General features: G+C 68.2%; 54 protein-coding genes (1 of these 54 cut by a window edge). 36 read left to right on the forward strand and 18 right to left on the reverse strand.

The window, feature by feature from the left end:
* Positions 1 to 103: 103 nt before the first annotated feature.
* The 5 genes from OEJ36_RS09950 to OEJ36_RS09970 all read left to right on the forward strand — a co-directional run bounded on the left by OEJ36_RS09950 (position 104) and on the right by OEJ36_RS09970 (position 7690).
* The gene (locus OEJ36_RS09950; RefSeq protein WP_263401386.1) at positions 104 to 1672 is read left to right on the forward strand and encodes a sensor domain-containing diguanylate cyclase; all 1569 of its coding nucleotides are present in this window, start codon (positions 104 to 106) and stop codon (positions 1670 to 1672) included.
* Between the two features lie 57 nt (positions 1673 to 1729).
* A complete protein-coding gene (locus OEJ36_RS09955; RefSeq protein ID WP_317891570.1) occupies positions 1730 to 2452 on the forward strand; it encodes a response regulator transcription factor in 723 nt (240 codons plus the stop codon).
* Entirely contained in the window at positions 2452 to 3789 is a 1338-nt protein-coding gene (locus OEJ36_RS09960; protein ID WP_263401387.1) for a sensor histidine kinase, read from the forward strand. Before OEJ36_RS09955 ends, OEJ36_RS09960 begins: the two co-directional genes overlap by 1 nt.
* Before the next feature lie 717 nt (positions 3790 to 4506).
* On the forward strand, positions 4507 to 6759 hold the full coding sequence (locus OEJ36_RS09965) for a TonB-dependent siderophore receptor (protein ID WP_263401388.1): 2253 nt from the start codon (positions 4507 to 4509) through the stop codon (positions 6757 to 6759).
* A gap of 16 nt (positions 6760 to 6775) precedes the next feature.
* Entirely contained in the window at positions 6776 to 7690 is a 915-nt protein-coding gene (locus tag OEJ36_RS09970) for an alpha/beta hydrolase (RefSeq protein ID WP_263401389.1), read from the forward strand.
* 80 nt (positions 7691 to 7770) lie between these two features.
* On the opposite strand, the gene OEJ36_RS09975 is transcribed toward OEJ36_RS09970, so the two are convergent.
* From OEJ36_RS09975 to OEJ36_RS09985, 3 genes are all read right to left on the reverse strand, one after another.
* A complete protein-coding gene (locus OEJ36_RS09975; protein WP_021217713.1) occupies positions 7771 to 7995 on the reverse strand; it encodes a DUF2188 domain-containing protein in 225 nt (74 codons plus the stop codon).
* A gap of 11 nt (positions 7996 to 8006) precedes the next feature.
* The gene (locus tag OEJ36_RS09980) at positions 8007 to 8345 is read right to left on the reverse strand and encodes a hypothetical protein (RefSeq protein ID WP_263401390.1); all 339 of its coding nucleotides are present in this window, start codon (positions 8343 to 8345) and stop codon (positions 8007 to 8009) included.
* A 211-nt stretch (positions 8346 to 8556) separates the two neighbouring features.
* Positions 8557 to 9696, reverse strand: a complete 1140-nt coding sequence (locus OEJ36_RS09985; protein ID WP_263401391.1) for a hypothetical protein — start codon at positions 9694 to 9696, stop codon at positions 8557 to 8559.
* Positions 9697 to 10116: 420 nt separating this feature from the next.
* On the opposite strand from OEJ36_RS09985, the gene OEJ36_RS09990 reads away from it, so the two are divergent.
* Complete coding sequence (locus OEJ36_RS09990; RefSeq protein WP_263401392.1) at positions 10117 to 12153, forward strand: TonB-dependent receptor; 2037 nt, start codon at positions 10117 to 10119, stop codon at positions 12151 to 12153.
* A 49-nt stretch (positions 12154 to 12202) separates the two neighbouring features.
* Here the strand turns inward: OEJ36_RS09990 and OEJ36_RS09995 are convergent, their stop codons facing one another.
* Entirely contained in the window at positions 12203 to 13129 is a 927-nt protein-coding gene (locus OEJ36_RS09995; RefSeq protein ID WP_043244586.1) for a LysR family transcriptional regulator, read from the reverse strand.
* 141 nt (positions 13130 to 13270) lie between these two features.
* Between OEJ36_RS09995 and OEJ36_RS10000 the strand changes: the two genes are divergently transcribed.
* On the forward strand, positions 13271 to 13675 hold the full coding sequence (locus OEJ36_RS10000; RefSeq protein ID WP_184489876.1) for a RidA family protein: 405 nt from the start codon (positions 13271 to 13273) through the stop codon (positions 13673 to 13675).
* A 9-nt stretch (positions 13676 to 13684) separates the two neighbouring features.
* On the opposite strand, the gene OEJ36_RS10005 is transcribed toward OEJ36_RS10000, so the two are convergent.
* Positions 13685 to 14665 (reverse strand): DMT family transporter, encoded by a 981-nt coding sequence (locus OEJ36_RS10005; protein WP_263401393.1) that lies wholly within the window; start codon positions 14663 to 14665, stop codon positions 13685 to 13687.
* Between the two features lie 102 nt (positions 14666 to 14767).
* On the opposite strand from OEJ36_RS10005, the gene OEJ36_RS10010 reads away from it, so the two are divergent.
* Positions 14768 to 15655, forward strand: a complete 888-nt coding sequence (locus OEJ36_RS10010) for a LysR substrate-binding domain-containing protein (RefSeq protein WP_021220262.1) — start codon at positions 14768 to 14770, stop codon at positions 15653 to 15655.
* A 21-nt stretch (positions 15656 to 15676) separates the two neighbouring features.
* On the opposite strand, the gene OEJ36_RS10015 is transcribed toward OEJ36_RS10010, so the two are convergent.
* Positions 15677 to 17530, reverse strand: coding sequence for a sensor domain-containing diguanylate cyclase (locus tag OEJ36_RS10015; RefSeq protein WP_263401394.1), 1854 nt, complete (start codon positions 17528 to 17530; stop codon positions 15677 to 15679).
* A 253-nt stretch (positions 17531 to 17783) separates the two neighbouring features.
* Here OEJ36_RS10015 and OEJ36_RS10020 point away from each other — a divergent pair, with 253 nt between their 5' ends.
* The gene (locus OEJ36_RS10020) at positions 17784 to 18035 is read left to right on the forward strand and encodes a zinc-ribbon domain-containing protein (RefSeq protein WP_263401395.1); all 252 of its coding nucleotides are present in this window, start codon (positions 17784 to 17786) and stop codon (positions 18033 to 18035) included.
* A 306-nt stretch (positions 18036 to 18341) separates the two neighbouring features.
* Here OEJ36_RS10020 and OEJ36_RS10025 read toward each other — a convergent pair whose 3' ends face one another.
* Entirely contained in the window at positions 18342 to 18563 is a 222-nt protein-coding gene (locus OEJ36_RS10025) for a hypothetical protein (protein WP_263401396.1), read from the reverse strand.
* Between the two features lie 44 nt (positions 18564 to 18607).
* Complete coding sequence (locus tag OEJ36_RS10030; protein ID WP_263401397.1) at positions 18608 to 19570, reverse strand: GlxA family transcriptional regulator; 963 nt, start codon at positions 19568 to 19570, stop codon at positions 18608 to 18610.
* A 117-nt stretch (positions 19571 to 19687) separates the two neighbouring features.
* Here OEJ36_RS10030 and OEJ36_RS10035 point away from each other — a divergent pair, with 117 nt between their 5' ends.
* The 4 genes from OEJ36_RS10035 to OEJ36_RS10050 all read left to right on the forward strand — a co-directional run bounded on the left by OEJ36_RS10035 (position 19688) and on the right by OEJ36_RS10050 (position 23400).
* Complete coding sequence (locus OEJ36_RS10035) at positions 19688 to 20464, forward strand: MBL fold metallo-hydrolase (protein WP_317891572.1); 777 nt, start codon at positions 19688 to 19690, stop codon at positions 20462 to 20464.
* Positions 20465 to 20657: 193 nt separating this feature from the next.
* Positions 20658 to 21869 carry a serine hydrolase domain-containing protein gene (locus tag OEJ36_RS10040; RefSeq protein ID WP_263401399.1) on the forward strand — a complete coding sequence of 404 codons (1212 nt, stop codon included), beginning with the start codon at positions 20658 to 20660 and terminating at the stop codon, positions 21867 to 21869.
* Between the two features lie 17 nt (positions 21870 to 21886).
* A complete protein-coding gene (locus OEJ36_RS10045) occupies positions 21887 to 22915 on the forward strand; it encodes a helix-turn-helix domain-containing protein (protein ID WP_263401400.1) in 1029 nt (342 codons plus the stop codon).
* Between the two features lie 32 nt (positions 22916 to 22947).
* Positions 22948 to 23400: a GNAT family N-acetyltransferase gene (locus OEJ36_RS10050; RefSeq protein ID WP_263401401.1), complete on the forward strand. Its 453-nt coding sequence runs from the start codon at positions 22948 to 22950 to the stop codon at positions 23398 to 23400.
* A gap of 9 nt (positions 23401 to 23409) precedes the next feature.
* Here the strand turns inward: OEJ36_RS10050 and OEJ36_RS10055 are convergent, their stop codons facing one another.
* The 5 genes from OEJ36_RS10055 to OEJ36_RS10075 all read right to left on the reverse strand — a co-directional run bounded on the left by OEJ36_RS10055 (position 23410) and on the right by OEJ36_RS10075 (position 26589).
* Complete coding sequence (locus OEJ36_RS10055) at positions 23410 to 24174, reverse strand: CHAD domain-containing protein (protein WP_263401402.1); 765 nt, start codon at positions 24172 to 24174, stop codon at positions 23410 to 23412.
* A 141-nt stretch (positions 24175 to 24315) separates the two neighbouring features.
* Positions 24316 to 25182 carry a DMT family transporter gene (locus OEJ36_RS10060; protein WP_263401403.1) on the reverse strand — a complete coding sequence of 289 codons (867 nt, stop codon included), beginning with the start codon at positions 25180 to 25182 and terminating at the stop codon, positions 24316 to 24318.
* 133 nt (positions 25183 to 25315) lie between these two features.
* Positions 25316 to 25528 carry a DUF3079 domain-containing protein gene (locus tag OEJ36_RS10065; protein ID WP_263401404.1) on the reverse strand — a complete coding sequence of 71 codons (213 nt, stop codon included), beginning with the start codon at positions 25526 to 25528 and terminating at the stop codon, positions 25316 to 25318.
* 124 nt (positions 25529 to 25652) lie between these two features.
* Complete coding sequence (locus OEJ36_RS10070) at positions 25653 to 25970, reverse strand: hypothetical protein (RefSeq protein ID WP_184489864.1); 318 nt, start codon at positions 25968 to 25970, stop codon at positions 25653 to 25655.
* A 259-nt stretch (positions 25971 to 26229) separates the two neighbouring features.
* Positions 26230 to 26589: a histone-like nucleoid-structuring protein, MvaT/MvaU family gene (locus OEJ36_RS10075; RefSeq protein WP_021220249.1), complete on the reverse strand. Its 360-nt coding sequence runs from the start codon at positions 26587 to 26589 to the stop codon at positions 26230 to 26232.
* 373 nt (positions 26590 to 26962) lie between these two features.
* On the opposite strand from OEJ36_RS10075, the gene OEJ36_RS10080 reads away from it, so the two are divergent.
* Positions 26963 to 27325, forward strand: a complete 363-nt coding sequence (locus OEJ36_RS10080) for a DUF5064 family protein (RefSeq protein WP_263401405.1) — start codon at positions 26963 to 26965, stop codon at positions 27323 to 27325.
* Positions 27326 to 27388: 63 nt separating this feature from the next.
* On the opposite strand, the gene OEJ36_RS10085 is transcribed toward OEJ36_RS10080, so the two are convergent.
* Positions 27389 to 28024, reverse strand: a complete 636-nt coding sequence (locus OEJ36_RS10085; RefSeq protein ID WP_043243951.1) for a TetR/AcrR family transcriptional regulator — start codon at positions 28022 to 28024, stop codon at positions 27389 to 27391.
* Between the two features lie 123 nt (positions 28025 to 28147).
* Here OEJ36_RS10085 and OEJ36_RS10090 point away from each other — a divergent pair, with 123 nt between their 5' ends.
* From OEJ36_RS10090 to OEJ36_RS10145, 12 genes are all read left to right on the forward strand, one after another.
* Positions 28148 to 28984 carry an enoyl-CoA hydratase-related protein gene (locus tag OEJ36_RS10090; protein ID WP_263401406.1) on the forward strand — a complete coding sequence of 279 codons (837 nt, stop codon included), beginning with the start codon at positions 28148 to 28150 and terminating at the stop codon, positions 28982 to 28984.
* A gap of 228 nt (positions 28985 to 29212) precedes the next feature.
* A complete protein-coding gene (locus tag OEJ36_RS10095; protein WP_263401407.1) occupies positions 29213 to 30733 on the forward strand; it encodes a phytoene desaturase family protein in 1521 nt (506 codons plus the stop codon).
* A complete protein-coding gene (locus OEJ36_RS10100; protein ID WP_263401408.1) occupies positions 30726 to 31889 on the forward strand; it encodes an FAD-binding oxidoreductase in 1164 nt (387 codons plus the stop codon). Before OEJ36_RS10095 ends, OEJ36_RS10100 begins: the two co-directional genes overlap by 8 nt.
* A 50-nt stretch (positions 31890 to 31939) precedes the next feature.
* On the forward strand, positions 31940 to 33610 hold the full coding sequence (locus tag OEJ36_RS10105) for an AMP-binding protein (RefSeq protein ID WP_263401409.1): 1671 nt from the start codon (positions 31940 to 31942) through the stop codon (positions 33608 to 33610).
* 51 nt (positions 33611 to 33661) lie between these two features.
* Positions 33662 to 34771: a YheT family hydrolase gene (locus OEJ36_RS10110; protein ID WP_263401410.1), complete on the forward strand. Its 1110-nt coding sequence runs from the start codon at positions 33662 to 33664 to the stop codon at positions 34769 to 34771.
* 135 nt (positions 34772 to 34906) lie between these two features.
* Positions 34907 to 35827 carry an ABC transporter substrate-binding protein gene (locus OEJ36_RS10115; RefSeq protein ID WP_263401411.1) on the forward strand — a complete coding sequence of 307 codons (921 nt, stop codon included), beginning with the start codon at positions 34907 to 34909 and terminating at the stop codon, positions 35825 to 35827.
* Entirely contained in the window at positions 35824 to 36978 is a 1155-nt protein-coding gene (locus OEJ36_RS10120; RefSeq protein WP_263401412.1) for a phosphotransferase enzyme family protein, read from the forward strand. The genes OEJ36_RS10115 and OEJ36_RS10120 overlap by 4 nt, the downstream gene beginning before the upstream one ends.
* 10 nt (positions 36979 to 36988) lie before the next feature.
* Complete coding sequence (locus OEJ36_RS10125; RefSeq protein ID WP_263401413.1) at positions 36989 to 37879, forward strand: sulfurtransferase; 891 nt, start codon at positions 36989 to 36991, stop codon at positions 37877 to 37879.
* A 110-nt stretch (positions 37880 to 37989) separates the two neighbouring features.
* Entirely contained in the window at positions 37990 to 40158 is a 2169-nt protein-coding gene (locus OEJ36_RS10130) for a TonB-dependent siderophore receptor (protein ID WP_263401414.1), read from the forward strand.
* A gap of 10 nt (positions 40159 to 40168) precedes the next feature.
* Entirely contained in the window at positions 40169 to 41002 is an 834-nt protein-coding gene (locus OEJ36_RS10135) for a 5'-nucleotidase, lipoprotein e(P4) family (RefSeq protein WP_263401415.1), read from the forward strand.
* A 19-nt stretch (positions 41003 to 41021) separates the two neighbouring features.
* A complete protein-coding gene (gene pnuC, locus OEJ36_RS10140; protein WP_263401416.1) occupies positions 41022 to 41618 on the forward strand; it encodes a nicotinamide riboside transporter PnuC in 597 nt (198 codons plus the stop codon).
* A gap of 65 nt (positions 41619 to 41683) precedes the next feature.
* Positions 41684 to 42409 (forward strand): UTRA domain-containing protein, encoded by a 726-nt coding sequence (locus OEJ36_RS10145; protein WP_263401470.1) that lies wholly within the window; start codon positions 41684 to 41686, stop codon positions 42407 to 42409.
* 55 nt (positions 42410 to 42464) lie between these two features.
* Here the strand turns inward: OEJ36_RS10145 and OEJ36_RS10150 are convergent, their stop codons facing one another.
* Positions 42465 to 42686, reverse strand: coding sequence for a hypothetical protein (locus OEJ36_RS10150; protein WP_263401417.1), 222 nt, complete (start codon positions 42684 to 42686; stop codon positions 42465 to 42467).
* Between the two features lie 206 nt (positions 42687 to 42892).
* Here OEJ36_RS10150 and OEJ36_RS10155 point away from each other — a divergent pair, with 206 nt between their 5' ends.
* The gene (locus tag OEJ36_RS10155; RefSeq protein WP_263401418.1) at positions 42893 to 43555 is read left to right on the forward strand and encodes a phytanoyl-CoA dioxygenase family protein; all 663 of its coding nucleotides are present in this window, start codon (positions 42893 to 42895) and stop codon (positions 43553 to 43555) included.
* A 516-nt stretch (positions 43556 to 44071) separates the two neighbouring features.
* On the forward strand, positions 44072 to 45433 hold the full coding sequence (locus OEJ36_RS10160) for a CSLREA domain-containing protein (RefSeq protein WP_263401419.1): 1362 nt from the start codon (positions 44072 to 44074) through the stop codon (positions 45431 to 45433).
* Here the strand turns inward: OEJ36_RS10160 and mnmH are convergent, their stop codons facing one another.
* A complete protein-coding gene (mnmH, locus tag OEJ36_RS10165) occupies positions 45434 to 46534 on the reverse strand; it encodes a tRNA 2-selenouridine(34) synthase MnmH (RefSeq protein ID WP_263401420.1) in 1101 nt (366 codons plus the stop codon). It abuts the gene before it with no gap.
* Positions 46534 to 47568 (reverse strand): selenide, water dikinase SelD, encoded by a 1035-nt coding sequence (gene selD / locus OEJ36_RS10170; protein ID WP_263401421.1) that lies wholly within the window; start codon positions 47566 to 47568, stop codon positions 46534 to 46536. The genes mnmH and selD overlap by 1 nt, the downstream gene beginning before the upstream one ends.
* Before the next feature lie 154 nt (positions 47569 to 47722).
* Between selD and OEJ36_RS10175 the strand changes: the two genes are divergently transcribed.
* From OEJ36_RS10175 to phnE, 4 genes are read left to right on the forward strand one after another with little or no spacing between them, the layout of a single operon-like run.
* The gene (locus OEJ36_RS10175; protein ID WP_263401422.1) at positions 47723 to 48574 is read left to right on the forward strand and encodes a putative selenate ABC transporter substrate-binding protein; all 852 of its coding nucleotides are present in this window, start codon (positions 47723 to 47725) and stop codon (positions 48572 to 48574) included.
* Positions 48571 to 49368, forward strand: a complete 798-nt coding sequence (locus OEJ36_RS10180) for a phosphonate ABC transporter ATP-binding protein (protein WP_263401423.1) — start codon at positions 48571 to 48573, stop codon at positions 49366 to 49368. The genes OEJ36_RS10175 and OEJ36_RS10180 overlap by 4 nt, the downstream gene beginning before the upstream one ends.
* Entirely contained in the window at positions 49362 to 50189 is an 828-nt protein-coding gene (locus tag OEJ36_RS10185; protein WP_263401424.1) for a PhnE/PtxC family ABC transporter permease, read from the forward strand. The genes OEJ36_RS10180 and OEJ36_RS10185 overlap by 7 nt, the downstream gene beginning before the upstream one ends.
* Positions 50186 to 50953 carry a phosphonate ABC transporter, permease protein PhnE gene (gene phnE / locus OEJ36_RS10190; RefSeq protein WP_263401425.1) on the forward strand — a complete coding sequence of 256 codons (768 nt, stop codon included), beginning with the start codon at positions 50186 to 50188 and terminating at the stop codon, positions 50951 to 50953. The genes OEJ36_RS10185 and phnE overlap by 4 nt, the downstream gene beginning before the upstream one ends.
* A gap of 158 nt (positions 50954 to 51111) precedes the next feature.
* Here phnE and OEJ36_RS10195 read toward each other — a convergent pair whose 3' ends face one another.
* A complete protein-coding gene (locus tag OEJ36_RS10195; protein ID WP_263401426.1) occupies positions 51112 to 52116 on the reverse strand; it encodes an AraC family transcriptional regulator in 1005 nt (334 codons plus the stop codon).
* 141 nt (positions 52117 to 52257) lie between these two features.
* On the opposite strand from OEJ36_RS10195, the gene OEJ36_RS10200 reads away from it, so the two are divergent.
* The 4 genes from OEJ36_RS10200 to OEJ36_RS10215 all read left to right on the forward strand — a co-directional run.
* Positions 52258 to 53292 (forward strand): 2Fe-2S iron-sulfur cluster binding domain-containing protein, encoded by a 1035-nt coding sequence (locus OEJ36_RS10200; RefSeq protein ID WP_263401427.1) that lies wholly within the window; start codon positions 52258 to 52260, stop codon positions 53290 to 53292.
* Positions 53293 to 53315: 23 nt separating this feature from the next.
* Positions 53316 to 54497 carry an alkane 1-monooxygenase gene (locus OEJ36_RS10205; RefSeq protein ID WP_263401428.1) on the forward strand — a complete coding sequence of 394 codons (1182 nt, stop codon included), beginning with the start codon at positions 53316 to 53318 and terminating at the stop codon, positions 54495 to 54497.
* Between the two features lie 445 nt (positions 54498 to 54942).
* Complete coding sequence (locus OEJ36_RS10210; RefSeq protein ID WP_263401429.1) at positions 54943 to 55539, forward strand: paraquat-inducible protein A; 597 nt, start codon at positions 54943 to 54945, stop codon at positions 55537 to 55539.
* Positions 55536 to 56014, forward strand: the 5' portion of a protein-coding gene (locus OEJ36_RS10215; protein WP_263401430.1) for a paraquat-inducible protein A. 169 nt of this gene lie beyond the right edge of the window; the window shows 479 of its 648 coding nt (coding positions 1-479); the start codon lies at positions 55536 to 55538; its stop codon lies beyond the right edge, outside the window. The genes OEJ36_RS10210 and OEJ36_RS10215 overlap by 4 nt, the downstream gene beginning before the upstream one ends.

A 56014-nucleotide genomic window follows, 5' to 3' on the forward strand; every position in this document is an offset into this window, starting at 1 on the left:
TTGGCTACACTGCTGACGCACTCACCGCGCCGCCGCACCGATTCCAGGGGCGGCAGCCGCGCCGGGGGCACACCCGCCAGGCGCCAAGGGAGAGTCGCTGACGATGAACACCCGGCATGTCCCCATGACCCGGCTGCGCCACCTGATCCTGCTGCTCACCCTGCTCGCCTGCATCGCCACCCTGGCCAACGGCCTGTACGCCGCCTACCGGGTGCAGAAGGCCGCGCTGCTGGAAACCGCCCTGGAAAACAACCGTGCCTATGCGGCGAAGATGGCCAGCAGCATCGGCACCCAATTGCAGGCGGCCCAGCAGCAACTGGCCTACAGCGCCACGCAACTGGGCCAGCACTTCGGCGACCCGCAGACCCTGGTCGCAGAAGCCCGCCGGCTCGACCTGCAGGACGCCGGCTTCAACGCCATCACCGTGGTCGCCGCCGATGGCACCGTGCTGGTGTCCACGCCGGATGCGCCACAGGTGGACGGCAGCGGCCGCTCCCCCGCCATCGACGAAGCCCTGCGCGCCCGCGCCCCGCTGATCAGCGCCCCGTTCAACGCCGTCAGCGGCCGCCTGGTGGTGTTCATCTCCCAGCCGGTGCTCGGCGCCACCGACCAGTACCTGGGCCTGGTCGGCGGCGCCATCTACATGCGCAAGGACAACCTGCTGCACGGGCTGATCGGCCATCACTTCCACCAGGACGCCTACGTCTACCTGATCGACGCCAGCCGCCTGTTGCTCTACCACCCCCAGCCCGAGCGGGTGGGCCAGCGGGTCGGTGCCAGTGCCGTGGACGACGCCGTGCTGGCCGGGGGCAGCGGCACCCTGGCCTACGTGAACTCGAAAGGCGTGGAGATGCTCTCCGGCTATGCCAGCGTCCCCGGCACCGGCTGGGGCGTGGTGTCCCAGCAACCGCGCAAGGCGACCCTGGCCGCGCTGGACGGGCTGGTGCACCAGGTGCTGATGGCGGCGATGCCCATGGCCCTGCTGGGTTTCGCGGTGCTCTGGTGGGTGGCACAACTGATCGCCCGCCCGCTGCGCCTGCTCGCCGGCAGCGCGCGGCAGATGGGCGAACCGGGCAGCCCGGAGCACCTCGCGGCGGTCAGCGCCTGGTACTTCGAGGCCGCGCACATCAAGCAGGCGCTGCTCACCGGCATCGGCCTGGTGCAGGAGAAGCTCGGTCGGCTCAACCACGCGGCCCAGACCGACCCGCTCACCGGCCTGCTCAACCGTCGGGCCATGGAAGACGCCCTGGTGGCCATCGAAGCCGGCGCGCGCAACCTGGCGGTGGTGGCGCTGGACATCGACCACTTCAAGCAGGTCAACGACCGCTTCGGCCACGACGCCGGCGACCGCGCGCTGAAGGTGGTCGCCGCCGTGATGCGCGCCTGCTCGCGGGACCGCGACCTGCCCTGCCGCGTGGGCGGCGAGGAATTCCTCCTGCTGCTGCCCGGCACCACCCTGGCGGAGGCGGCCGAAGTCGGCGAACGCCTGCGCCAATCGGTGGAAGACGCGCGCACCGAAGGCGTGGGCCAGGTGACCATCTCCCTCGGCGTCGCCGACTGGGTGCCCGGCGGGCGCAGCCTCGAGGCCACCTTCAAGCAGGCCGACGAGATGATGTACCGGGCCAAGCGCCAGGGCCGTAACCAGGTGGTGGTCGAGTCCGCCGAGCGGTAGCCCCTGCGACCATCGCGCGATTGTCAGGAACCCCCAGGGAATGAGATATTTCCAAATGTGAAATATTCTCAAATCGAACTCCCCGCCTCCTCCCCCCGCCTGCTGCTGGTCGAAGACGACCCCCGGCTGCGCGAGGACCTGGACGCACACTTCCGCCAGCGCGGCTTCGCCGTCACCACCTGCAGCACCGGCACCCTGGGCCTGGATGCAGCCGAGAACGGCCACTTCGACCTGGTGCTGCTGGACATCATGCTGCCCGGCCTCGACGGCCTGCAGCTGCTGGAAGCCCTGCGCAGCCGCCAGGACACCCCGGTGATGCTGATGTCGGCGCTGGGCGCCGAGCAGGACCGCATCACCGGCTTCACCCGGGGTGCCGACGACTACCTGCCCAAGCCCTTCAGCCTCGCCGAGCTGGACGCGCGCACCGATGCCCTGTTGCGCCGCGTGCGCCTCGACCGCCGCCAGCCGGTGCAACGCGCAGACACCCCGCTGCATTTCGACGATCAGGCCCAGGACGTCCAGCACCAGGGCCGCAGCGCCGGGCTGACGCCTTCCGAGTACCGCCTGCTGGCCACCCTGCAGGCGCACCCGGGCGAGGCCCTGAGCAAGCCCTTCCTCTACCAGAGCGTGCTGCACCGCGCCTACACGCGGCTCGATCGCGGGCTCGACGTGCACGTCTGCAACCTGCGCCGCAAGCTCGCCGATATCGGCCTGCATACCCTGCAGATCCAGGCCGTGCGCGGCCAGGGTTACCTGCTGGTCGAGACGGACCGCTCCTGATGCGCCGCCATCCCCTGCTGTGGAAGCTGGCGCTTCTGCAGGTCGGCTTCTGCCTGCTGCTCACCTGGCTCATCTACACCTGGGGCCTGTCGGTGGAGCGCAGCACCTACTTCCTCGCCCCGGCCGACCGCGACTACCTGGCCCAGTACGCGCTGCAGGCCGAGCGGGCCTGGGAGAACGAAGGCGCGGCCGGCGTGGCGCGCTTCCGCCAGGACCTGGCCAGCCGCGAAGACACCTGGGTGGCGGTGCTCGGCCCGCGCCTGGAAAGCCTCGACGGCACGCCGCTGAACGCGGAGGAATCCAGCCACCTGACCTTCATGCGCAAGCTCGACTGGCCCATGAGCCGGCGCCTGCAGGACGAGCTGCCCTACGTCAGCATCGAATTCCCCGAGCACCCGGAGAATGGCCGCCTGGTGCTCCAGCTGCCCGAGCGCCTGCTGCCCAGCGGCCTCACGCCCTGGACCCACCTCTTCACCCACGGCGTGGTGCCGACGCTGCTGGCGGCCCTGCTCGGGCTGCTGATCTACCGCCACCTCGTGGTGCCGCTGAACCGCCTGCGCGACCGTGCCGATGCCCTGCGCGCCGACGAACTGGACACCGCGCCCCTGGGCACGCCCCTGGCCGACCGCCGCGACGAGCTGGGCGAGCTGGCCGAAGCCCTGGAGCACATGGCCGAGCGCCTGCGCCTGAGCCTGGGCCAGCAACGCCTGCTGCTGCGTACCCTGTCCCACGAGATGCGCACCCCGCTGGCGCGGCTGCGCATCGCCCACGACAGCGAGCTGCCGCCCGAGCAGCTGCGCCAGCGCCTGGACCGCGAAATCACCGATATGCAGCGCCTGCTGGAAGACACCCTCGACCTGGCCTGGATGGACACCGAGCGCCCGCAGCTGCCCACCGAACCGGTGCAGGTGCTCTCGGTGTGGGAAGCCCTGCGCGAGGACGCCTGCTTCGAAAGCGGCTGGAACGCCGCGCGCCTGCCCTGCGCCCTGGATGCCGACTGCCGCGTGCAGGTGCACCTCGACAGCCTCGCCCAGGCCCTGGAGAACCTGCTGCGCAACGCCATCCGCCACTCCCCCGAAGGCGGCACGGTGAGCCTCGACGGCGAGCGCGACGGCGACTGCTGGCACCTGCGCCTGCGCGACCAGGGCCCCGGCGTCGCCGAGGAAGACCTGGAACGCATCTTCCTCCCCTACCAACGCCTGGAAGGCGGTACCGGCGAAGGCTTCGGCCTGGGCCTGGCCATCGCCCGCCGCGCCATCGAACTGCAAGGCGGCCAGCTCTGGGCCAGCAACACCCACCCGGGCCTGTGCCTGCACCTGCGGCTGCCGGTGGCGTGATGCCTTCTCATGTAGCCCAAGCTTCAGCCCGGGAGCGGCGCCATGCAGGAATCCCTGGGCTGAAGCCCAGGCTACGGTGCTGCCGGCCGCATGACGCAATGGCCCTATGCTCGACCTGTAGGAGCGAATTCATTCGCGATGCTTTTTCGCGGTTGAAACCGCTCCCACACCCGGCGCCCCGCACGACTCAATCGCGGGTTTCACCCGTCCTACACCTCGTGGCTGCCGGCAGCACGGTGCTCCCTCATGTAGCCCGGGAGCGGTGCCGTGCAGGAATCCCTGGGCTGAAGCCCAGGCTACGGGGCTGCCAGCCGCATCACGCAATGGCCCTACGCCCGACCTGTAGGAGCGAATTCATTCGCGATGCTTTTTCGCGGTTGAAACCGCTCCCACATCCGGCGCCCTGCACGACTCAATCGCGGCTTTCACCCGCCCTACACCTTGAGTCTGCCGGCAGCACGATGCTCCCTCATGTAGCCCGGGCTTCAGCCCGGGAGCGGCGCCATACAGGAATCCCTGGGCTGAAGCCCAGGCTACGGGGCTGCCGGCCGCATCACGCAATGGCCCAGCACCCCGCCGTAGGAGCGAGCTCTGCTCGCGAATCCCCCGGCACGGACCCTCACGAAGTGTTTAGAAAGTTAATGCGCTTTACTCTCAAATAACAATTAATATCATTCGTGATCTTCGCGCATCCCAAGGCATTACCGGAGATCGTCCATGTCGCCTCGCCCGTCTTCCACCGCCATCCCCTTCCTGCTGCTGTCCAGCTGCCTGCTGTCGTTCGCCGTGCACGCGGCCAATGTCGACGCCAGCGCCCCCGGCATCGAGCTGGAAGCCCAGAACGTCATCGCCACCGCCGAGGAAGAGACCAAGCAGGCGCCAGGGGTTTCGGTGATCACCGCCGAAGACATCAAGAAGCGCCCGCCGGCCAACGACCTGTCGCAGATCATCCGCACCATGCCGGGCGTGAACCTCACCGGTAACTCCACCAGCGGCCAGCGCGGCAACAACCGCCAGATCGACATCCGTGGCATGGGCCCGGAGAACACCCTCATCCTGGTGGACGGCAAGCCGGTGAGCAGCCGCAACGCCGTGCGCTACGGCTGGCGCGGCGAGCGTGACAGCCGTGGCGACACCAACTGGGTACCGGCCGACCAGGTCGAGCGCATCGAGGTCATCCGTGGCCCGGCGGCCGCGCGCTACGGCAACGGCGCGGCAGGCGGCGTGGTCAATATCATCACCAAGAAGGCCGGCGCCAAGACCCACGGCAACGCCACCGTCTACACCTCCTTCCCCACCCACAAGGACGAAGGCGCCAGCCAGCGCCTGAGCTTCGGCCTCAACGGCCCGCTCACCGACACCCTCAGCTACCGCGTCTACGGCAACGTCGCCAAGACCGAGTCGGACGACTGGGACATCAACGCCGGCCACGAATCCACCCGTACCGGCAACCAGGTCGGCACCCTGCCCGCCGGCCGCGAAGGCGTACGCAACAAGGACGTCAACGGCCTGCTCAGCTGGAACTTCACCCCCGAGCAGACCCTGGAGCTGGAAACCGGCTTCAGCCGCCAGGGCAACCTCTACACCGGCGACACCCAGAACACCAACAGCAACGCCACCGTGAAGAGGATGCTCGGCCACGAGACCAACCGCACCTTCCGCGAGACCTACGCCCTCACCCACCGTGGCGACTGGGACTTCGGCAGCTCCCTGGCCTACCTGCAGTACGAGAAGACCCGCAACAACCGCATCAACGAAGGCCTGGCCGGCGGCACCGAAGGCATCTTCGCCAACAGCGGCTACTACACCGCGACCCTGCGCAACCTCACCGCCCACGGCGAGCTCAACCTGCCCCTGGATGCCGGCCGCCCGCAGACCCTGACCCTGGGCAGCGAATGGACCCGCCAGCAGCTGGACGACCCGAGCTCCAACACCCAGACCACCACCGAAGGCGGCGCCATCGGCGGCCTCACCAACAGCGGCCGCGACACCACCTCCGAGGCGCAGATCTTCTCGCTGTTCGCCGAAGACAACATCGAACTGGCCCCCGGCACCATGCTCACCCCGGGCCTGCGCTTCGACCACCACGACATCGTCGGCAACAACTGGAGCCCGTCGCTCAACCTGTCCCACGCGCTCACCGACACCCTGACCCTGAAGGCCGGCATCGCCCGCGCCTACAAGGCGCCGAACCTGTACCAGCTCAACTCCGACTACCTGCTCTACAGCCGTGGCCAGGGTTGCTACGGCCAGACCACCAGTTGCTACCTGCGTGGCAACGAAAACCTCGACGCCGAAACCAGCGTCAACAAGGAACTGGGCATCGAGTACAAGCAGGATGGCCTGGTCGCCGGCCTGACCTACTTCCGCAACGACTACAAGAACAAGATTGAGTCCGGCATGGCCTCCATCGGCAGCGCCACCGGTGGCCAGGTGGTCAACGGCGTGGACTACTCCAACGCCCGCATCTTCCAGTGGGAGAACGTGCCCAAAGCGCTGGTGGAAGGTATCGAAGGCAACCTCACCCTGCCGCTGGCCGAGCAGCTGACCTGGACCAACAACCTCACCTGGATGCTGCAGTCGAAGAACAAGGAAACCGGCGACACCCTCTCCGTCACCCCGGCCTACACCCTCAACTCCATGCTCGACTGGCAGGCCCGCGAAGAGCTGTCCTTCCAGGCCAGCGTCGCCTGGTACGGCAAGCAGAAGCCGAAGAAATACGGCTATCAAGGCAACCGCGTCACCGGGAACGCCAACAACCAGCTCTCGCCCTATGCGCTGCTGGGCCTGAGCGGCACCTACGACCTGAGCGAGAACCTCAGCTTCACCGCGGGCGTCGACAACCTGCTGGACAAGCGCCTGTACCGCGAAGGCAACGCCCAGGGCGTGAACAACATCGACGGTGCCGGCGCCGCCACCTACAACGAGCCCGGCCGCACCCTCTACACCAGCATTACCGCCTCGTTCTGACCGTCGAGACCGCCTGATGAGACTGCCCCGCTTCACCCCTGCCCTGGCGTTCGCCCTGGCAGTGGCACTCCCCGGAGTCGCGCCCCAGGCGCGACCCGACCCCAACGCCCTGATGGATACTCGCCTGCTGCAGCGCCAGGACCTGCCCTACGCCTTCAGCAGCCTGAAGCTCGACTCCGAGGACGGCCAGCGCCACTACCAGCTGTGGATCGCCAAGCCCAAAAGCCCGGCCCCGGCCGGCGGCTACCCGGTGGTGTGGATGCTCGACGGCAACGCCGCCTTCGGTGTGCTCGACGCGCCCCTGCTGCAGGACCTGGCCAAGGGCGATGCGCCGCTGCTGGTCGCCATCGGCTACCAGACCCCGCAACGCATCGAGCGCAACGCCCGCACCCTGGACTACACGCCCCCGCAGCCCGACAAGCCCGGCCAGCGCGACCCGCTCACCGGCCAGCCCAGCGGTGGCGCCGATGCCTTCCTCGACCTGCTGCAGGAGAAGATGCGCCCGGCCGTGGCCGCGCAAGCGCCTTTCGATGCCACCCGGCAAACGCTCTGGGGCCACTCCTATGGCGGCCTGCTGGTCCTGCATGCGCTGTTCACCCGGCCCCAGCAGTTCAGCCAGTTCGCCGCCGCCAGCCCGTCGCTCTGGTGGGGGGATGGCGTCATCCTCGGTGAACGCCCGGGGCTGGAGCAGCGCATCGCCGGCCACCCGGCGCGCCTGCTGTTGATGCGCGGCAGTGCGGAACCCGCCAACCCGCGCGGCACCGCCGAGCCCTACCCGGAACGCGCCGCCACCGAACTGGTGGACGACCTCGCCCGGGTCCCCGGCCTCGACGCCCGCTTCCAGTCCTTCGAAGGCCTGAGCCACGGCGAAGCCCTGGGCGAATCCCTGCGCTATCTGCTGCGCGAGCGCTTCAGCGACCACACCCCGTAGGTTGGCGCCGAGCGCAGCGAGGCCCAACGCTGCCCGGTGCTACCGGGTGATCAGGCGTTGGGCCTCGCGTTTATCGCGCGTCAGAGATACCGCAGCGGATCGCCACTGAGCAGCGGGTAGATCCGTTCCTCTTCCAGCGAACCGTCCTCGCCGTGGATCTTCACCGACGATTGCAGGTGCCCGACCTGGGCGGCGGCCATGCAGATGACGTCCGCCTTGCTGTCCGAGCTGAACAGGTTGTCCAGGCTGCCGAAACGGCGGCACGCCCATTCCTGGTGGTCCTTGACGATAAGGAAGTGCTCCATGGCATGGGCCCTCAGCAGGAGGCGCGCGTGGAGCGCGGGTCATCGCCATGGGCTGTGAGCGCCCGCGCGGCGAAGGGAGAAGCGAGGTCGTGAGCCGGCAGTTCACGGGCGAGCCAGCTGGCGCCCTGCCCCGGCTGACGATCACCGCTGGCCTGCACATCGTGCACCAGCTCGCGGATCAGACCGCCGACCTGAGCCCGCGACAGCACGCTCTCGCAATCGATGACCCGGTGGAAGGCCGGCTGGGCCTCGCCGCCGATGGTCAATGACAGGCGACCGTCCGGGCGGGTGGTGAGGGACACTTCCCGGCCGGGAAAGGCTTCGATGATTTCTCTGACACAGACATTCATGGGCGTTCTCCTTCTTGTAGCGAGAGAAGGAGCACGCAACATGCCAGCTCGGCCTTTTCGTAAAGACCCTTTTAAAACAACGAGTTGCCCAACAAACCTGTGACGGGGCGAATTGCAAACTGCAAGATCGCCCCGTACAGCCCTCGGCATTTTGCATTGGCCACCGGGGCCGCCAGGAAAACCCCGGGCCCACCGGCCCGGGGCACAGCCATCATTTGACGGTTTCGTTCCCCAGCCCCGGGGCCAACGCGGCGTTCAGGGCGTCCTGCCCGGCGGTCTGCAGGATCAGGTCGCACAGTTGTGGGTCCTTGCCAGAGAGGGTCTCGGGCTCCCAGACGCCCGGGCGGCGGCTCCAGTTGAACTTGAACTGGCAAGCGCCACCGCTGCCCTGGGTGGCCGTGGCCCAGACGGAAGCAGCGTTGTTCCTGACGAAATCCTTGTAGACCGCGCTGCCTCCCGACGCACCGTAGAGGCCCTGCATGCAGCGCATGAAGACGCCCTTCCCGGTGGCATAGTCGGCAATGAAGCCTTCGAGCGCGCCACTGATCTCGTATTCGTGGAGGATGCCGTCGTTGTCGATCATCCGCTTCAGCACGGCGGCCGCTACCTTGTGGGAAACCTCACTCCCCGACCCCATCCCCAGGACGAATTGCCCCTGGTCGCCGGTCCAATGCCACTCAGGGTTGGCCGCATTCCCACGAGGCCGCTCCAGCACCAGGTCCTGCGCGGTCCGCAGCGACCCGGGAATACCGAGCCACTTGTCGAACCACTGAAATTCTGCCGTCGCCATCTCCGCATACTTTGGCGCGTCGGGGTCGTTCGGGTTCAACTGGGCCAGGCCCCGGGAGAGCAGCAGGAACCCCAGGTTGGTGACGGTATTGCGACCCGACATGGACTGATCGGGGTCCTTGAGGTTGAACGTGCCACCCCTGATAGGCGCACTGCCCGCCGCATGATCCTCACCGCCCTCGTTGTAGCTGTCATCTGACCAATGCCCGGCGAGCTTGTCCCAGCAGTGCTTCGTGGCGCTGATGATGTCCTCTCGCAGTTGATCGTCACTGGGGGCTTGGTAGCCCAGCGCTTCCCAGTTGTACAAGGCGATGAGGAATGCGTTTCCCCACCAGCCGTAGTCGTCCACCCACCAGTCGACCCTGGCGTTCAGGTCCTGGTAGATGCCATAGGCCTTGCGCAGGATCCCGCCGTTGTCGTGCTGCTTCGAATTGACGAGATAGTCGAGGCAGCAATGCAGCGTGTTGCCGGCGAACCAGAAGTTCCCCGGGAAGACCTCCGGCTGGTAGAGGTTCAGCAGGCTTTTGTAACCGGCCGAAGCGGCCTCGTTGAATGTGGTCATGACGCTTTCCTTGCATGAGATGGGATGGGAGCCGGCGACTCCCGTGCCATCCAGCGGCGCACGACTCCCCCGCGGGGGAGCACTCCTTGCGCATCGCGGGGCATGGGGGGAAATACGACTCGAACGGCGACCGGGCACGGCGGAAAGAAACGAAGACGAGCGCTGCCGCAGGTTGCGGACAGGCTCATTCCTGCCGAGTACGGGGATCGAAAGAACGTCGAAAGCATTCGCCAGCCTGAGCAGCGTAGATCAGCCGGCCACCCTTGCGGGGCCGCGTTCCGCATAAGCGCAACGGGCGTTATATCCGACCACGCAAAACCTCCAACCCCCACGGAGCGCTCTACACCGGGCTTATAAAACTGTGGCGCAGAAATTGTTATGTTGTAACATTACAATTCAACCCCACAGGAACCGCCTCCGATGTCCGCTCGCTTCCTCCGCCTCCACACCCCCATCGCCGCTGCCTTGCTGATGGCGCAGCACGCCCTCGCCGCCCAGCCCATCCTCCTCGAGCAGCAGGTGATCACCGCCAACCCGCTGAAAAGCGAAGCCCTCGCCTCGCCCACCAGCGTGGTGGAAGGCGACGAGCTGAGCCTGCGCAGCGCCGCGCAGCTGGGTGAAACCCTCAACGGCCTGCCCGGCGTCTCCTCCACCTATTTCGGCCCGGCCGCCAGCCGCCCGGTGATCCGCGGCTTCGACGGCGACCGTATCCGCATCCTGCGCAATGGCGTCGGCGCGCTGGACGCCTCCTCGCTCTCCTACGACCACGCCGTGCCCTATGACGCGGCCAACGCCGAGCGCATCGAAGTGGTACGCGGCCCGGCGGCGCTGCTGTACGGCGGCAGCGCCGTGGGCGGCGTGGTCAACACCTTCGACAACCGCATCCCCAGCGAGGCGGTGGACGGCCTGCACGGTGGCGGCGAGCTGCGCTACGGCGGCGCCGACACCACCCGCAGCGCAGCCGGCAAGCTGGAGGCCGGCGACGGCAACTTCGCCCTGCACCTGGACGCCAACTCACGGCAGTTCAACGACACGCGCATCCCCGGCCATGCCCGCTCCCGCGACCAGCGCGCCCAGGACGGCGACGACAGCAAGCACCGCGTCAACAACAGCGACGGCCGCCAGGACGGCGGCGCGGTGGGCGGTGCCTACCACTGGGATCACGGCTACGTCGGCCTCTCCTACGACGAGTACGACAGCAACTACGGCTCGCCCGCCGAAGACGCCGTGCGCATCGACATGGAGCAGCGCCACTACGCCATGGCCTCGGAGATCCGCGACCTGGAAGGTCCCTTCAGCTCGCTGAAGCTGGACTTCGGCCACACCACCTACGAGCACCGCGAGATCGAGGACGGCGAAGTCGGTACCACCTTCAAGAACGACGGCTACGAAGCCCGCCTCGAAGCCCGTCACGCGCCCATCGGCCCGCTGGAAGGCGTGGTCGGCGTGCAGGTGGCCAAGAGCCGCTTCGAGGCCCTGGGCGAAGAAGCCTTCGTGCCGCAGACCGACACCGACAGCGGCGCCCTCTTCGCCCTGGAAAGCTGGCAGGCCACCGAGCGCCTGGAGCTCACCCTCGGCGGGCGCCTGGAACACACCCGCCTGCGCCCGGACGCCGCCGGCAACGAGCGCTTCGAAGGCGCCGACGACAGCCACAGCTTCACCGCCGGCAGCCTGTCGTTCGGCTCCATCTACCGCCTCACCGATATCTGGTCCCTGGCCGGCACCCTCAGCTACACCGAGCGCGCGCCGACCTTCTACGAGCTCTACGCCAACGGTCCCCACGCCGCCACCGGCACCTACGAGGTGGGCGATGCGGATGCGGAGAAGGAGAAGTCCTGGTCCACCGACCTGGCCCTGCGCTTCGACGACGGCACCCACAAGGGCAGCGTCGGCGTGTTCTACAGCCGCTTCTCCAACTACATCGGCTTGCTGGGCAGCGGCCGCTACCTGGACGAAGACGGCCAGGAAGTCGCTCCGAGCGACGACGATGCCCTGCCGGAATACCTCTACAGCGGCGTGAAGGCCGACTTCTGGGGCGTCGAGGCGCAGGACCACTGGCGCCTGGCGCAAACCCCGTACGGCGAGTTCGCCCTGCAGAGCTCCGCCGACTACACCCGCGCCAAGAACAAGGAGACCGGCGAACCGCTGCCGCGCATCTCGCCCCTGCGCCTGAACAGCGCCCTGCTGTGGAACTACCAGAGCTGGCAGGCCAGCGTCGGCGTCGAGCACGCCAGCGCCCAGCGCCGGGTCCCGGACGAGGAGCGCGGCACCGACGGCTACACCACCCTCAACGCCAGCCTCGGCTACCGCTTCGACCTGGCGGAAAGCGAGTGGCTGGTGTTCCTCAAGGGCGACAACCTCAACGACCAGACCGTGCGCTACGCCAGCTCGATCCTGCGGGACGAGGTGCCGGCGGCCGGCCGCAGCGTCGAGGCCGGGGTACGGGTCGCGTTCTGACCCACGGGCGACGGGGTCGTTGCGGCCCCGTCGTCATGCCTTCATCGCGTCATGCGCCCGGGTGGGTCATCACCGGCGCGTGGCGCTCCATCAACTCGGCGACCCAGTCGATGAACACTCGCAGCTTGGCGCTGATGTGCCGGTTCGGCGGGAAGGCCACGTACATCGGCATCGGGTCCAGGCGCCAGTCCTCGAACAAGGGCACCAGCGCGCCGCTGGCCCGGCTGGCAAGGGCCATGTATTCCGGCAGCCAGAGCACACCCAGGCCCGCCAGCCCGGCGGCGAGGTAGGCATTGCCGTCATCCACCGCCAGCACGTAGCGGCCGTTCACGCGGAGTTCCTCATTGCCCTTGCGCATGGCGTAGGGCACCGGCTTGCCGGTGCGTGCCCAGAGAAAACCGACGATGCGGTGGGGCGAATCCTCCAGCTCGCGCGGGTGCGCCGGCACGCCGAGGCGCGCGAGGTAATCCGGCGCCGCGTACACGCCCAGGCGCAGGTCACCGACCCGCCGCGCCATCAGCGATTGGTCACGCAGCTCGCCGCCGCGCACCACGCAATCGACGTTCTCGCCGATCACATCGACGATGCGGTCGCTCACACCCATGTCGATCTGGATGTCCGGGTGCCGCGCATGGAACTCGGGCAGCGCCGGCACCAGGATCATGCTCGCCAGCGGGCTGGGCACGTCCACCCGCAGGCGGCCCCGGGGCGAAGCGGAGGCACTGGAAAGGCTGGTCTCGGCGTCGTCCATATCGGCCAGCAGGCGCACCACCCGCTCGTAATAGGCGGCGCCATCGGCGGTCAGCGCCACCCGCCGCGTGGTGCGGTTGAGCAGCTTCACCCGCAGGCGCGCCTCCAGTTGCTGCACCAGCTGGGTGACGCTGGTCTTGCTCATGTGCAAGGTGTCGGCGGCGCGGGTGAAGCTGCCGGCCTCCACCACCCGGGCGAAGGCCTGCATCGCATCGAAACGGTCCATCGGCGCTCCAGATTCCAGCGGATTGTTTGGGATTCACAAACAGTGAAGGACAAGCTTGCGCGTTTATCGCCCCCGCGCAAGCTCCTACAGTCGCCTCCATCGTTGATCCCGGGTCCCATCGACCCACCTTGGAGGTACCGCATGACCCAGCGCGACGTCGTTTTCCCGCCCGGCCGCCAGGCGCTCTACGAGCGCAACCGCTACTCGCCGGCCATCCGTTCCAATGGCTTCCTGTTCGTCTCCGGGCAGGTGGGCAGCAACCCCGACGGCTCCCCCGAGCCGGACCTCAAGGCCCAGGTGCGCCAGGCCTTCACCAACCTCAACGCGATCCTCGGCGAGGCCGGCTGCAGCTTCGACGACGTGGTCGACGTCACCGTGTTCATGGTCGACCCGCAGGCGAAGTTCGAAGCCATCTGGGAGGTGGTGCCGGAGTTCTGGGGCGCCGCGCCGCACCCGACGCTGACCGCCGTGGGCGTGACCTGGCTCTATGGCTTCGACTTCGAGATCAAGGTGATCGCCCGGTTGCCCCAGGGCGACCCCCGCTGATCCTCCGCCTCAGGCCGGCCCGGAACCCACGGGGTTGCGGGCCGGCGCTGCCTCCTCGGCCGCCACGGCCTTGGGCGGCGCCGCCTTGAGCCGCGACACGCCGAACAGCACCAGCACCAGCCCGACCAGCTGGTAGGCCGAGATGGCCTCGTTCAGCAACGCCCAGGACGCCAGGATGGTCAGCACCGGCCCCAGGTTGCCCACGGCCGCGGTGTGGGTGGTGCCCAGGCGCTGGATCGCCAACGCCATCCAGTAGATCGGCAGCACGGTGGAGAGCAGCGCCATCAGCGCGGTGTACAACCATACCGAAGCCGGCAGCGTCGCCAGTTGGGTGAAGTCGGCCGCCACGCCGTAGTGCGCCAGCACCATCAGCGCCGAGGCGCCCCCGGCCAGGCCGGCCAGGCGCATGGAGCCGATGCGTTTCACCATCACGCCGGTGCCCAGGTAATAGAGCGCATAGGTCACCGCACTGGCGAACACCCAGGCGGCGCCGATCATCACCTGCGTGCCCATGTCGGTGCTGCCGATGTCGTGCATCAGCGCGACCCCGAGCCCCAGGTAGCACAGGCCCATGGCGAGCAAGGTGCGCCCGCTCGGCCGCTCACGGAAGATCAGCGCCTGGAACACCAGCACCAGCGTCGGGTAGGTGAACAGGATCAGCCGCTCCAGGCCGGCGCTGATGTATTCCAACCCGTAGAAGTCGAACAGGCTGGACAGGTAGTAGCCGAACATCCCCAGCAGCAGCACGCGAAACCAGTCGCGGCCGGACAAGGCCACCTCACCGGTGCCGCGGCTCAGCCACAGCAACCAGGCGAACAGGGGCAACGCCAGGCCCATGCGCATCGCCAGGAGGGTCACAGCATCCACGGGTGCAGCCGCATAGGACAGCTTCACGAAGATCGCCTTGAGGCTGAAGCCGGCGGCCGAGAGCACGGCGAAGAGGCTGCCGTTGGCGGCGCTGCGTTTATAGAGGGAGAGCAAGGCGTTCATCAGGTATCCGGTTTGCAAGGTGGCTACCGTTATTCTGAAGCGAAGGCGCCAGCGCTAGAATCGCTTTTTACCGAACGGCCCCTTCTTCAAAGGAGAACGCCCTTGCACTTCGACCTCGCCGACCTGCGCCTGCTCACCGCCATCGCCGCCACCGGCAGCCTGAGCAAGGCCGCCGCCACCTTCCCCGTGGCCGTATCGGCGGCCAGTACGCGGCTGCGCCAGTTCGAGGAACGTTGCGGGCTGGCCCTGTTCGTGCGCAAGGCCGACGGCATGAGCCTGACACCCACGGGGCGGCTGGTGCTGGAAGGCTGTCACGGCGTGCTGCACGAGGCGCAGAAGCTCAAGGACACCCTGCAGGAGCTCGCCGGCCAGCGCCGCATCACCCTGCGCCTGGCGGCCAGCACCGTGGCCAACAGCACTTTCCTGCCCGCTACCCTGGGGCCCTTCCTCGCCGACTACCCGGAAGTGGACCTGCAGCTCACCGAACTGAACAGCCGCGACGTGCTGCGTGGCGTGCAGGCCGGCGAATTCGACATCGGCGTCTATGACGGCAACCTGCCCACCGGTGGGCTGGTCTCCATGCCGTTCCGCGACGACCGCCTGGTGCTGCTGGTGCCCCAGGACCACCCGCTGGCCGGCCGCCGCCAGGCGCACATGCGCGAGGCCCTGGGCTTCGCCTTCGTCTGCCTGCCGCCGGAACGCGCCATGCAGCGCTTCATCGAGGAGATGGCGCTGAACTACGCCGTGCCGCTGAAGGTGCGGGTGCGTGCACCCAGCTTCGACGCCATCGCCCAACTGGTGGCCCAGCGCGCCGGCATCGCCATGCTCCCCGAAGCGGGCGCCACACGCCTGGCGCAGGAACTGCCGGTGGCCATCGTCAGCCTGGAGAACACCTGGGCGACACGGGAGTTGCGCTTGTGCATCAAGGGCCAGGAGGCGCTGTCATCCCATGCACGGCAGCTGCTCGCCCACCTGGCCACGCCCGCCTAGCAGGCCCGCAGAAGGCGCGCCCTAGATGAAGCGCCCGACGCGATTGCGTCCGGCCTTCTTCGCCTCGTAGAGCGCCGCGTCGGCGCGTTGCAGCAGGGTTTCGGCGGCCTCGCCCTGCCCCGGCACCATGGCGGCAACGCCGATACTGACGGTGACGCGGCCGAAGGTGGAAAGCTCATGGGGCAAGGCCAGCTCCTCGATGGCCTGCACCAGGCGCTGGGCGATGCCCTGGGCGCCGGCCGCATCGGTCATGGGCACGAGGAAGACGAACTCCTCGCCACCATAACGCGCCACCAGGTCACTGGAACGGCTGACGGTGCTGGCCAGCACCTGGGCGATGCGTTGCAGGCAGGCGTCGCCCGCCGGGTGGCCATAGTGGTCGTTGTAGCGCTTGAACCAGTCGACATCGAGAATCGCCAGCGCCAGGGGCTCGGCCGTGCGCTGGGCGCGGTGCCATTCCTGCTGCAGCACCTCGTCGAAGTGGCGGCGGTTGGCGATGCCGGTCAGGGCGTCGGTCAGGCTCAGGGTCTCCAGCTTGCTGTTGAGCTCCTGCAGCTCATCGGTGCGCTGGGCCACGCGCAGCTCCAGCTCGCGCTCGGAGCCCTGCAGCGTCTCCACCAGCATCTGCTGGGCCTGCAGCAGTTCCTCCTGCACCCGTGCCTTGTCGCGGCGCATCACGTTGAAGCGGTCGGCCAGGGCGAAGGCCAGCACGATCATCTCCATGGCCGAACCCAGCTGGATGCCGTCCACCGTGAACATATTGGTGGGCATCAGGCCCATGGCCCGCAGCGTGGTCATGGCGCCACCGAGCATCAGCAGGGCGAAGGCCGCGAGGAAGAACCAGGCGCTGCGCTGGCGCTTGATCGCCCCGGCCAGGGCCACGCCCAGCACCACCACGGCTGTGGCCAGGTTGAAGTACACCGCCAGGCGCGAGAACAGCGGCAAGGCGATGGCGTAGAGCAGCGGCGTCACCAGGTAGAGGGCGACCATCGCCAGCAGCAGCCGATCCACCCTCGGCATCAACTGGTCGGTGCGCAGCATGCGCCGGGTGAACAGCAGCATCGCGCTCAGGGCCAGGGACACACCCGAGTAATAGGCGACGTTGGAATTCAGCGGCAGCCCGGCGATGGAGCCATCCGGCGCTAGGCCGTTCTTGATCGCCAGGGTGAAGGCGGTGCAGGAAACGAAGGCCACGTAGAGCAGGTACACCCGATCGCGCAGCGCCACGAACAGCATGAGGTTGAACAGCACCATGGCTGTGGCGATGCCGAAGTACCAGACCTTGCTCACGTAGTCGTCGCGCTCGTAGGCGTGGAAGGCCTCCACCGGCCACAGCTGCAACGGCACCAGCAGCCCCACGCTGGACGCCACGCGCAGGTAGATCACCTGCTCGGAATGCGCAGGCAGCAGCAGCGGGAAGACGAAGTTGCGGTTGGCGTACGCCTTGCTCGAGGGCGCCACGTCGCAACCGGTGGCGGTGGCGTGGTAGACGCCCTGGGCATCCGGGATATGCGCCTCGACATGGGAGATACGCGGGTTCTCCACCACCAGCATGCGCCGCAACGGCGTATCACCGGGATTGTGCAGCACCAGGCGCAGCCAGAAGGCCGAGCGAGTGAAGCCCAGCGCCAGGGCATTGCCGGGCGGCTGGTCACCCTGGAAACGCGCCGCCATCGCGGGGGCCTGTACATCGGCCAGGGTGAAGGACTGCTCCGGGTCTTCCAGCAGCGACACGTAGGGGGTCAGGGACAGCGCGGCCTTGTCCACTGCCGCGGCATCGACCACCCGCTCGCCTGCGCCAGCCGGCAACGCCAGCAGGGTCAGGGTAAGCAGAAGCCAGGAAAACAGCTGACGGGAAAGGCGGATGGCATGCATGCGGCCGGGTACCAGCAGAGCCCAGGGGAGCCACGGATGGCGGCCGCATCGAACGCAGGCCGTCGCACCGTGACGGTGCGGAAGTCTACAAGACAACCCTCGAACCCGGCGAGCACCGGGCCGGTGCCGCCTCCCCTCAGCGAATGTGCACGGGGTCTCAGCGCGGGATCACTGGGGCGCGCCGCCTGGCCCCGAGCCTGTATGTTCGCTGGCAGAACCACCTTGCCTGGCTCCCTGGAACGGAGAAGAACCCATGAAGGAACTGGAAGCCTGCCCCGCGTGCTCGGCGCTCTTCACCGCGCGCAAGGCGCTCGTCGCCAGTGGCGTGGGCGTCAACCAGAATGCCTTCGCCGCCAGGATGCAAGTGCGCTGCCCCGAGTGCCGGCACGTCTTCACCGCCCGCACCCTGCGCCTGTTCGGCTTCCTCTCGCCCAACGGCCTGCGCTGGGTGGTGCTGGGGCTCGTGGTGGCCTGCGTGGTGTTGGCGACGGTGCTGCCTGGCTGACCCTTCCCGGACTGAAGTCCGGGCTACGGCACCCCATACCCGGTAGCCCGGGCTTCAGCCCGGGGGGTAGTGACCGGTAGCCAACGCTGCACTCACTTGAGGTGCACACGGCACACCCTACGACCGAGCCGCGTGCATCGGGCCGAGCCCGTGCATCAATGTGCGTTGCAATGCACACGGTCGAGCCTCGTGCGCCGATGTGCTCTTGTAGGGTGTGCTGCGCGCACCGGTCCCGAGCTCGGTACTTCCAGCGAGCTCCGAAAGGCTCCGTGCCGCTCCCACCTTTTGAGGTGCGCACGGCACACCCTACGGCACGCGCTCACCCCGGTCCTTCTCCCGCGGTGTCGGCTCCGCCTCCCGCCGCTCACGGTTCAGCTCATCCATCACCTGCTGGAAAATCGGGTCCTGTTCGCTGCAGGCCGCGCCATCGCGCTTCAGGGTGCAGGGGTCGACGCAAGCGGGCGGCGGCTCATCCGTTCCAGGTTGTGCCACCGCTGTACCGGCGCTGAACACGAGTGCTAGCAGCAAACCGGGTTTCCATGGGATAGCGCACCTCATCCGCATCGCAGTCTTCATCCCTGGGCCCGCCCGAAGCGCTGCCGGTATTGCACGGGCGTCAGCTCGGTCAGTTCCTTGAACATGCGCGTGAGGTTCGAATCGCTGCTGAAGCCCAGCTCGTCGCTGATGGTCTTCAGCGGGGCGGAGGTCAGGGTCAGGCGCTCGCTGACCTGGCTCAGCTTGATGCGCCGTGCATAGGTGGCCGCCGCCACCCCGGTTTCATCGCGCACCTTGCGGGCCAGGGTGCGCTCCGACATGCCCAGTTCGGCCGCCAGCTTCTGCACCGTGATCTGCTCGGCCGGCAACTCCTGCACCAGGCCATGCAGACGGCGCAGCAATGGGCTGGGCTGCTCGATCAGGCTGAGGGATTGGAAGGCATCGTGCACCTGGGCCGGGCGTGGCAACACCATCAAGCGGTCGAGGTCGTGGAACACGCTCTGGCTCACCTGCCGCTCGATCAGGGCCTGGGCCAGCGGCAGGTAACCATTGACACCACTGGCGGTGGCGCTGCGTGCGTTGAAGATGCAATTGCTCTCGCTTTGCCAGCGCACCTTGGGGTAGCGCTTGAGCAATGCATCCGCCAGCCACCAGGTCACGGTGGCGGGCTGCCCATCGAGGCGACCACTGGCGGCGGCCAGGCACACGCCCGTGCAATAGCTCCACAGCTGGCAGCGCTTGTGCAGCCGAGCCAGGGCGCCCAGCAGTGCGGTGTTGCCGGCCAGCATCGCCTCGACCTGTTGTGGAGACTCCGCCCAGAAGCCCGGAATCAGCACGGCATCCAGCTCGCCCTCGGCGATGCCCTGGCTCGCCGCCAACACCAGCCCATGGGCGCACTCCACCGGGCCGCCGTGAATGCCTACGAAACAGGTTTCGAACAACTCGCCCCCGGCCAGGCGGTTGGCCGCGTGGAGCATGTCGCCAAAAGCCAGCAGCCCCGCGGGCATGCAACCGGGAAACAACAGCAGGCCGATCTTCATAGGGGCACCGTGGCGGAGAATGGTGTGACTGGAAATGAATGGATTATGTCCATTCCCGCCATTATCGCCAGCCCCGGCCCTCGGCACCATGGCGCCATACCCGAGGAGGGACACATGATGAAGATCCAGCAACTCCGCAACGCAACGATCATTCTCGACCTGGGCCAGCAGCGCATCCTGGTGGACCCGATGCTGGCGCGCAAAGGCACCCTGCCCTCGCTGCGCATCTTCGCCGGGCGGCAGCGCAACCCCACGGTCGAGCTGCCCGAATCGGCCCAGCAGGCGCTGGAGTCCGTCACCCATTGCCTGATAACCCACTGCCAGAAAGGCCACTTCGACCACCTGGACCGCGCCGGTACGCGCTGGCTGCGGGAGCGGCAGATCCCGGTCATCTGCACCCCGCACGACGCGCCCTACCTGGTGCGGCTGGGCTTGAACGTGGAGCCGCTGCCGGAGGGGCACGCGGAGCCGGTGCCCTTTTTCGGCGGGACCCTCCGCACCGTGCGCTGTACCCACGGCAAAGGCCTGGTCGGGCGCCTGATGGAGCACGGCGTCGGCTACCTGATCGAACTGCCCGGCGAGCCCAGCCTGTACCTGGCCGGCGACACCATCCTCACGCCCAGGGTGCGGGACTTCGTGCTGCACCATCAGCCCCAGGTGTGCGTGGTACCGGCCGGTGGCGCGCGCTTCGATATCGGCGACGACATCATCATGGGCCTGGACGAGGTGCTCGAGTTCACCCGCCTCAGCCAGGGCATCGTGGTCGCCAATCACCTGCAGGCCATCAACCACTGCCCGGTCACCCGCGAGGAACTCGCGGAGGCAGCGCAGGCCAGCGGCCTGGCCCGGCGCCTGCTGATTCCCGCCGACGGCCAGGTGCTGGAGCTGGCCTGAGGCAGCAGGCCTGTCCGATTTCCATCGTTTTTTGTCCGGAGCGCTTCTCGCGCTCCACGCCTGGCGGCTGGTTCACTGCCCCCCGGTGAAACACCGTCCACCCGGCAGAGAAAACAATGAGAAGAACCGCTGCGTATCGCCCCACCTTCATCGACATCCCCGACTACCAATCGCTAGACGCCGAGGCCGCCCGATGAGCCGCCTCTCGGTAAGACGCCTGCTGCTGGCAGCCGCCCTGCTGGTGGGCGGCATCGTGCTGGTGCTCGCCACGCAACTGGGCATGCGCCTGTGGCACTTCCACACCCTGTTCGACCCCGAGCGGATCACCGAGAACTTCCGCTCCATGCCGACGATCTTCCAGGCGCGCCCGATCCCCAAGGGCCCGGTGAGCGTCCCCCTGCAGACGGCACCCAAGGCGCTGGTGGAACGCTTCCACTTCCAGGGCCGGGACCAGGCCCTGGGCGACTGGCTGGTGACCTCGGGCACCACCGGCATGCTGGTGATGGCGGCCGACCGGGTCGTCTACGAGCAGTACTTCCGGGGCAACCGCGAGGATTCCCGGGCCATCTCCTGGTCGGTGGGCAAGTCCTTCGTTTCCGCGCTGGTGGGCATCGCTTTGAAGGAAGGTGCGATCCGCGATATCCGCGACCCGGTCAGCGACTACGCGCCCGCGCTCAAGGGCAGCGGCTACGACGGCGTGCCGCTGCAGGACGTGCTGGAAATGGCTTCTGGCATCGCCTTCAACGAGGACTACGCCGACCCCGAGGCGGGCATCAACCAGTTGGGCCAAACCATCGCCCTCGGCGGCTCGGTGGACGCCTGGGTGGCGCAGCTCAAAAGCGGCGGCGCCTCCGGCACAAAGCACCACTACGTGAGCGTGGACACCCAGGTGCTGGGCATGGTGCTCAAGGGCGCCACCGGCCGCGACCTCGCCGATTACATGGCCGAGAAGCTGTGGTCGCCCCTCGGCGCCGAGTGCGACGGCCAGTGGCTGACCGACAGCAACGGCGCGGAGATCGCCTTCGGCGGCCTCAACCTGTGCCTGCGCGACTACGCCCGCTTCGGCCTGCTGTACCTGCACGAGGGCCGCAACCTGGCCGGCAAGCAGATCGTGCCGCGGCAGTGGGTGCAGCAATCGGTCACCCCCGCGAAGGACTTCCTCCGCCCAGGGCGCTATAAGGAGCAGGGCCAGCCGAACCTCGGCTACGGCTATCAGTGGTGGGTGCCGCAGAGCGACGAAGGCGAGTACATGGCCGTGGGCGTCTATGGCCAGTTCATCTACGTCAACCCGACGCGCCGCGTGGTGATCGCCAAGACCTCCGCTTACGCGCCCTACAACGAGGACGGCACGCGCATGGAATACGAATCGCTCGAAGCCTTCCGCGCCATTGCACGCAACCTGTGATCCCTGAGGAGCCCGGCATGCCGCCGTCAGCGCTGACCTTCGACTTCGAGTGGCGACCGCTGCAGAACTACCTGCACGCCAAGGGCCTGGAGGCGCCGCAACTGCTGCTCGCCGACAGCCCCGACGAGCAGCCGCCCAGCCACGCCCTGTACGACTGGATCGTGCGCAACCACGGCGACGCCATCGATGGCCTGAGCCTGGGCGAGCAGTACCGCGCCACCGACTACGGCATGGCCGGCCTCGCCCTGATGAGCGCGGAAACCCTCGCCGACGCCCTGAAGGTGGTCCGCGCCTACATGCTGCTGTTCAACCCGGACATCGCCGACATCCTGGTCGAGGCGCAAGGCCAGGGGGATGTCCGCGTCACCACCCGCTTCCGCACCCGGGCGGGCTGGGACGCCCGGCAGCGCCAGTTCCACGCCAACGTGCTGGCCTCCGCCGCCTACCACCTGTTCAACCAGTTGATGGGCCGCCCGCTGCTGGGGCTCGGCCTGACCCTGCCCGCCGGGCTGGAGAGCACCCAGCCCTACCTCGCCTACTTCGGCATGCCAGTACGCTCCCGTGGCAGCGACATCGTCTTCCACCTGCCGGCGGGCCTGCTCGAATCCAGAATTCCCACCGCCAACCCGGCGGTGTTCCAGGCGGCCCTGGCGCTGGCCAGCGAGGGCTTCAACAAACTGCTGGAGAGCGAGATGGGTGGCACCCGCCAGCGCGTCACCGCCCTGCTCGCCTCGCTGCCGGACCGCTACCCGGACATCGGCCAGATCGCCCAGCACCTCAAGCTCACCGAACGCACCCTGCGCCGACGCCTGGCCGACGAGGGCTGCAGCTACCGGCAGATACTCGACCAGGCCCGCCTGCAGCGGGTGCGGGAACTGCTGGGGCGCACCCAACTGACCACCGAGCAGATCGCCGAGCTGCTGGGCTACAACGACGGCTCCAGCCTGCGTCAGGCCTTCCGCCGCTGGACCGGCACCACGCTCAACCAGTACCGCCAGGGCCTTCGCCAGGAGGCGCCGGAAGACGGAGGGAAAGCCGGCGGTTAGACTGGCCGCCCTTCCCCAGGCATGAGCCGACCATGACGCTCCCCACCGTGCGACGCGCCCGCAGCGCGGATACCGAAGCCCTCGTGGCGCTGGACCCCATCGCCCGCGAGCAGCCGAGCCGCAAGGCCTTCATCGCCCACGCGGTAGCGGCCGGCCACTGCTGGGTGGCGGTGGAAACCCACGATGATTCGACGCTGCTCGGTTACGGCGTGCTCGACCGCTCTTTCTTCGAGCACGACTTCATCGCCCTGGTGATGGTGAAGGACACCGCGCGCCGCCAAGGCGTGGCCTCCGCGCTGATGGACGAACTGGAGCGGCAGTGCACCGGGCCGAAGCTGTTCACTTCGACCAACGCCTCCAACGCACCGATGCTCGCCCTGCTGGCCCGGCACGGCTTCACCCCCAGCGGCCGCATCGACAACCTGGATGAGGGCGACCCCGAGCTGGTGTTCGTCAAGTTCACCGCTCACGCCGGCAACGGTTGATCGCTGGTTTCAGTGCCCTTCCAGGCGCTCCAGCAGGTTCTGCAGCTCTGCTTCCGCCGCCTTCAACGAGGCCTCCATGGCGATCTCCCACGGGCGGCGCAGGGGCTCCAGGTCACGCTCGCTGTCGACCTTCAGGCACCACTGGAAGTGGTCGTGCCAATCCCCCAGCGCGCCCTGCACGGCCTTGAGGGACGCGGCGGCCTTGGCCGAAATCGGCGACAGGCTCGGGTAGGCGTCGTGGGCGTAGCGCATGCGCTTGACCAGGATGCGCAAGGCGTGGCGGTCGTAGGCGGGGTCGCGCAGTGCGGCTACCAGCGTGTCGCGCTGTTTCTTCAGGCGCTTGCGGATGAAGTCGCGCAACTCCCGCAGCTCGCCCGCGCGCTGGGCATCACGGAACTGCTCCGGCCAGTCATCGAGGCTGGCCATCAGCTTGCGGATGGTGGGGCTGTCCTCGACCATGCGATAGCCCTGCTCCAGACGCTGGCGGCGCAGTTGCGCCAGGTCGGGCAGCCCCTGGCGCTCCAGCTCGATGATCATCACTTCCAGGTCGCGGATCGGCGTGGTCAGCCGCCCCACCTCCGCTGCCGCGGTATCCAGCTCGCGCACCGACTCCAGGTTGCGAATGGGCCGCAGCAGACTGCGCAGCCGCCGCAGGCCGATGCGCAGGTCATGCAGGGCTTCACCATCGGTCCGGCACAACAGGCGCACGCTGCTGTGGTGAATCCCCAGCTCTATGCGCAACACCTGCTCAACGATCGAATCGACGAAGGACATCGGGCTCTCCAGGGGTGGGAAGGTCAGTGGCCAGGGGCAATTCCGCGCCGAGCATAAAGGCCGGGAGGGATTGCCAGGAACACGGAATTCGTTAATCCATTTTTCATCCGGCGGATGCAGGCTACGCCGCCCACATGACCGTCATGCCTTCACATGCAGCACCATGGCACCGAGCAGCACCAGGGTCACGCCGGTCACCTGCACGGGCGACAGCCGTTCCTTGAAGAACAGGTAGCCGAGGATGGCCGCGATCCCGCCGGACAGCGTGCTGATCACCGTGACCACCGACACCGAACCGGCCATGGCGCCGAACGCAAAGGCCGAGAACCCGCCCAGGTTCATCAGGCTGGTGCCCGCCAGCGCGAAGGCATGCCGGGGCGCAGGCGGCTTGAGGCTGCCACCGCGGCTCAGCATCAGCACCAGCAACAGGCTGACGCCCACCAGGTAGCCCAGCCAGAGCATGCCCACCGTGCCCAGGCGCGGCAGGGTGAAGTGCCCCTGCAACCACAGGCTGGTGCCGTACAGCAGCGCCCCGAGCAGTGCATAGGCGATGGAACGGCGCGGCTCGACATGGTGCGGCGTATCGGACCCACGGGTGATGCTGGAGAGGATCACACCGACCACGCACAGGCCGATGCACGCCAGCTGCAACCCGCTGAGCCGCTCGCCGCCCAGCCAGGCAAGCAGCGTGGTGACCACGCCATAGGAGGTGACCACCGGCGCGACGATCGACGCCTTGCCGATGGAGAAGGCCTTCGACAGCGCCAGCGCGCCACACAGGGTGAAGCAGGCCGCCAGCACGCCCATGGCCCAGTCCCCCGGCGCGGCGCCGGTCAGCTTGAGCAGGAAGGCGGGAAACACCACGAGCAGCAGGCTCATCAGCAACAGCCCCAGGGTCTGGCTGAAGAACACCGCGCGCTGCACGCCCACGGCCCGGGCATTCAACCCGACCATGAAATCCGTTCCACCCCAAAGCAGGGCCGCAAGCAACCCCATGAGCACATCCATGCTCAGCCTCCGCTACCGTGCGCGTCGAGAAAAAGACTCCGACTATGCAACGGCGAATGGGCGGCCAGCCAGTATCAGTTCGGGTGTTTCTGTCCATAGCAGTTTGCGTACGGGGCCAGGGCGAGAGAGCGGCTCACGGCTTCGCCTCCTGCACGGCATCCAGCCCCACTACCGGCTCGATACCCCACTCCCCCTGCTCGTGCCAATCCTCGCCGAAGGTCTCCACCGGGTGCATGGTGCGGTCCGCGCCATTGCCACAGGCCAGGTCGCTCGCCGCGCAATAGCGGTCGCAGCCCCAGCAGATGCGCTCGGGGTGCTTGGGGTTGAGGGGAAAGGGCTTGGCCATGTGGACGCTCGGGCTTCGGCTATGGGTTGCCCCAACGTTACCGTGCCCATCTGCGTGCGCCTTGACCGCGATCAAGCCTGCTCCGTGGGAGCGGTTTCAACCGCGAAAAACAACCAGCGGCCGCCTAAAGCCTGTGCAACAGGGCTTCCAGCTGGCTGCGCTCCCACTGGCTCAACAGCTGGGTGGGGTCGGTGCCGAACCGCGCCCAGGCCTCGGGCGCACCCTGCCGGCCGTCCGCCGAGGTGCAGGCGCTGCAGTGGTCGAGGTGGCCGAATTCGTTGTACAGCGTCAGCCGCCAGCCATCGACAGCGAGTTCGACGTCGCCGCGATGGTCCCGGCTCCAGCCCTGCTCCGTGCCACGGCGCATAAGGCGCACGCCCAGGGCGATGTCCTTGAGCAGTTGGTAGACCTCGCGTGCACTGAGGGAGCCATCGGATTTCATGGGGTTCTATCGTTTGAAGTGATGTTGAACGGTGCTGGGAGCGGAGCTTATCGCTGGCAAGTGATGGAGTGCGAGGTATCGCAACGGAGTAACCAAACAATCCATCCGGGTATCCCGCGAGCGATATAAGAACAACGCAATGGCCTCCTGTGCTCATTGCCTGTTCAAACACGATCGAATAGCCCGGCCGACGTTATCGCTCTTTCACCCGCAACAAAAAGCCCGCCGAAGCGGGCTTTTTGCAACTGGGCAGAAGCGGTTACTGCAGCCAGCTTTCCACGGTTTCAGCACCGTGTTCGGCTTTCCAGGCTTTCAATACACCGTGGTTGCCGCCTTTGGTTTCGACGCGCTCGTTGGTCTTCGGGTTGATATAGACCTTCACCGCGCGCTCGCGGCGCTGACCGCCGGCTTTAGCGGCAACGGGGCTGCGCGAAACGCTCGGGTCGAGGATGGCGATCACATTGCGCAGCGAGAAGTTGTACTCGCCCAGCAGCGAACGCAGCTTCTGTTCGAATTCGATTTCACGCTTGAGTTCTTTATCGTTCTTCAGTGCATCGAGTTGAGCCAGTTGCTCGGCGAGCTTGGCTTCGAGAGCCTTGAATTCTGCAAGTTTGGACATGGAAAACCTTCTGGTGGGTTGTTTCAGTGATTCTGACAGGCAAGCGCAGGCAGAGTTTACTGGATACTTGGGTTTTATCGCTGTTATTTACACTCGACGCGCCTCTTTCTTCCTTGTCTTAGTTGGCGCTACTCCAGCCCGGCCTTTGATCGGGCCCTGATCGCGAGGTGATCGGCAGGCGTCGCCATCGAATGATCGAAGAACATTGAATGACCGATGAGCAGGCGCATCCAATACCCGCAGGGCGCCCGTACCGGGGTTCCCGCAGGCTTTACAAACCCTGAAAAGGAACTAGTTTTCAGTGCCTCGCAGCTCTGTTTTATTCTTTGCGCGGACGCAGCTGATTCACGCTATTCATGAAGGAGAAAGAGCAATGGCGACATTCGAACCCGGCCACCTGCATATCGAGCGTCATGCGCTGAACGAGCACGATTTCAGTTACAACCTGTGCATCGACTACGAGGTCACCACGGACCCCAAGGAAGGCAAGGGCATGCTCTTCACCGTCCATGGCAGCATCTTCGACAAGGAACTGAAGGAGTCCTTCTTCCTGCCCAAGGACCTGGCCTATAACTTCGCCAGCAACATCACCAAGATCGCCGAAAAATACGGCATTCCCAAAGCCATGAGCAGCATTGGCTCGATGCACAAGCACTACGATGCGATGTTCGAAGATGTGCGCGCGCAGCTGAACATGAAGTCCGGCGACCCGGTAAACCCCGAGCACCTGGAATAACCCCGCCTACCTCCGCCGCGCCCTTGCCTCAGTGCAAGGGCCCGCGCACCCTCCGCCCGCCCCTTAGGTCCCCGAACCCACTCCACCGCCGGCATTGAACAGGTGCTCGAAGCCCTGCAACGTGCTGTCGACGAAGCGTGCGTCGGTGGTGCCGGCCGGGAACTGCAGCACGCCATGGATCACCAGCGACGCCAGGCCATGGGTGTAGGACCAGCCCGCCAGCGCGGCGCGGCGGACCTCGGCGCTGTCCATGCCCTGGCCGAGGATCTCGGCGATGATCCGCCGCAGCTCGCCAAAGGCGCGGTCCCGCGCCTCGATGTAGTCGAGGGGCATCTCGCCGCTGGCCAACTCCGGGCCGAACATCAACTGGTACAGCGCCGGGTTGGCCCGGGCGAAGCTGAAGTAGGCCAGGCTGGCGTCACGCAGTTTCTGCAGGCCGGTGCTGCCGCCATCCTCGATACGCAGCACGGCGCCCAACTCGCGAAAGCCCTGGGCCGCCAACTGACCCACCAGCTCGGCACGGTTGGCGTAGTGGTGGTAGGCGGCCGTCGAACTCACCCCTACCCGCTCCGAAACCGCCCGCAGCGACAGCTTGCTGGGCCCCACTTCCTCCAGCATCTCCCGCGCGGCATCGAGCAGTTGCGGGGCGAGATTGCCGACGTGGTAGGTGTCGCGGGCGCGTTGGGGTGTCTTGCTCATGGGCGGCGGGGGCCTTGATTTCGTGGGCGGCGGGGCGTCGCGATCTTAGCATTCGGAAAAATCTTGACGCTGCAAAGATCGAATCTTAGCATCGCCAAGATTATCCGCCCCCGAGGTGTTTCCATGGCCCCAACCTATGAGTGTTTCGCCGTCAGCGTCGACAACGGCGTCGCCCACCTGCAGCTCAATCGCCCCGACAAGGCCAACAGCCTGACGCGCGCCTTCTGGAGCGAACTGCCCGCCGCCGTCGATCAGTTGAGCCGCTCGGGCTCGGTGCGGGCGCTGGTCATCTCCGCCCAGGGCAAGGTGTTCTGCGGCGGGCTGGACCTGCAGATGTTCTCCGCTGCCAAGGAATTCCACGCCAGCAACCCGCAGGAGCGCGAGGTGCTGCAGGTCAACCTGGAACGCATGCAGGGCGCGCTCAATGCCCTGGAACAGGCACGCTTCCCGGTGATCGCTGCCGTCCAGGGCGCCTGCATCGGTGGCGGCTTCGACCTGATCGCCGCCTGCGACCTGTGCTTCGCCACCGAGGCGGCGAAGTTCCGCATCGAGGAAACCAACATCGGCATGATGGCCGACCTCGGCATCCTGCAGCGCCTGCCCCGCCTGATCCCGGCCGGCGTGGCCCGCTACCTGGCGCTGACCGGCGACACCCTGGACGCCGCCGAAGCCCACCGCCTGGGGCTGCTGGCCAAGGTCTTCGCCACCCCGGAAGCCCTGCTCGAAGGCGCCTTCGCCGCCGCCCGCCGCATCGCCGAACGCCCGCCGGTGGCCATCAACGGCATCAAGCGCTCGATGCTCTACAGCCGCGACCACGGCGTCTACGAATCCCTCCAGCACACGGTGCTGCTGCAGAGCGCCATCCTCAGCGGCCAGGACATCCTCCGCGCCGTCGGCGCACGAGCCAGCGGCACCCCGGCGCAGTTCGACGACCTGCATGCGCTGCAGGACCGCTTCTAGGCTCTGTACGAAAAGTGCCTGCGCTCGGTGATGCTTCGTTAAAAACGGGTTCGGAATGCTCATTTACAGCTCGTAAACTCCGCTTCCTCACCCGTTTTTGCCTCGCCTGACCGTCGCTCGACGACTTTTCGTGCAAACCCTAAGCGCCTGCGCTCGACGACTTTTCGTGCAAACCCTAAGCCCCCTTTTTTTGACCAAATCTTATCGTTGATAAGTTCGAGGTGAGCGATGACCCATTACGACGCCGTGGTGATCGGCGCCGGCAACGCCGGGCTGACCGCCGCAACCGCGCTGCAGCGCGGCGGTGCCCGCACCCTGCTGCTGGAGCGCCACAACATTCCCGGGGGTTGCGCCACCTCCTTCGTGCGCGGTGACTTCGAGTTCGAGGTGGCGCTGCACCAGCTCAGCGGCCTGGGCACCGAAGACAAGCCCTTCGTGATGCGCAAGTTCTTCGACAAGCTCGGTGTGCTGAACAAGGTCGAGTTCATCCAGGAGCACGCTCTGTACCGCCTGGCCGTGCCCGGCGAACTGGACGTCACCCTGCCGGCCAGCTGGTCGGGCATCCGCCGCCTGCTGCAGGGCATGTACCCGGCGGAGAGCGAGGCCATCGAGCGCTTCATGCTGGTGTGCGAGAAGGTCACCCTGGAAAGCTTCATGACCCTGCCCCAGGCCAGCCGCGCCAACAGCGAGGCCATGCTCGAATCGCTCTGCCCCTACTACGTGAAATACGGCTTCCGCCCCGCGCGGGAAGTGCTGGACGAGTTCTTCACCGACGCCAAGCTGAAGAACATCCTCGCCACCTACTGGCTCTACCTGGGCGTGCCGCCGACCATGCTGCCTTTCGCCGACCTGGCGACCATGCTCTACGCCTACGCGGTGTTCAAACCCTGGCACATCAAGGGCGGCTCCCAGGCCATGTCCAGCGCCCTGGTGGAATCCTTCCTCGAAGCCGGCGGCGAGGTGCGCTTCAACTGCGGCGTGGAGCGCATCCACACCCAGGGCGGGCGCATCAGCGGCGTAAGCCTGGAAGGCGGCGAGCGGGTCGCCTGCAAGGCGGTGGTGTCCAACGCCAGCCCGCTGATCACCTTCAACGAACTGCTCGACCTCGAACGCCCGCCGCTGAAGGTCCAGCAGGACTTCAAATCCCGGCGCATGGGCACCTCGGCCTTCGTCATCTACCTCGGGCTGGATTGCACCCCCGAGGAACTCGGCGTCACCACCGCCTCCAGCTTCATCTACGAAACCCTCGACGAGGAGCAGATCCACGCGCGCATGGGCAGCCTGGAGCCACCGCTCGGCGGCATGCTCACCTGCTACAACCTCGAAGACCCCAGCGCCGCGCCGGCGGGCAAGAGCCAGGTGGTGCTGGTCTGCCTGCAATACGGCGAGGTGTGGAAGGCCGTGCCGTCCGAGCGCTACGCGCAGACCAAGTACGCATTCGCCGAAAAGCTCATCGCGGTGATCGAGAAGGTCTACCCCAAGGTGCGCCAGTACATCGAAGAGGTGGAAGTGGCAACGCCGCTGACCATGATGCGCTACCTCAACACCCCCGGCGGCGCCATCTACGGCTTCCAGCAAAGCGCCCAGGACTCGGCCCTGCTGCGCGAACGCCTGGATGCCGTTCCCGGGCTCTACATGGCGGGTTCCTGGACCTCCATGGGCGGCTTCCAGCCCACCTACATGGCGGGCGAATCCACGGCCAGGGCCGTGCTCAAGCAGTTGAAGACCACGGAGGTGGAGCATGTCTGACCGCAACCCGATGAACCGCATCGCCGGCTACGCCGAAGCCCTCGTCGCCAAGCAGGCCCTGGAACAGAGCGGCAGCGATTTCGAGGAAGTGCGCGGCGAAGTGGGCAGCACCGTGGTGCAACTGCACCCCAAGCGCCTGTCGCTGGAGGTGGTCGAGATCATCGACGACACGCCCAGCACCAAGACCCTGCGGCTGAAGGCGAGCGACTGCAAGCCGCTGCCGCCCTTCCAGGCGGGCCAGTACATCAACCTCTTCGTCGAGATCGACGGCGTACTCACCGCCCGCCCCTACGCCATGTCCTCCCCGCCCGGCGAGCGTGGCCACTACGACCTCACGGTGAAGCGCGCCACGGGCGGCTTCGTCTCCAACTACCTGCTCGACCGCGTGAGCGTGGGGCAGCGCCTGACCAGCTCCGGGCCCATGGGCACCTTCCACCACAACCCGCTGTTCCACGGTGACGACCTGGTGTTCCTCGCCGGCGGCTCGGGCGTGGCCCCGGCGCGCAGCATCCTGCTGGACCTGCTCGGGCGCGACCTGCCGCAGCGCTTCCACCTGGTCTACGTGAACAGCCATGTGGACGACGTGATCTTCGACCAGCAGCTGCGCGAGCTGGCCGCGCACCATGAAAACGTCCGCCTCACCGAAGTGATCTCGCGGCCGCCCGCCGGCTATCAGGGCCTCGCCGGCCGCCTGACCCGCGAGCTGCTGCAGGCGCAACTGGGCGCTGTCGACGGCAAGATGTTCTACATCTGCGGCCCCACCCCCTTCAACGAAAGCTGCGTCGCGCTGCTCACCGAGCTGGGCGTGCCCCGTCGGCGCATCCGCGTCGAGGCCAACGGCGCGCCCAAGTCCCCGGACCAGCAACCGGGCTGGCCCGCAGGCGTGGCGCTGGAAGACGAGGTGCAGGTCACCGTGCGCGGCCGTGGCAGCTTCCGCAGCCAGGTCGGCGAGCCGCTGCTCAATGCCCTGGAACGCAACGGCTACTTCGCCGAGAACGCCTGCCGCTCCGGCGAATGCAGCCTGTGCCGGGTCAAGCTGCTCTCCGGCCCGGTGTTCAACCCCCAGGAAGCGCACCTGCGCAAATCCGACCGTGACTTCGGCTGGATCTATTCCTGCGTGGCCTTCCCCACCGGCGATATCGAAGTCCTGCTCTAGGCGGGCACCGGCACCACCGCATCACCCATAACAACAACAGGAGACAAGGGATGACCACTGCACGCCGCTGGGAACAGCACTATCCACCGCAGCTGCGGGGCTACCGGCTCGGCGCCGAGGCGCTGTCCGGCAACCTCGCCGACTGCGCCCGTGACGGCGCCGAGCGTCATGGCGACGCACCGGCCTTCACCCAGGTGATGCCCAACGGGTTGCATGCCGACCTGTCCTTCACGGAGGTGGAGGCGCTGTCCAGTGCCTTCGCCGCCTACCTGGTGCACGCGTGCGGTTTGCAGCCGGGCGAGGTGGTGGCCCTGCAATTGCCCAACTGCCTGCATTACCCCGTCGCGGTCCTCGGCGCCTGGAAGGCCGGCCTGGTGGTCACCAACGTCAACCCGCTGTACACCGAGCGCGAGCTGGATGCGCAGCTGACCGACAGCGGCGCCAGGCTGCTGGTAGCCTGCGACCTGTTTGCCAAGCGTGCCCAGCAGGTGGTCGCCCGGCACGGCATCGCCCTGGTGCTCGCCAGCCTCAGCGACTTCTTCCCCGAGCCGGTGGCCAGCGCCATCCAGCAAAAGCTCGAAGCACAGGCCGGCGGTGACCTCACGCCCGAGGTGGGCTTCCAGCGCTTCACCCAGGCCCTGGACATCGGCCGGCAAGCGGCACCGCTGGACCCGCTTCACCACGACGTCGCCCTCTACCAGTACACCGGCGGCACCACGGGCCGCAGCAAGGGCGCGGTGCTGACCCACGCCAACCTCAAGGCGGTGCTGCGCATGGCCGAGGACTACCTCAAGGGCTTCGATGCCGAGATCGAGCCGGGCGAGGCCATCGTCACCCTGCCGCCGCTCTATCACATCTTCGCCTTCAACTTTAATTTCCTGCTGTTCTTCGGCCGTGGCGCACGCAACCTGCTGGTGCCCAGCCCACGGCCGCTGAGCAACGCCCAGCCGGCGTTCGAGCGCTTCCCGGTGCGCTGGATGACGGGTGTGGACACCCTCTACGCCGGCCTGCTGGCCGAGCCCTGGTTCCAGGCCAGGCCGCCCGCGCTCAAGCTCGCCGTCTCTGGCGGCACCTCCCTGCGCCCGGTCACCGGCGAGCGCTGGCGTGCCGCCGTGGGGCAGATACTCGAAGGCTACGGCCTCACCGAAAGCAGCTGCTTCGTGGCCTTCAACCCGCTCGGCCCGAAAGAGCGCCCCGGCACCGTCGGCCTGCCTTTGCCGGGCAGCGACGTGCGCATCGCCGACGCCGAGGGCCGCGAGCTGGCACCCGGCACCCCCGGCGAACTGCTGGTGCGCGGGCCGCACATCATCGAGCGCTACCTCAATCGCCCGGAGGAGAGCCACGAGGCCTTCGTCGACGGCTGGTTCCGCACCGGCGACATCGCGGTGATGGACGAGGACGGCTACCTCCGCATCGTCGACCGCAAGAAGGACATGGTCCTGGTCAGCGGCTTCAACGTGTACCCCAACGAGGTGGAAGCGGTGATCGCCGAACACCCGGACGTCAGCGAAGTGGCGGTGATCGGCGTGCCCGACGACACCACCGGCGAAGCCCTCTGCGCCTTCGTCGCCCTGCATGAACCGGGGCTCGACGGCGAGGCGATCATCCGTCACTGTCGCGAGCGGCTCACCGCCTACAAGGTGCCCAAGCGCATCGAATTCCGCGAACAGCTGCCCAAGTCGCCCATCGGCAAGATCCTCCGGGCACAGCTGCGCACGTGACTCAACCCATGGCGGGTCCAACCGGCCCGCCCTCCAACCCAAGGACGTTCGATGTCGACCTGGTTAACCGCCCTGCTTCCGCTCGCCGCCACCGGCCTGGGCTTCCATTACCTGCGCACGGCAGCGCGCAAGCCGCAGCTGATCTACCAGCGCAACCCCGACAACGACGCCCTCATCCAGCAGGTGCCGCGCCTCACCCGGCGCTTCTGGGCCACGCCCTGGCTGTTCAACGGTCACCTGCAACTGCTCGGCCTGGGCCTGAAGAAGGTCTTCTCCCCCGCCCTGCGCTATGACCGCGTCGATACCCTGCTCATGGCCGACGGCGGCACCACCGCCCTGCACTGGCTCGGCACCGACCTGCCGCCGGAAGTGCCCACACTGGTGGTGCTGCACACCATCACCGGCTCGCCCCACAGCATGCGCGGCTTCGTCCGCGACCTGCAGCGGCTCACCGGTTGGCGCGTGGTGTTCTGCCAGCGCCGTGGCCATGGCGACCTGTCGCTGACCAGCCCGCGCTTCAACACCATGGGCGACACCGCCGATCTGCGCCAGCAGCTGCGCCAGATCAGCGAGCGCTACCCGCAGTCCGCGCTCTATGCGGCGGGCATCTCCGCCGGCACCGGCCTCCTCGTCCGCTACCTCGGTGAACAGGGCGACGACACGCTGCTGCAGGGCGCCTTCGCCTACTGCCCGGGCTATGACATACGCGTGGCCTTCGCCCGCTCCCGCGCGCCCTACACCCGGTTGATGGCGCGCAAGCTGGTACGCCAGTTCGTCACCCCCAACCGCCAGGCCCTGGCCCACCTGCCCAGCCTCGCCGCCCTGGAAGGCGCGCAGAGCCTGGACGAATTCCACCGGCATCTCTACGAATGCGCGGGCTACCCCAGCCAGCAGGCCTTTTTCGATAACTGCAACCCGATCACGGTGATGGACCGCATCACCGTGCCGCTGCTGGTGCTCAACGCCGAGGACGATCCCGTCTGCGTGCTCGGCAACGTGCGCGACCACCAGCAGGCCATGGCGCGTATGCCCCGCACGCTGCTCGCCGTCACCACGCGCGGCAGCCACTGCGCCTACCTGGCCGGCCTCACCGCGCGCTCCTGGGCCCATCACCTGGCGGCCGACTTCCTCCGCGCGCTGCACGGGCAGGCCGGACGCTAGTTCCGAATCGAATCAATCGCCGATCTTTTATTCCGCCAAGAGATATCAATAGCGCTGAACGATATTGGTATATACCAGGGCGCCACCCGTTAAATCCGCCCCCACAGGCCCAGTGGGCAATGCGGAGCACGATGGATGATCGCTGTACGGGTGATGCTGGAATATTTTCATCCCTGGCCGAATTCGGCGGGTTTCTATGTGGCACGGGAACGCGGCTGGTACCGCGACGCCGGGCTCGATGTGCAGTTGCAGGTACCGGACCCCTATCGCGGCGACACCCTCGAACACCTGCTGCAAGGCGCCGCCGATGTCGGTGTGTTCCCCAGCAATCGCCTGCTGGTGCGCCGCGCCCTCGGCCAGCCGCTGCTGGGCGTGGCGGCCATCAACCATGCCGGCCTGGAATCCATCCAGACCCTGACCGACTTCGGCATCCAGCGCCCCCGTGACCTGGCCGGCAAACGCCTGGCGCTCAACCCCACCCCGCGCGGCCTGGCCATGGTGCGCCACCTGGTGGCCGCCGACGGTGGCGACCCGGACGCGGTGATCATCGTCGACAGCCAGGTGCGCGAACTGCGTCCCGAGCAGCTGGCCGCCGGTATCGCCGACGCCAGCTTCGGCGGCTACTGGGCCTGGGAAGCGCTGATGGACAGTCCCATCCCCGCCGAGCGTCGCGTGGTCTGGCCGGTGGACGCGATCGGCGCGCCGCGCTACCACAGCTACCTGCTCGGCGGCCGCCAGGACTGGTTCGAGCACCACCCCGACAGCGCCCGCGCCTTCCTCGCCGCCACCGAGCGCGGCTTCCGTGCCGTGGCGACCGACCCGCAAAGCGCCCTGCCCGCCTACGAGGCGGCCATCCCCTACTTCCCCACCGAGCTGCTCAGCCAGTCCCTGGAGCGCATCGCCCCCACCTGGCTGCACGCCGGCCGCTGGGGCCAGCAACGGGAAGAACTGCTCGCCCCCTACGCCCACTGGCTGCACAGCCACGGCGTGCTCGCCGACGCAGATGCCTGGCGCGGCGCTACCAGCAACCAGTACCTGACGGAGCAACGGCCGTGACCCAGCCGATACGCATCGCCCACGGCATGGGCGCGCAGCCGGTGGAGGCCGACTGGCCCGCCCTGCAGCAAGGGGATGTGGAGCAGGTGCTGCAGCGCTTCCCGCAGCTGGGCGCCGTGCAGCAGCTCGGCTGGCACAGCCCCCGGCCCTTCTCGGCCGCCGCCCAGGTGCACACCGATCACGGCGAGGTGTTCGTCAAGCGCCACCACCGCAGCGTGCGCGAGCCGGCCTGGCTGGAAGAAGAGCACCGCTTCGTCCGCTACCTGCAGGACCGGGGCGCACCGGTCACCCCGGCCCTGCGCGACCGCGACGGGCACAGCGCGCTGGCCCTGGGCGAGTGGACCTACGAGGTACTGCCCCGCGCCGCCGGTGACGACCTCTACCGCGAGGCCCTGTCCTGGACGCCCTTCCTCGACCGCCGCCACGCCCATTCGGCGGGCGCCGCCCTGGCCCGGCTGCACTGTGCCGCAGAAGGCTTCGACGCCGCCCCCCGGCAGGCGCCGGTGCTGGTAGCCAACCTGCGCTTGTTCAGCCAGCCCGACCCGCTGCGGGCCATCGAGCAGGCCCTGCCCGGGCAACCGGCCCTGGCCCGCTACCTGGCCGGGCACGACTGGCACTACGCGCTGAAAGAACTGCACCTGCCCTTCCACCGCCAACTGCTGCCGCTGCTGGCCGCACAACCAGCGCTCTGGACCCACAACGACTGGCACGCCTCCAACCTGCTGTGGCGTGGGCAAGGTGGCTCGGCGGAGGTTGAGAGCGTCCTTGATTTCGGCCTGAGCGACCGGACCTTCGCCCTGTTCGACCTGGCAACGGCATTGGAACGCAATTGCATTCCCTGGCTGGAACTGGATGATGGCGGCCGCGCAACGGCCGATCTCGATGCGGTCGACGCACTGCTGGCGGGCTATGCCAGCCAGCGCCCCCTCGGCCGCCACGACCTGCTCACGCTCAAGGCCCTGCTGCCCCTGGTGCACGCCGACTTCGCCCTCAACGAAGTCGACTACTTCGAGGGCATCGTCGGCTCGCGGGCCAGCGCAGACATCGCCTACCACGCGTTCCTGATCGGCCACGCCCGCTGGTTCCGCGACAGCGAGGGCGCCCGCTTGCTCGACCACCTCGAGCGGCTCGCCCGCACCCATAACAACTAGGAAGACCGCCATGCCCCCGCTTCACGCTGCCACCCTCGTCTCGCCCCAGGCCCTGCACCAGGCCCTGCACGCGCCCGGCCTGCTGCTGCTCGATGCCAGCGTGGAACTGGCCGCCGCGCAGTTCGACGGCGACTACCGGGTGGCCAGCGGGCACGCGGCCTGGCAGGCGGAACACATTCCCGGCGCCCGCCACGCCGACCTGCTGCATGACCTGGCGGACCCGGGCGCCGGCTTCAGCTTCGCCCTGCCAACGCCCTCGGCCTTGCAGGCGCCCCTGGCACGCCTGGGCCTCGGCGCCGCCCGGGAGATCGTGCTCTACGACCGCCACGACGGCTTCTGGGCCGCGCGCCTGTGGTGGATGCTGCGCAGCCTCGGCATCGCCGCCCGTGTGCTGGATGGTGGCCTCAAGGCCTGGCGGCACGCCGGCCTGCCCATCGCCTCGGGCGACGAACCCGCCGCCGTCGACACCGCGCCCCTGGCGCCGCTGCAGGCCCAGGCGGGCTTCTGGGCCAACCGGCAGGAGGTGCTCGCCGTAGTCGAGGGCCGCGCCCCCGGCACCCTGGTCTGCGCCCTCTCCGCCGGCCTGTTCGACGGCAGCGCGGTGACCCGCTACGCCCGTCGCGGGCGCATTCCGGGCAGCCTCAACAGCCCGGCCCGCAGCCTCTTCGACGAACAGGGCCGCTACCTGCCGCCCGCGGAACTGGCCCAGGCGCTGGGCGCCCCGCTGCTCGATGGCGGACAGCCGCTGATTCTTTATTGCGGCGGCGGCATCTCCGCCGCTGCCACCGCCCTGGCGCTGACCCTGCTGGGCCGCCAACAGGTCTCGATCTACGACGGCTCGCTGCAGGAATGGGCGGCCGATCCAGCCTTGCCAATGTCCACCGGAGCAGCTCCGGCCTGAGATTCAACCGCCTTCTTTCGTCTTTCAGCAGTAGGCACGCCAGCGCCGCCCGCCGGGCCCTCCCGTCGCGCGGCTCACTCAACAGCCGGCGTCCATCAAGGAGTTCGTTCATGATCCCTTCCCTGTTCCTGCAGCACCGCCACGGCTTTGCCCTGGCGCTCCTGGCCCTGTCACTCAGCCCGTCCCTGGCCCAGGCCGCAGACACCGTCACCCTGGACGCCGTCACCGTGCACGGCGACGAAGGCGACGGCTACCAGGCGAAAAGCGCCTCGGTGGGTGGCTTCGACGACGCCCCGCTGCTGGATACCCCCGCCTCCGTCTCGGTGTTCACCGAACAACTGATCAAGGACCGCCAGGCCAAGCTGCTCAGCGAGGTGCTGCGCAACGACGCCTCGGTCGGCGACAGCTACGCGCCCATCGGCTACTACGAGAACTTCGTCATCCGCGGCTTCTCCCTCAACGCCGCCAGCAGCTACAAGATCAACGGCCGCACCATCACCGGCGAGCAGAACGTCGCCCTGGAGAACAAGCAGCGGGTGGAGGTGCTCAAGGGCCTCTCCGGCTTGCAGAGCGGCGTGTCCGAGCCCGGCGGGCTGGTCAACTACGTCACCAAGCGCCCGGAAGACGTGCGCTCGGTGACCCTGGCCACCAACGAGGAAGGCGAGCGCTACATCGCCACCGACGTCGGCGCCTGGCTCGACGCCGAGCAGCGCTTCGGCCTGCGCGCCAACTTCGCCCACGAGGACATCCGCTCCTACGTCGACAATTCCGACGGCACCCGCGACTTCGTCTCCCTGGCCGCCGACTGGAACATCAGCGACGCCGCCCTGCTGCAGCTGGACGCCGAATACCAGACCCGCGAACAACGCTCGGTGCCCGGCTACCAGCTGCTTGGCGGCAACGTGGTGCCCAGCGGCATCGACCCCAGGGACCGCCTCGCCGACCAGAGCTGGTCCAAGCCCGTGGGCATCGACTCGCTCAACCTCACCGGGCGCTTCGAGTACCGCTTCAACGACGCCTGGACCGGCAGCCTCAGCGCCGCCCGCAGCCGCGTGGTGATCGACGACTACAGTTCCTTCGCCTGGGGCTGCTACGGCTCGGCCAGCTGCGCCAGCTCCGCCGTGCCCAACTACTTCAGCCCGGAAGGCGACTATGACGTCTACGACTTCCGCAACCCCGGCGACACCCGCCGTAACGACGAGCTGCAGGCAGCCCTCGCCGGCCGCTTCGACAGCGGCCCGTTCAGCCATGAGCTGACTGTCGGCACCAGCGCCTTCCGCCGCCTGCTGGACCGCCGCAAGTCCACCAACGAATGGGTCGGCACCGGCAACATCTACCAGCCCACGCCCGCCTTCGACCCCACCGACGTGCCCCTCGGCCACACCTACCGCCGCCTGGACAGCCGCCAGTACGGCCTGTTCGCCACCGACCGCGTGAGCTACGGCGAACACTGGCAGGCGGTGATCGGCGGGCGCCAGGTGCGCCTGGACGAAGAAGCCTTCGACAAGAACGGCGACACCACCCGCCACACCGAGCGCTGGGAGTTCCTGCCCAACGCCGCGCTGATCTACAAACCGCGCGCGGACATCTCCCTCTACGGCAGCTACAGCAAGGGCCTGTCCCTGGGCGGCGAAGCGCCCTGGTTCGCCACCAACGCCGACGAAATCCTCGCGCCCACCACCTCGCACCAGCTGGAGCTGGGCATCAAGCGCGACTGGCAGCGCCTCAGCCTCACCGCCGCGCTGTTCCAGATCACCAAGGCCTACCAGTATTCGCGCCCCAACGGCGACCAGACCTTCACCTACGTGCAGCAGGGCGAGCAGAAGAACGTCGGCCTGGAGCTTTCCGCCACCGGCTGGGTCACCGATCGCCTGCAGGTCTCGGCCAGCGCCGCGGCCATCCGCGCCCGGGTCGAAGGCACCGCCACCGCCGCCTACGAAGGCCACCAGGCGATCAACGTGCCCACCCTGCGCGCCAGCCTGCATGGCGACTACGCCATCCCCGGCGTGCCCGGCCTGGCCCTGCTCGGCGGCGTGCAATACAGCGGCAGCAAATACGCCAGCCAGGCCGGCAACGTGAAGGTGGACGACTACGCCGTGTTCGATATCGGCGGGCGCTACAGCCTGGCGATCGAGGGCTACGAAACCGTGCTGCGCCTGACCGTCGACAACCTCTTCGACAAGCGCTACTGGCGCGATGCCGGCGAATACATGGGCGACGGCTACCTGTTCCAGGGCGCCCCGCGTACCGCGCGGCTGTCCGCCACCGTCAACTTCTGAGGAGCCCGCCATGCGCATTCCCGCCCTGCCCTGCATCGCCCTGCTCGCCGCCCTGCTGGGCGGCTGCCAGCAGCACCCGCCGGCCAACGACCAGCTGGACGCCGTGCTCTGGACCCAGACCTCCATCGAGCACGACCTGCTGTTCCGCCAGGTCTACGCCAACGCCACCCGCCAGCTGGACAGGGCCCTGGCCGACCCCGCCTGGGACGCCCTCGCCGGCACCCCGCGCAACCTCCAGGGGCTGCCACCGGCGCTGATCGTCGACATCGACGAGACCCTGCTCGACAACGTGCCGCTGAACGCCCGCGCCATCCTCGCCGACGCCCCCTACGACTACGCCCAGTGGTACCAGTGGGTGGACCGTGCCGAAGCCCCGGCGCTGCCCGGCGCCGTGGCCTTCATGCAGGCAGCGGCCCAGCGCGGCATCACCCCCTACTACCTGACCAACCGCGAGCCCGGGCAGGAGCAGGCCACCCTGGCCAACCTCCGGCGCGCCGGCTTCCCCATCGACGGCACCGCGCAGATCCTCACCGCCGGCACCGCCATCGGCGGCTGCGCCGACGCGGGTTCGGACAAGACCTGCCGGCGCAACTGGGTCGGCAGCCAGGCCCGCGTACTGATGCTGGTGGGCGACAGCTTCGGCGACTTCATCAGCGCCAAGGGCAGCCAGGCCGAGCAGCAGCAAGCCGCCGCGCCCTACCTCGGTTGGCTCGGCGAGCGCTGGTTCCTGCTGCCCAACCCCACCTACGGCCATTGGTACAGCGCCCCCTACCAGGGCCGCGAAGACCTGCCGGATGCCCAGAAGCGCGCCCTCAAGCACCAGGCGCTGAAACCGCAGTACTGAACCCGCCGAGGCCATCGCCATGTCAACGCTGGAAATCGTCGCCGTGCTCATCAACATCCTCGGCGTCTGGCTCACCGCCCAACGCATCCGCTGGTGCTGGCCGGTGAGCGTCGTCGCGGTGCTGCTCTACGCCTGGATCTTCTTCGGCGTGAAGCTCTACTCCGACATGCTCCTGCAACTGGTCTTCGCCCTGCTGCAGGGCTACGGCTGGTGGCGCTGGAGCAGCGGCCAGAGCGTGGCCGGCAAGGTCCGCGTGGAGCGCCTGCCGCCGCGTGTGGCCCTGGTCAGCCTGTTGGCCGGCCTGCTCGGCGCGGTGCTGCTGGGCAGCCTGATGCACCACTTCACCGACGCGGCGGTACCCTGGGTCGACGCCCTGCTCACCGCCTTCAGCCTGGTGGCCAGCTTCTGGGCCGCGCGCAAGTACCTGGCCAGCTGGGGTCTGTGGATCGTGCTGGATATCGCCTACGTCGGCCTGTTCCTCTACAAGGACCTGCAGCTCACCGCGGCGCTCTATGCCGGTTTCGTGATCCTCGCCGCCTACGGCCTGCACGCCTGGCGCAAGGACCTGGACGCCCAGGACCGCGCCCTGCCCCAGGCCGCCGGGGCCACCTCGTGAACCTCAACCCGGCGCGCCCCTCGTTCGTCAGCGAATCCCTGCCCCCGGGCGCCTGGCGCGCCTCGCTGCCGCACTACCTGCGCATCCGCGACCAGCTGGTGGCCGACCTCGCCGCCGGCCTTCTTCCCGGCGACAGCAAGCTGCCGGCGGAGCGCGAGCTGGCCGAGCGCTTCGCCTGCACCCGCGTCACCCTGCGCCAGGCCCTGCAGCTGCTGGAGCGCGACGGCCTGATCTACCGGCAGAACCGCCGTGGCTGGTACGTCAGCCCGCCGCGCATCCGCTACGACCCCACCGGCATCATCGGCTTCATGGAATACGTCGCCCGCCAGGGCCGCACACCGCGCACCGAATGCTTGCACGCCGAGCGCCGCCCGGCCGGTGCCTGGCTGGCCAAGCGCATGGGCCTGGAGCACCCCGAGGAGCCGGTGTTCGTCCTCCAGCGGCGGCGCTGGGTCGACCAGCGCCCGGTGCTGCTGGAATGCAACGTGGTGCTGGTGGACTGGTGCCCGGAGTTGCTCTCCGCCGACCTCAACACCTCGCTGACCACCCTGCTGCGCGAGCGCTTCGGCCGGGTGCAATCACGCAGTGAACTGCTGATGCACGCCGAAACCATGAACGAGGCCCAGGCCGGCCTGCTGCAGGTCTCCCCGGGCTCCAGCAGCTTCTACCTGGAACGGCTCAACTTCGGCGAGCAGGGCCAACCGGTGGAGTTCGACCAGGAGTTCTGGCGCCCGGACGCCCTCGCCGTGGTGCTGGAAACCCACTACCCGGGGGAGCCGGCGCAGCCATGAGCCCGCTCGATAACGCTGCCGCCCTGGCCCGACAGCCTGCCGGTGATGGACGATTTCAGCCGAAAGACGGCATCGGCCCCAGGGAATGCAGAATCCAGGCGACTGCCGCCACGCCCGCCAGTACCACCAGCGCCATGCTGATCAGCAGCCACTTCAGCACCTTCATCCCTCTCGACGGCTTGGGGCGCAGCAGCACGACATCCGCTGCCGGGGCGCAGCGCTGGCACGGACGGTTGGGCTCGAAGAGCAGGAACCCGCATTGCTCACAGACTTTCATCGCTCGCTCGACCTGGCGTGGAAGGTAATGCCCAAAGGGCCCCGGCCATGATGCCCGCAGACAGCCCCGGGTGACCGAGCCGATGGTCACAGACCCAGGCTTTGTCGCCACACAAAAACCGCACCTGCCCTTGCCCATCGCCCCACCCTTGCCCGATGCTTCCGCCTCCCGCACATCGCCGGGCTGATAAGGACATCGAGCACACCATGACGGACCGCGAACGACTCCACCGGGATGGCTACGCCCTGCTGCGCCAGGCGATCCCCACCGGCTGGCTGGACGAGCTGCGCGCCCTGTTCGACGCCGGGGTCAAGCCTTCAGAGCAATGGCCGGTGCCCCGTGGCCGGGACTGGCGCCATTCGCTGCTGGACCTGGAGCCCCGGGTCCAGGCCCTGTGCCGCCTGCCACCGGTGCTGGCGGCGGTGGGCGAACTGATTGGCGAGCGCTTCTTCCTCGCCCAGGTGGAAGGCCGCGAGCCCCTGGCCGGCGGCGGCTACCAGCAACTGCACCGCGACCTCTCGACACAGCGTCCCGGCGACACCATCAACGCCCTGGCCTACCTCGACGACTACGGCCCCGACAACGGCGCAACGCGCATCGTCCCCGGCAGCCACCGCCCGGCGGCGGGAGAACCGCCGCTCGACGTCAATGACGAATCCCGCACCCTGCAGCTCTCCGGCAACGCAGGGGACATCCTGGTGTTCGATGCCGACCTGGTGCACGCCGGCAGCCTCAATGCCCTCGGCGGCCGCCGCCGCACCCTGCTGATCGGCTATTGCGCCGAACCCCTCTACGCCTCGTACCTGGACACACGGCAGCTGCGCGGCATCCGCATGGACGCCCAGGAGCGCTTCGATCCCATGGGGTAGCGCCGAGCGTGGCGTGATGGGTTTCGCTTCGCTCTACGCCATCCTACGGAGCCGCCAGTTCCCGCTTGTCTTACCGAATATCAATGCGCACATCGTAGGGGCAAGCCGAGCGAAGACGTTGGAGCGGCCGCCAAACGCCCCTTCCCAAGAGGCCGAGCGAATCGTCGTGGAAGGGGTTGAGCGACATGGATGTCGCGAGAGCCGCGATGGGCCAGGGATGGCCCTTCGCGGCGTGCCCCTGGAACGATGATGGAGCGAGGGAAGTCTGGCGAAGCCAGACCCGTATGGAGGGGCAAGCCCTTTTGGTTCCTTTTCTGGCGATTGAGAAAAGGGACTCGCCCGGGGGGGCGAAACCAGAAGCATCAGCGGAGTAGGCAATCAGCTGGGCTCAGTCGCTAGCAACACTCAATTCAAACGCGGCCACGTCCTTCGGCACCATTTTCGCGACGCACTGTCGTACCTCAGCGGCCTCAGTCGTGCAATCGAGCGCTGATTCCCCCACCTGAGGACCTTCCCATGCCAGGCCATTGCCACCGTTCGCTGTCGCTCGTTTTCGCCCTTGCCGCCCCGCTGGCCGCCGATGCGCTGGAGCTGCGCGTCAACACCTTCGCCGATGAAGACGACGGCCAGTGCACCCAGGCCCATTGCTCCCTGCGCGAGGCCATCTCCACTGCCAATGCCACGCCGGGGGAGACCGTCATCCTCCTCGGCGCCGGCGATTACCTGCTACAGAAGGCCAACCCCGACCCGGCTGGCAACTGGCCCGTGGACGAGGACGCCAATGCCATCGGCGACTTCGACGTGCATGGCCAGGTCAGCCTGGTCGGCCGGGGCGCGGCGGTGACCCGCCTCAACGCCAACCGCCTGGACCGCCTGTTCCACGTGCACGCCGGGGCCCAGCTGAAGCTGCGCAACCTCGGCCTCACCGGTGGCCAGCAGATCTACGACGGCGGCGCCCTGCTCAATTACGGCCAGGTGCAACTCAACCAGGTGGAGCTGGTGGACAACCGCGTGTTCGTCTACATGCCCTACCCGGCCACACAGGCCGGCAACGGCGGCGCCATCGCCAACTTCGGCGTGCTGGAGGTGCACCGCTCGACCTTCCGCGACAACCGCAACTTCGGTGAGGAAGCCCAGAGCGCCGGCAAGGGCGGCGCCCTGTACAACGAGGGCACGCTCACCGTCCGCGACAGCCTGTTCAACGCCAACCGGGCGTCCGACTACGGCGAATGGGGCATGGGCGGCGGGCTCTACAACCAGGGCTCGGCGGACATCGCCCGCACCACCTTCCAGGCCAACGAGGTGCTCAGGAGCGGCTACGGCGCGGCCATCGCCAATGCCGGGCAACTGCGCCTGGCCAACAGCACCCTCAGCGGCAACCGCAGCATCGAGCGGGGCGCCTTCGAGAACGGCCACCCCTTCCTGCCGCAGCTGTCCGCCCAGTCCCACGCCGAACTGCTGCACGTGACCATCGCCGGCAACGACGGCTGGGGCGTCACCAACCGGGGCGACCTGCTGCTGCGCAACAGCATCGTCGCCGGCAACCGCGCCACGGAGTTCGATGAGGTGCGCAACTGCCAGAGCCTGCCGGGCGCCGTCGACTTCCGCGCCCGCGGCCTGCTGCTGGGAACGGACGGCAGCACCTGCCTGGCGGAGAACTACATCGCCGACGAGGCGACCTTCACCCACCACCTGTTCCCCCTGCAGCAAAACAACGGCGCCTGGGTGCACCCGCTGCGGCGCACCAGCGCCGCCATCGACGCCGGCGTGGGCAACTGCTCCAGCCACGACCAGCGCGGGCTCGACCGCCAGCGCGACGGCAACGGCGACGGCCTGGTCAACTGCGACCTCGGCGCCTTCGAGCGCGCCTATCCCTGACTAGCGCTGCGCCTGGCGCGCCTGCAGGTAGGCGAGGATCGCCGGGGCGTCGCCAGCGAACTCGATGCGCGCGCCCTTGGCCTCGCGCTGGTAGGCGTACATCGGGTCGTAGTACTCGCGCAGCAGCCCTTCGATCCAGCCGCGGTGCAGCTCCACCGCGCCGCTGCGGCGCTGCTCGTCGAGGGCCTCCTGCATCACCGCGCGCAGGCGCTGGTAGCGTTCGCCGCCGAGACGCTTCTGGATGTTGTCCATGCTCTGCAGCAGGCGCTCGGCGAAGCGCTCGAAGCCCTGCTCCTCGCCCTGCACGATGCGGAACTCGGCGGCCAGGTCGGTCACGTAGTCCTTGAGTATCCGCTCGATGCGCCCTTCCAGGCTGTCCTCCAGCCACACCAGCGGGAAGCGCTGCAGGCCCTGGTGCAGCGACAGCGGCAACGAGCAGGCGCCGATCATGCGGCTCTCGTCCTCCAGCACGAACTGCTGCTGCCCACGGGCGCGGCGCTTGAGCAGGTCGACGGCGATGCGGTTCTCGAAATCGATCTGCGAAGGCTGCCCCGTGGCGCGCTTGCCGAAGCTGGAGCCCCGGTGGTTGGCATGCCCCTCGAGGTCGACGCTGTTGGCCAGCGCCGCCACCACTTCGGTCTTGCCGGTGCCGGTCATGCCGCCGACGATGACGAAATCGCACTCCGCGACCGCGGCATCGAGGGTCTCGATGAGGAAGGTACGCATCGCCTTGTAGCCGCCGATCACCCGCGGGTAATCGATGCCCGCCTCCTTCAGCCACTGCTGCACGATCTGCGAGCGCAGGCCGCCACGGAAGCAGTAGAGGTAACCCTCGGGGTGGGCCCTGGCGAAGGCCGCCCAGGCCTCCACCCGCTCCGCCTTGACCTTGCCGGAGACCAACTGGTGGCCCAGCTCGATGGCGGCCTGCTGGCCCTTCTGCTTGTAGCAGGTGCCGACCTTCTGCCGCTCGATGTCGGTCATCAGCGGCAGGCTTTCGGTATTGGGGAAGGCGCCCTTGGTGTATTCCACCGGGGCGCGCATATCCATCATGGGAACGTCGTTGAGGAAGAGCTCGCGGTAGTCGGTGGCGTTGTTGCGCATCACAGCACCTCTACCGCGTGGCGCTGTCGCTCGATCAGTTGGCCGATGGGCGCCAGCGCCAGCCGCAGCTCGGCCGCCACGGCGAGGAACTCCGCCTCGCCCTCCGGGCTCACCGCAACCAGCAGGCCGCCGCTGGTCTGCGGGTCGCACAGCAGGTCGCGCTGGGCGTCGGTGATCGGCGCGATGTGCTCGCCGTAGCTGTCGAAGTTGCGCAGGGTGCCGCCGGGTACGCAGCCTTCGGCCAGGTAGTGCTCGACACCCGGCAGGCGCGGCACGCTGGCGTAATCCAGCTGCGCAGTCACGCCGGCGCCGTCGGCCATCTCCACCAGGTGGCCGAGCAGGCCGAAGCCGGTGACATCGGTCATCGCCTGCACGCCGGCCAGCTTGCCGAAGCGGCTGCCGGGCTTGTTCAGGGTGCACATCCAGTCGCGGGCCAGGCCCACGTCTTCGGCGCGCAACTTGGCCTTCTTCTCGGCGGTGGTGAGGATGCCGATGCCCAGCGGCTTGGTCAGGTAGAGCTTGCAACCGGGGCTGGCGGTGTCGTTGCGCTTCATGTGGCGTTTCTCCACCACACCGGTGACGGCCAGGCCGAAGATCGGTTCCGGCGCATCGATCGAATGGCCGCCGGCCAGGGGGATGCCGGCGGCGTCGCACACCGCGCGACCGCCGCGGATCACCTCGCGGGCCACTTCCGGCGGCAGCAGGTTCACCGGCCAGCCGAGGATGGCGATGGCCATCAGCGGGTCGCCGCCCATGGCGTAGATGTCGCTAATGGCGTTGGTGGCGGCGATGCGGCCGAAGTCGAAGGGGTCGTCGACGATGGGCATGAAGAAATCGGTGGTGGAGACCACGCCGCGCTCGTCGTCCAGGGCGTACACCGCCGCGTCGTCACGCGAGGCGTTGCCGACCCACAGGCGCGGGTCGAGGTTCTGCGCGCCGCTGCCGGCGAGGATCACCTCCAGCACCTTGGGGGAGATCTTGCAGCCGCAACCGGCGCCATGGCTGTACTGGGTCAAACGGATCGGCTCGCTCATCACACACCTCGCAACTCTGATGGCGGCGGATTCTAGCAAAGCTGGCGTTTGCGCCTCCCATCCCTATAATCGCCGCCGATTCGTCTACCCTCAGCAAGCGCGCCCGACGCGCGACCGCTGCGCACCTTTTCCGCTATTGAACCGGAGAATCCCCATGCTCAAGCGCATCCTGGCCGCCACCGCCGGCCTCACCCTGTCCCTGTCCATGCTGGCCACCCAGGCCGCCGAGGTGCTGAAGGTCAGCGCCATCCCCGACGAGGCCCCCACCGAGCTGCTGCGCAAGTTCAAGCCGCTGGGCGCCTACCTGGAGAAGGAGCTGGGCATGCCGGTGCAGTTCGTCCCGGTGGCCGACTACCCGGCGGTGGTCGAGGCGCTGGCCACCGACCGCCTGGACCTGGCCTGGCTGGGCGGTTTCACCTTCGTCCAGGTGCGCCTGAAGACCGGCAACGCCATCCCCCTGGTGCAGCGCGAGCAGGACGCCCAGTTCACCAGCAAGTTCATCACCGCCGACCCTTCGGTGAAGTCCCTGGCCGACCTCAAGGGCAAGACCTTCGCCTTCGGCTCCATCTCTTCCACCTCCGGCAGCCTGATGCCGCGCTACTTCATGCTCAAGGACGGCATCAAGCCGGAGGGCTACTTCAGCCGCATCGGCTATTCCGGCGCCCATGACGCCACCGCCGCCTGGGTGCAGGCCGGCAAGGTGGACGGCGGCGTGCTCAATGCCAGCGTCTGGGACAAGCTGGTCGCCGCCGGCAAGGTCGACACCAGCAAGGTGCGCGTGTTCGCCACCACTCCGGCCTACTACGACTACAACTGGACCGTGCGCGGCACCCTCGACCCGGCGCTGGCCGAGAAGATCAAGAAGGCCTTCCTCGCCCTCGACCCGGCCAACTCCGAGCACAAGGCCATCCTCGACCTGCAGGCCGCCAGCCGCTTCATCGAGACCCAGCCGGACAACTACAAAGGCATCGAGGAAGCCGCCCGGGCCGCCGACCTGCTGAAATGAGCCTGCGCCTCACCGACGCCGGCCTGCGACACGGCACCGGCGTCCAGGCCCTGTGCGGCGTCGACCTGGCCATCGCCACCGGCGAGCGGGTCGCCGTCATCGGCCCGTCCGGCGCCGGCAAATCCAGCCTGCTGTCCCTGCTGGCCGGCGCCATGCGCCCCAGCTCGGGCGAGGTGGAGCTGCTCGGCGAACGCCCTTGGGCCTGCTCCGCCACAGCCCGGCAACGCCTGCGCGCACGCATCGGCCTGATCCACCAGGCACCGCCCCTGCCGCCCCGGCAACGGGTGGTCACCGCCGTGCTGGCCGGCAAGCTCGGCCAGTGGGGGCTGGGCCGCGCCCTGCTCAACCTGCTGCACCCGCTGGATGTCCCGGGCGCCCGTGCCGTGCTCGCCCGGCTGGACCTGGCCGACAAGCTGTTCGCCCAGTGCCAGCAGCTCTCCGGCGGCCAGCTGCAACGGGTCGGCATCGCCCGCGCGCTATACCAGGACCCGCAGCTGCTGCTCGCCGACGAACCGGTCTCGGCGATGGACCCGGTGCTCGCCGACCACACCCTCAGCGTGCTCTGCCGCCACGCCAGCGCCCAGGGCGTGACCCTGGTGGCCAGCCTCCACGCGGTGGACCTGGCCCTGGCGCACTTCCCGCGCATCATCGGCGTACGCGAGGGCCGCATCGCCTTCGACCGCCCCGCCGCCGAGGTCGACCAGGCCCTGCTCGACGCGCTCTACGCCAACGAACAGCTGGCCTCGCCGCAGCCGCCATCGGCGACGCTGCCCCTGCAGATCCCCCGATGCTGAGCCGCGACACCCGCGACCCCGCCGCCCTGCCCCGCCTGCTGCTGACGCTGCTGGCCGTCGCGCTGCTGTGGCCCGGCATCCGCCTGGCCGAGCTCGACCCGGGCGTGCTGCTGCAGGCCGATAGCCAGAGCGAGATGGGCCGCTTCGTCGCCGGCTTCTGGCCGCCGGCGCATACATCCGACTTCCTCGCCCTGCTGCTGGACGCCACCCTGCAGACCCTGGCCATCGCCACCGCCGGCATGGCCCTGGCGCTGCTGGTGGCGGTGCCCGCCGGCCTCGCCGCCAGCCGCGCCCTGTCGCTCTCCGCCGCCTCCCGTGGTGGGCGCCCGAGCGCCCTCGGCCAGGCCCTGCGCTGGCCCATCCGCGGGCTGCTGATCGTCCTGCGCAGCGTGCCGGAAATCGTCTGGGCGCTGCTCTTCGTCCGCGCCGTCGGCCTCGGCCCCACTGCGGGCGTGCTGGCCATCGCCATCACCTACGCCGGCATGCTCGGCAAGGTCTATGCGGAAATCCTCGAATCGGTGGACCAGCGCCCCATGCACGCTCTGCTGCAGGCCGGCAGCGGCCGCCTGGGCGCCTTCGTCTACGGCCTGCTGCCCAACGCCGCCGCCGAGCTGACCTCCTACACCGTGTACCGCTGGGAATGCGCCATCCGCGCCTCGGTGGTGATGGGCTTCGTCGGCGCCGGCGGCCTGGGCCAGCAGATCGACCTGTCGTTGCGCATGTTCGCTGGCGGCGAGGTGGCCAGCATGCTGCTGACCTTCTTCCTCCTGGTGCTGCTCGCCGACCAGCTCAGCCGCGTGCTGCGCGGGAGGCTGGCATGAAGCGCCTGGCCAATGCCGCCCTGCTGCTGGCGGCCCTCGCCGCTGTCGTCGCCTCCTTCCTCTACCTGGGGCTGGACCTGCTCGCCCTCACCGAGGTCGGCAACCTCAAGCAGATGGGCGCCTACGCCGCGCGCTTCCTGCAGCCGGACCTGAGCGGCGCGCACCTGCAGGCCATCGCCCACGGCGCCCTGGAAACCCTCGCCATGTCGGCCCTCGGCACCCTGCTGGCGGCCCTCCTCGGGCTGCTCCTGGCACTGCCCGCCGCCGGGCGCTTCGGCAAGCCCCTGCAGGCCCTCACCCGCCTACTGCTCAATGGCCTGCGCGCCATCCCCGAGCTGGTCTGGGCCGCGCTGATGGTGCTCGCCGCCGGCCTCGGCCCCAACGCCGGCACCCTGGCCCTGGCCCTGCACACCGCCGGCGTGCTCGGCCGCCTGTTCGCCGAAGCCCTGGAGAACACCCCCACGGCCCCGGCCGAGGCCATCCGCCAACAGGGCGGCGGGCAGGTGGCCGCCTTCTGCTACGGCACCCTGCCCAACCTCTGGCCGCAGCTGCTGGCCTACTCGCTGTACCGCTGGGAGAACAACATCCGCATGGCCAGCGTGCTCGGTTTCGTCGGCGCCGGCGGCCTGGGGCAGATGCTCTACGTCAGCCTCAGCCTGTTCCAGGAAGCCCAGGCCAGCAGCGTGATCCTCGCCATGCTGGCGTTGGTGTTCGCCGTCGACGCCCTCAGCGGCTGGACGCGCCAGCGCTGGGTGCGCGCCTAGAACGGCAGCACACCGCAGTGCCTCCAGGGCGCTCGGACGGAGCACAAAAGCCAACGCGAGCGATGCTTCGTAGGATGGGTAGAGCTCCGCGAACCCCATCAAGCGGAGCCACAGGCGCGCACCACGCCACGTTGGGCCTCGCTGCGCTCGGCGCCAACCTACGGGGCGACGAACGCCGAGGGCGCCACGCCTTCCCATTGCTTGAAGGCACGCCGGAAGTTGGCCACGTCGCTGTAGCCCAGCACCTGGGCGATTTCCTCCACCGTCAGCCGCCCGGCGCGAAGGTGCTCGATAGCCAGCACGTGGCGGACTTCCTTGAGGATCTGCTTGTAGCTGGTGCCTTCCGCGAGCAGGCGGCGGTGCAGCGTGCGGGGCGTCATGTAGAGCAGGCGCGCAATGGTGACGAGACTGGGGAAGGCGTTCTGCCGTTCGAGAATGAGCCGGCGCACCCGCGCCCCCAGGGAGCTCTTCTCCCCCAGCTTCTTCAGCTCGCGCTGGCAGATCAGCTCCGCCTCGCGGAAGGCGAAAGGGTCCGCCATGCGCAGCGGCGTATCCAGCATCGCCGTGTCGAAGGTGAAGCCGGCCCAGGGCTGCGCATAGTCCACCGGGCAGCCGAACAGCTGCTCGGCCAGTGCCGCGTAGGTGGGCTGCGGGGCCGGGAAGCTGATGCGGCTGGCCGAGCGCCCGGCCGGGGTGATGGCATCGAAGATGTTCTTCACCGCCAGCATCACCGCTTCCATTACCGTCTGCTCCACCTCGCCAAGCGGGTACTCGGCCACGAAGCGCAGGTGCTCCCGGGCCTGGGTTGGCTCCCCGTCGAGCTGCACCCGGGCCAGGGTGGTGCGCACCGCCAGGTAGCGCTCCAGCAGCTGGATGACCTGGCGCAGGGAGCCGCCCTGCAGCGCGGCGAAACCGAGAACGCCGTGGGTGCCGACACCCAGCCGCTCGCCGATCAGCAGCCCCAGCGCCGGCTCGCCGCTGAGCCGCAACGCCTGCTGCATCAGCGGCCCGAACAGCTCGATACCGGGCTGGTACTCCGGGTCGTCCAGCAGAGCGGGGGCGACGCCGCAATCGGCCAGCCAATCGCCCGGGGCCACGCCCATCACCCGCAGCTGTTCCGCGACCTGTCGCAGGTACTGCACGGGGAGTCGGAAGTCAGGCATGGGCGCCTCTGTGGCTCGCATCTGGCGGGGGCGAAAGTGTCATTTAATGACCCCCAGAATGTCAATTGAGGCCCTCTCCTCCTCCCCGGCGACGCCCCTAGGATTCAGCCGTCCGACCCAACAATCACAACAGGAGGACGCATGTTTCCATTCCGCTCCCGATCCCGCCCCAGCCAGGTGCGGATCAACGCCACCGAGATCCTGGTGAACCCGAAGGAAACCCTGCTGCAGGCCGCCCTGCGCCACGGCATCGACTTCCCCCACAGCTGCCGCGTGGGCGGTTGCGCCACCTGCAAGTGCAGGCTGCTGTCCGGCCGCGTGCGCGAGCTGACCGAGGCCAGCTACGTGCTCACGGACGAGGAGCTGGACCAGGGCTACATCCTCGCCTGCCAGAGCGTGCCCCAGGGGGACCTGCGCATCGAGGTGGACCTCGCCCGGCACAGCGCCAGGCGCCGCGTGCGCGGCAAGGTGGTCGGCCAGCAACGGCTCACCCACGACATCACCCACCTGCAGGTGCAGCTCGACGAGGCCCTGCCCTACAAGGCCGGCCAGTACGCGACGCTGACCCTCGACGCCCTGCCCGGCCAGCCACGCCCGTTCTCCTTCTGCACGCCGATGCAGCCCGATGCCCAGGTCGGCTTCTTCATCCGCAAGGTGCCCGGCGGCGCCTTCACCGGGTGGGTGGACGAGCGCCCGCTGCTGGGCCAGGGCCTGGTGCTCGAAGGGCCCCAGGGCGACTTCCACCTGCGCCCCGCAACAGCGCCCTTGCTGCTGATCGCCGGCGGCAGCGGCCTGGCGCCCCTGCTGGCGATCCTGCAGGAAGCCCTGGCCGCTGGCGTCACCCGCCCGGCCACCCTGCTGTTCGGCGCCCGCCAGCAGCGCGACCTCTACGCCCTGGAAGAAATCACCGCCATCGCCGCCCGATGGCCCGTGCCCTTCCGCTTCGTCCCGGTGCTCTCCGACATCACCCCCGAGACACCCTGGAGCGGCGCGCGCGGGCTGGTCACGACGCAGATCCCGACGCTGCTGGAGCCCGGCGCCCACGCCTACCTCTGCGGCCCGCCCGCGATGATCGACAGCGCCAGTGCGCTGCTGCGCGGCCTGAGTGTGGCACCCGAGCACATCCACGCCGACCGCTTCACCACCACCGCACCGGCGGCCCTGGCCGACGCCTGATCACCACAACAAGAGAAACCACCATGAACGCGTTGCACTACCTGAAGTACTTCCTGTTCCAGGGCATCGGGCTGCTCGCCGCGCTGTCCCTGCTCGCCGGCGGCATCTGGACCAGCGCCGGGCTGCTGGCGATCCTCGCCTTCTACCTCGTCGGCGATGCCATCGCGGGGGACGACACCAGCACCCCGCACTTCAAGCACCCCGGCATCCTCACCGTCCAGCTGTGGCTGGCCCTGCCGCTGCTCGGTTTCATCGTCTTCGCGGCGCTGTGGAGCGTCAGCGAAGGCGACCCGCTGGGCTTCGGCGCGGCCCTCAGCCGCCTCAGCGGCCATGATCTGATCGCCGCCCGCGACGCCACCGTCGGCATCCATCACGTCTCGGCCTGGCTGCTCACCGGCCTGATGATCGGCATGATCGGCACCATCACCGCCCACGAACTCACCCACCGCACCTGGGACCAGGTCTCCCTGCTCATCGGCCGCTGGCTGCTGGCCTTCAGCTTCGACACGGTGTTCGCCATCGAGCACGTCTACGGCCACCACCGCTACGTCTCCACCACCGAGGACCCGGCCACCGCGCCGCGTGGGCGCAATGTCTACTGGCACGTGCTCGCCTCCACCCTCAAGGGCAACCTCAGCGCCTGGCACATCGAGCGCCGCCGCCTCGCCAGGAAGGGCCAAAACCTGTTTGGCTGGCACAACGCGGTGCTGCGCGGGCACGCCATGAGCCTGTTGCTGGTGGCCGCTGCCTGGGGCATCGGTGGCTGGCGCGTGGCGCTGTTCTTCATCGCCTGCGCGCTGTGGGGCAAGGCCCTGCTGGAGATCGTCAACTACATGGAGCACTACGGCATGGTGCGCAACCCGGCCACGCCGGTGCAGCCCCGTCACTCGTGGAACAGCAACCGGCGCATCAGCTCCTGGAGCATGTTCAACCTCACCCGCCACTCCCACCACCACGCCCAGGGCGAGGTGCCCTACCAGGACCTGCGCCCCTTCCCGGACGCACCGATGATGATCGGCGGCTACCTCACCACCATCATGGTCGCCATGATCCCGCCGCTCTGGCACAGGCTGATGACGCCCAAGGTGCTGGCCTGGGACGCGCACTACGCAAACGAGGAAGAGCGCCAGCTGGCGGCCGAGGCGAACCGCCGCAGCGGCATCGCGGCCATGGCGGAAAACGCAAACGCCCGTAGGTTGGGCTGAGGTACGAAGCCCACCATCACGAACCCACGCCGTGCACAACGCCCTACGCACGGATGATTCGTAGGATGGCGTAGAGCGAAGCGAAACCCATCAAGCGGCGCTGCAGGCATCACCCCAAATCGAGCCCCGCCACGTTGGGCCTCGCTACGTTCGGCGCCAACCTACGGCCTGGCCACGAACGCCGAGGGCGCCACGCCTTCTCATTGTCTGAGACACTGACAGCATGGGTTTCGCACGGCTCTACCCATCCTACGCAACCGGGGGTCGCCTCCGCCCCCCGCGCCCACACGCCGCGCAGAACAGCATTGCCGTTACGCTTTTTTTCTCGCGCCGCCCGCTCGCAATCAGCCGACCTTGATCCACACTGATGAGGTTGTCGCTCCGGTTCTCGCTCCGCCGCCCTCCCCGGGCGCGCGGCCCGGCTTCAGTCTCCATCGAGAGAGATATGGCGAACTGCGACGAGTTGATCATCTGTGAGCATTGCGACGGCGTGTTCGAAAAGCTCACCCTCGCCCGGCACCAGACCGCCCACTGCTCGCGCTGCGGCGGTGTGCTGCAGCGTTTCAACGGCTTGACCATCGAAGAGCGGCTGGCGCTGACCCTCACCGCCACGGTGCTCTGGCTGTTCGCCAACTTCTACCCGGTGATGAGCATCAACCTGCAGGGCCTCAAGAGCAGCGCCACCCTGTGGGACTCGGTGCTGGCGCTGAGCCTCGGCCCCATCACCTTCATCGCCCTGGTGGCGGCCATCTCCATCATCATCGCGCCGCTGTTCCAGCTGCTCCTGCTGGCCTGGGTGCTGGGTTTCGCCCTGCGCGGCCGCCGCGCGCCCGGTTTCCGCCTGTGCATGCGCGGGCTCGAGTCGCTGCGCCCCTGGAGCATGCTCGAGGTCTGCCTGCTGGGGGCGCTGGTGGCGGTGTTCAAGCTGGCCGGCATGCTCGAGGTGGTGCCCCATATCGGCCTCTTCGCCCTGGCCGCGCTGAGCCTGCTGCTGATCCGCATCGCCGGGCGCGACGTGCGCGAACTCTGGGCGCTGCCATGAGCACCCCGCCGCTGGCCCGCGACCTCGGGCTGTGCCTCTGCCACAGCTGCGGCAAGGCCTGCGACACCAGCGGCGACCCGCACCGCTGCGAGCGCTGCGGCGCCCCGCTGCACGCCCGCAAGACCGACTCCCTGAGCCGCACCTGGGCCTTCCTGCTGGCCTCGCTGGTGTTCTACATCCCCGCCAACCTGCTGCCGGTGATGAACACCAGCCTGTTCGGCAACGGCGCCGACAGCACCATCATGAGCGGCGTGCTGGAGTTCTGGCAGCACGGCGCCTGGGACATCGCCCTGATCATCTTCATCGCCAGCATCGCCGTGCCCGGCCTCAAGTTCGTGGTGCTCACCCTGCTGCTGGTCACCGTGCAGCGCGGCTCCGCCTGGGCCCGCAAGGAGCGCTCGCGACTGTACCGCTTCGTCGAGCTGATCGGCTACTGGTCGATGCTCGACGTGATAGTCGTGGCCCTGGTGGCCGC

The sequence above is a fragment of the Pseudomonas sp. PDM13 genome, assembly GCF_025685765.1.
In the GTDB taxonomy this organism is placed as follows: Bacteria; Pseudomonadota; Gammaproteobacteria; order Pseudomonadales; family Pseudomonadaceae; genus Metapseudomonas; species Metapseudomonas solani.

Bases quoted from the DNA above. Each gene is read 5' to 3' on its own strand.
- OEJ36_RS09950 (WP_263401386.1), top strand. From the start codon at position 104: ATGAACACCCGGCATGTCCCCATGACCCGGCTGCGCCACCTGATCCTG.
- OEJ36_RS09960 (WP_263401387.1), top strand. From the start codon at position 2,452: ATGCGCCGCCATCCCCTGCTGTGGAAGCTGGCGCTTCTGCAGGTCGGC.
- OEJ36_RS09965 (WP_263401388.1), top strand. From the start codon at position 4,507: ATGTCGCCTCGCCCGTCTTCCACCGCCATCCCCTTCCTGCTGCTGTCC.
- OEJ36_RS09970 (WP_263401389.1), top strand. From the start codon at position 6,776: ATGAGACTGCCCCGCTTCACCCCTGCCCTGGCGTTCGCCCTGGCAGTG.
- OEJ36_RS09975 (WP_021217713.1), bottom strand. From the start codon at position 7,995: ATGGAGCACTTCCTTATCGTCAAGGACCACCAGGAATGGGCGTGCCGC.
- OEJ36_RS09980 (WP_263401390.1), bottom strand. From the start codon at position 8,345: ATGAATGTCTGTGTCAGAGAAATCATCGAAGCCTTTCCCGGCCGGGAA.
- OEJ36_RS09985 (WP_263401391.1), bottom strand. From the start codon at position 9,696: ATGACCACATTCAACGAGGCCGCTTCGGCCGGTTACAAAAGCCTGCTG.
- OEJ36_RS09990 (WP_263401392.1), top strand. From the start codon at position 10,117: ATGTCCGCTCGCTTCCTCCGCCTCCACACCCCCATCGCCGCTGCCTTG.
- OEJ36_RS09995 (WP_043244586.1), bottom strand. From the start codon at position 13,129: ATGGACCGTTTCGATGCGATGCAGGCCTTCGCCCGGGTGGTGGAGGCC.
- OEJ36_RS10000 (WP_184489876.1), top strand. From the start codon at position 13,271: ATGACCCAGCGCGACGTCGTTTTCCCGCCCGGCCGCCAGGCGCTCTAC.
- OEJ36_RS10005 (WP_263401393.1), bottom strand. From the start codon at position 14,665: ATGAACGCCTTGCTCTCCCTCTATAAACGCAGCGCCGCCAACGGCAGC.
- OEJ36_RS10015 (WP_263401394.1), bottom strand. From the start codon at position 17,530: ATGCATGCCATCCGCCTTTCCCGTCAGCTGTTTTCCTGGCTTCTGCTT.
- OEJ36_RS10020 (WP_263401395.1), top strand. From the start codon at position 17,784: ATGAAGGAACTGGAAGCCTGCCCCGCGTGCTCGGCGCTCTTCACCGCG.
- OEJ36_RS10030 (WP_263401397.1), bottom strand. From the start codon at position 19,570: ATGAAGATCGGCCTGCTGTTGTTTCCCGGTTGCATGCCCGCGGGGCTG.
- OEJ36_RS10035 (WP_317891572.1), top strand. From the start codon at position 19,688: ATGAAGATCCAGCAACTCCGCAACGCAACGATCATTCTCGACCTGGGC.
- OEJ36_RS10040 (WP_263401399.1), top strand. From the start codon at position 20,658: ATGAGCCGCCTCTCGGTAAGACGCCTGCTGCTGGCAGCCGCCCTGCTG.
- OEJ36_RS10045 (WP_263401400.1), top strand. From the start codon at position 21,887: ATGCCGCCGTCAGCGCTGACCTTCGACTTCGAGTGGCGACCGCTGCAG.
- OEJ36_RS10050 (WP_263401401.1), top strand. From the start codon at position 22,948: ATGACGCTCCCCACCGTGCGACGCGCCCGCAGCGCGGATACCGAAGCC.
- OEJ36_RS10055 (WP_263401402.1), bottom strand. From the start codon at position 24,174: ATGTCCTTCGTCGATTCGATCGTTGAGCAGGTGTTGCGCATAGAGCTG.
- OEJ36_RS10060 (WP_263401403.1), bottom strand. From the start codon at position 25,182: ATGGATGTGCTCATGGGGTTGCTTGCGGCCCTGCTTTGGGGTGGAACG.
- OEJ36_RS10065 (WP_263401404.1), bottom strand. From the start codon at position 25,528: ATGGCCAAGCCCTTTCCCCTCAACCCCAAGCACCCCGAGCGCATCTGC.
- OEJ36_RS10070 (WP_184489864.1), bottom strand. From the start codon at position 25,970: ATGAAATCCGATGGCTCCCTCAGTGCACGCGAGGTCTACCAACTGCTC.
- OEJ36_RS10075 (WP_021220249.1), bottom strand. From the start codon at position 26,589: ATGTCCAAACTTGCAGAATTCAAGGCTCTCGAAGCCAAGCTCGCCGAG.
- OEJ36_RS10080 (WP_263401405.1), top strand. From the start codon at position 26,963: ATGGCGACATTCGAACCCGGCCACCTGCATATCGAGCGTCATGCGCTG.
- OEJ36_RS10085 (WP_043243951.1), bottom strand. From the start codon at position 28,024: ATGAGCAAGACACCCCAACGCGCCCGCGACACCTACCACGTCGGCAAT.
- OEJ36_RS10090 (WP_263401406.1), top strand. From the start codon at position 28,148: ATGGCCCCAACCTATGAGTGTTTCGCCGTCAGCGTCGACAACGGCGTC.
- OEJ36_RS10095 (WP_263401407.1), top strand. From the start codon at position 29,213: ATGACCCATTACGACGCCGTGGTGATCGGCGCCGGCAACGCCGGGCTG.
- OEJ36_RS10100 (WP_263401408.1), top strand. From the start codon at position 30,726: ATGTCTGACCGCAACCCGATGAACCGCATCGCCGGCTACGCCGAAGCC.
- OEJ36_RS10105 (WP_263401409.1), top strand. From the start codon at position 31,940: ATGACCACTGCACGCCGCTGGGAACAGCACTATCCACCGCAGCTGCGG.
- OEJ36_RS10110 (WP_263401410.1), top strand. From the start codon at position 33,662: ATGTCGACCTGGTTAACCGCCCTGCTTCCGCTCGCCGCCACCGGCCTG.
- OEJ36_RS10115 (WP_263401411.1), top strand. From the start codon at position 34,907: ATGATCGCTGTACGGGTGATGCTGGAATATTTTCATCCCTGGCCGAAT.
- OEJ36_RS10125 (WP_263401413.1), top strand. From the start codon at position 36,989: ATGCCCCCGCTTCACGCTGCCACCCTCGTCTCGCCCCAGGCCCTGCAC.
- OEJ36_RS10130 (WP_263401414.1), top strand. From the start codon at position 37,990: ATGATCCCTTCCCTGTTCCTGCAGCACCGCCACGGCTTTGCCCTGGCG.
- OEJ36_RS10135 (WP_263401415.1), top strand. From the start codon at position 40,169: ATGCGCATTCCCGCCCTGCCCTGCATCGCCCTGCTCGCCGCCCTGCTG.
- pnuC (WP_263401416.1), top strand. From the start codon at position 41,022: ATGTCAACGCTGGAAATCGTCGCCGTGCTCATCAACATCCTCGGCGTC.
- OEJ36_RS10150 (WP_263401417.1), bottom strand. From the start codon at position 42,686: ATGAAAGTCTGTGAGCAATGCGGGTTCCTGCTCTTCGAGCCCAACCGT.
- OEJ36_RS10155 (WP_263401418.1), top strand. From the start codon at position 42,893: ATGACGGACCGCGAACGACTCCACCGGGATGGCTACGCCCTGCTGCGC.
- OEJ36_RS10160 (WP_263401419.1), top strand. From the start codon at position 44,072: ATGCCAGGCCATTGCCACCGTTCGCTGTCGCTCGTTTTCGCCCTTGCC.
- mnmH (WP_263401420.1), bottom strand. From the start codon at position 46,534: ATGCGCAACAACGCCACCGACTACCGCGAGCTCTTCCTCAACGACGTT.
- selD (WP_263401421.1), bottom strand. From the start codon at position 47,568: ATGAGCGAGCCGATCCGTTTGACCCAGTACAGCCATGGCGCCGGTTGC.
- OEJ36_RS10175 (WP_263401422.1), top strand. From the start codon at position 47,723: ATGCTCAAGCGCATCCTGGCCGCCACCGCCGGCCTCACCCTGTCCCTG.
- OEJ36_RS10180 (WP_263401423.1), top strand. From the start codon at position 48,571: ATGAGCCTGCGCCTCACCGACGCCGGCCTGCGACACGGCACCGGCGTC.
- OEJ36_RS10185 (WP_263401424.1), top strand. From the start codon at position 49,362: ATGCTGAGCCGCGACACCCGCGACCCCGCCGCCCTGCCCCGCCTGCTG.
- phnE (WP_263401425.1), top strand. From the start codon at position 50,186: ATGAAGCGCCTGGCCAATGCCGCCCTGCTGCTGGCGGCCCTCGCCGCT.
- OEJ36_RS10195 (WP_263401426.1), bottom strand. From the start codon at position 52,116: ATGCCTGACTTCCGACTCCCCGTGCAGTACCTGCGACAGGTCGCGGAA.
- OEJ36_RS10200 (WP_263401427.1), top strand. From the start codon at position 52,258: ATGTTTCCATTCCGCTCCCGATCCCGCCCCAGCCAGGTGCGGATCAAC.
- OEJ36_RS10205 (WP_263401428.1), top strand. From the start codon at position 53,316: ATGAACGCGTTGCACTACCTGAAGTACTTCCTGTTCCAGGGCATCGGG.
- OEJ36_RS10210 (WP_263401429.1), top strand. From the start codon at position 54,943: ATGGCGAACTGCGACGAGTTGATCATCTGTGAGCATTGCGACGGCGTG.